A 41,479-nucleotide genomic window follows, 5' to 3' on the forward strand; every position below is an offset into this window, starting at 1 on the left:
GATCGCGGACGGCGCGAACGACCTCCAGCAGGCGGTCTCCAACGCCGGCAACAGCCCGCAGGACGCCCAGAACGCGCTGAACCAGATCGAGGCGAACCTGAAGAAGGTCGGCGACCAGACCGACAACGCCGACCTGAGCAAGGCCGTCTCCGCCATGAACACGGCCGTCAAGAACGTCCGTACGGCCATCGAGAACGGCAACCCCAACCCGGACGTCCAGCCGGTCGCGGACGCGGCGAAGGAACTGTCGAAGGTCTGCACACCGGGCTGATCGGTCCACGGGCGGCCGGAATAATGGACGCCATGACCAGCCGCCTGATCCTCGCGACCCGCAACGCGGGCAAAGTCGCCGAACTCCACGCCATCCTGTCCGACGCCGGCCTGCCGCACGAGCTGGTCGGCGCGGACGCGTACCCGCAGATCCCGGACGTCAAGGAAACCGGCGTCACCTTCGCCGAGAACGCCCTCCTCAAGGCCCACGCCCTGGCCCGGGCCACCGGCCTGCCGGCGATCGCCGACGACTCCGGCCTCTGCGTGGACGTCCTCAACGGCGCCCCCGGCATCTTCTCGGCACGGTGGGCGGGCACGCACGGGGACGACAAGGCCAACCTGGAGCTCCTGCTGGCCCAGCTCGCCGACATCACCGACGAGCACCGCGGAGCCCACTTCGCGTGCGCGGCGGCCCTGGCCCTGCCGGACGGCACGGAACGCGTCGTCGAGGGTCGCCTCCCGGGTACCCTGCGGCACGCCCCGTCGGGCACGGGCGGCTTCGGCTACGACCCGATCCTCCAGCCGGAGGGCGACACCCGCACCTGCGCGGAGCTCACCCCGGCGGAGAAGAACGCCATCTCCCACCGCGGCCAGGCCTTCCGCGCCCTGGTCCCCTTCGTCCGCGCCCTCCTGGGCTGACGGCCCGAAGCTCCGGCTGACACCGAAGGCCCCGTACGCATCCGCGTACGGGGCCTTCTTTTCCGGTGGGCCCGGTGGGACTCGAACCCACGACATACCGGATCTAAACCGGCATCCTCTTGCCAGCTGGGATACGGGCCCGTCTGGCATACCTTACGTCACGACGGCATTCCCTCACGTGGCCGCCGAACTCCTCCCCGGCACCAGGTGCTGGTGATCGCATGGCAGTTGGGGCACAGCAGTCGCAGGTTCTCCCGGCGGTCGTCGCGCCAGTCACCGTTGATGTGGTCGATCTCCAAGGTCATGGGACGCCCGCGCCATTCGGGCGGCGTCCCGCACCCGTCGCAGCGGTCGGGAACACCGATCTCGCGTAGCGCGCGACGAAGAACCTTGGTCGGCGTCCGCCGCTTGCCTTCGTGCTGCACGAGCACGGCTGCAGCGCGGGAAGGGGCTGCCCGTGTCTTGCCGCGCAGGTGCGCCTGGCCCAGGAAGTGTGAAGTGTCCAGTCCCGTTTCGAGGATCCACGTCTTGAGGGACTCTCTCCATCCGTGGACGACGGGTCGGCCCAGTCGCCGCAGGGTCTCCGCCAGCGACGTGGACGCAGTGACTGCGTCCCTCAGCAAGGTCTCGTCCGGCATGTCGTGGCGCGTGTAGGGCCGGGTCTTGAAGTGTGGGACTTCGATTCGGTACGCGGAGAAGCGGCGCAGTAGGTACTGCCTCAGCCGCGGAGTGGGCTCCCTATCGTCGAAGCGCAGGATGACCGCGTCGATGTCCTCGCACTGCTCGGCAGCCACCGTCAGGACCTCCCGCGTGTAGCGGGTTCCGCTGGTCATCGACGCCCCTTGCCGCGACCGCGGTACGTGTCCGTGGTGGAGTGGCAGTTGGGGCAGAGGAACCGCAGGTTCTCGCGCCGGTTGTCGCGCCAGTCACCGTTGATGTGGTCCACCTCCAGCGGGAGCGGCTCGCCCATCCAGACCGCCTCGACACCGCAGTCGGAGCACCGTTCTTCGACGTCGAGGTCCTTCAGTGCACGCCGGAGCATGCTGTTCGGGGTGCGCGGGGCATGGCACGAGCGGGTTTCGCGAAGGATCTCGTCGGCGCGCCGGCGTCGGTTGTCCCGCATCCCTTCCGTCCTCGAAGGAGGGGCGAAGTGCGAGGTGTCTATGCCGAACGCCTTCACCTTGCGGCTGATGTGGCTGTGGTGGCCGCCCACGACCTCGAGGCCGAGGCGCCGCAATACCTCGCACATGTTCGTCGATGCGGACACGGCCTCCTGCAGGATCTCCTTCGTCCACTTCGTGCCCTCCTGTTCGAAGTGGGAGACGTCCACCCCGAGCAGCTTCATGCGCTTGCGGATGTACTCACGCGAGCCGCTCTTCGGGTCCACCCCCAGCCTTTCCAGCGCCTCCGTCAGCGTCCGCGACGTGCTCGCCGCCTCCGCCAGTCGCTCCCGCGTGTACGGGCTCACCGCCATCGTGCCCCCCGCTCCGGCCGTGCGGTCGTGTTCTCGTACGGGCTAACGAGCCGATATGCGGACAGTTGCGTCCGATAAGCGGAGCGGCCCGCACCGGGTTGAGGTGCGGGCCGCTCCGTGGGGTGGGGTCGGGGTCAGATGCCCAGGTCCTTGATGATCTTGGCTACGTGGCCCGTGGCCTTGACGTTGTACAGGGCGCGCTCGACCTTGCCCTCCTCGTCCACGATCACCGTGGAGCGGATGACGCCGGTCACCGTCTTGCCGTACAGCTTCTTCTCGCCGTACGCGCCGTAGGACTCGAGGACCTTCTTTTCGGGGTCGCCGACCAACGTCACCTTCAGGTGCTCCTTCTCGCGGAACTTCGCCAGCTTCTCCGGCTTGTCCGGGGACACGCCGATCACGTCGTAGCCCGCCTCGGCCAGTACCGACAGGTTGTCCGTGAAATCGCAGGCCTGCTTCGTGCAGCCCGGCGTCAGCGCGGCGGGGTAGAAGTACACGATCACCTTGCGACCCTTGTGGTCGGCGAGCGAAACCTCGTTGCCGTCCGCGTCGGGCAGGGTGAAGGCGGGGGCGGTGTCGCCCGGCTGGAGTCGCTCACTCATGTCAACAGTCTCCTCGGGAGGGGATCGGTACGGTCCGAGATTAAGCTGACAGACTGTTCATGGTGGGCTACGCCCCCGATGACCGAGTACGACCGAGCACGACCCGACCACGACGACGGAGGCAGCGCGGTGCCGGAAGCCAGGACCCCCGCACAGATCGAGGCGGACATCGTCCGCCGCCGCGAGCAGCTCGCCGAGACGCTCGACGAGATCGGCGTGCGCATGCACCCGAAGACGATCGTCGGGGACGCGAAGGCCAAGGTCGCCTCGACGGTGGACCACACCGCCGGGCGGGCCGTCGTCGCCGTGAACCGTCTCGTGACGGATCTGCGCGACGGCCTGCGCCACGAGGACGGCACCCCGCGCTTCGAGCGGATCGCGCCCGTCGCGCTGCTCGCGGTGGGTGTGGTCGGGCTGCTCGTGGTGTCGGCGCGGCGCAAGCGCTGATGACCCTGCGGCGCACGGGCGGGGCGCGGGCGGGTAGGTTCGTGGCGTGAGCGACAACACCACCACCCACGACAAGCTGCCCATCCGCATGCTGCACGACCGTGTGCTCGTGAAGTCCGACTCGCCCGAGGGCGAGCGGCGCTCGGGCGGCGGCATCCTGATCCCGGCCACCGCTGCCGTGGGCAAGCGGCTGGCCTGGGCCGAGGTGGTCGCGGTCGGGCAGAACGTACGCAGTGTGGAGCCGGGCGACCGGGTGCTGTACGACCCCGAGGACCGGGCCGAGGTCGAGGTGCAGGGGGCGACGTACGTGCTGATGCGCGAGCGGGACCTGCACGCCGTGGCCGCGGAGCGGCTGGAGGGGTCGAAGGACTCCACCGGGCTGTACCTCTAGCGGGTTCCGTACGGGTAAGGGGCCGGTGACCGACGTCACCGGCCCCTTTGCGTGGGCTCGCTACGGTGATGCACCGCCGCCCGGATCTTCTTCGTCTGCTTGCTGCTCGTTGCCGTGGTGGGGACGGGGGAGCGGACGTCAATCCAGGTATGGGGACGGGGGGCGGGGGCGCCGGCCACCCGTGGCGCCGCCGAGGGTGCCGGCGGCGGTGCCCGTCGTCGTTCCGGTGGTGGTGCCCGCGTCGGTCTGGCCGCCCGTGGTCTCGCCCTGCGTGCTCTGACCGTCCGTGGTCTGGCCCTGTGCCTGTCCTTGCGCCTGACCCTGCGTCTGGCCCTCTGTCTGTCCTTGGTTCTGTCCCTGCGTCCGGCCCTGGGCCTGACCTCCTTGGTCCTGCCCGCCCGTCGGCCGGTTCGGCCGGTTCGGCCGGTTCGGCGGCGCCGGGGACTGCGGGGTGTTCTCGTCCGGTGTCTGTTGCGGGGTGTCCGGGACGAAGGGCGGCGGGGAGGGGGCGGCGCCCGGCTGGAGTTCGAGGTCGAAGTCCAGGGGGTCGCTGCCCTCCAGCGCGGTCTTCGTGTACTGCGCCCAGATCCTGGCCGGGTAGCCGCCACCGCTGATCCGGGCCTCGCCGAGCGCGCCGTAGAGGGACTCCAGGGTTCCGGTGTCGGGGTCCTGGCCCATCATCGCGACGACCGTGACCAGGTCCGGGGTGTACGCCGCGAACCAGGCGGAGCGGTCGAGTTCGGCGGTGCCCGTCTTGCCGGCGGCCGGGTGCCCTGCGGCGAGGGCCGCCGTACCGGTGCCGTTGTCGACGACGCTGACCAGCATGGACGTGGTGGTGTCGGCCGCCTCGCGGCTGACGGCCTGTTTCGGGGTGCGGTCGGGCAGCGGGATGCTGTTGCCGTCCTTGGCGATCTTTTCGAGGAAGGTGTACGGGGTGTAGCGGCCGTGGTCGGCGAGGGTCGCGTAGGCCTGGGTCATGTCCAGGACGCTGGCCTGCATGGTGCCCAGGGCCATGGCCGGGCCGAGGACGAAGTTCGGGGTGTCCTCGGGGATGCCGAGGTCGATCGCGGTCTTCTTGACCTTGACGGTGCCCACGTCGACGACCATCTGGGCGAAGACGGTGTTGACGGAGAGGTCGGTGGCGGTGGTGACGGTGATGTTGCCGTACGACAGTTGGCCCTCGTTCTCGGGGGCGTAGGGGGTTCGGGCGCCGACCACGCGGCGCTTGTTGTTCCCGTTGTAGAGGGTGTTGGGGGTGATCGGCCGGCCGTCCTGGGTGTGGGAGCGGTTCTCCACGGCGGAGGCGAAGACGAACGGCTTGAAGGTGGAGGCCACCTGGTAGTCGTGCCGGGTCGCGTTGTTGACGTACTGCTTGGTGTAGTCGATGCCCCCGTACATGGCGACGACCTTGCCCGTGGCCGGGTCGATGGAGGCTCCGCCGGCCCGTACGAACCGGTCCGCCTTGTGTACCTCCGGGTCGAGGTGGCTGACCACCTTCTCGTCCACGGCGTCGACGAAGGCGTTCTGGCGGCGTCTGTCGATGGTGGTGGTGATGCGGTACCCGCCCTCGGCGAGGGTCTTCTCGTCGAGGATCTCGTGCTCGAAGATGTAGTCCTTGACGGCTTCGACGAGGTAGCCGCGTTGCCCGGAGAGGCCGGCGGCCGGGCGGATCTTGCCGGGTTCGGGGAACCGGGTGGCCGCCCGTTCGGTCTCGGACAGCCACCGCTTCTTGACCATTCCGTCGAGCACGTAGTTCCAGCGGGCGAGTGCGCGGTCGCGGCTCTTCGGGTGGGCGACGACGTCGAAGGCGCTGGGGGAGTTGAGGAGGGTGGCGAGGTACGCGCCTTCGGCGGTGGTGAGTTTGCCGACGTCCTTGCCGTAGTAGGCCTGGGCGGCGGCTTGGATGCCATAGGCGTTGCGGCCGAAGTAGCTGGTGTTGAGGTAGCCCTCCAGGATGTAGTCCTTCGACTTCTCGCGGCCCAGTTTGATCGCGATGAAGAACTCCTTGACCTTGCGTTTGATCGTCTGTTCCTGGCCCAGGTAGTAGTTCTTGACGTACTGCTGGGTGATGGTCGAGCCGGACTGGGTTCCCTTGCCGGTCGCGGTGTTCCAGGCGGCGCGGAGCATGGCTTTGGGGTCCACCGCCCGTTCGGCGTAGAAGTCCCGGTCTTCGGCGGCCAGTACGGCTTCCTGCGCCGTGCGGGGGATCTGCGAGAGCGAGACGTTGACGCGGTTGACCTCGCCGTCGCGGGCGATCTGGGAGCCGTCGGCGTAGAGGTAGACGTTGGACTGGGCGGTCGCGGCGGAGTTGGCGGGCGGGATGTCGACCAGCAGGTAGCCGGCGGCGAGGGCGCCGATGGTCAGCAGGGCGACCAGCAGGAGCGCGCCGACGACCATGCGCCAGGTGGGGACGAGGCGGCGCCGACCGGTCCGTTTCCGCTGGCGCTCGGCTTCCGTACGCGGTTCCGTCGGCGGCCGGGCGGGGGTGTCGGGGTCACGAGGGGTCCAGCCCGGTGGTGGTGACTGGTCGCTCATCGCCAGGACTCCTCGACGCCGTACGAAATATCCGCATCTGTACTCCACGCTGTCTACCCGATGACCGCTCATTCCGCGTTGGACGGGCGTAAATCGGTCGCGTGGATCGCCCCTCCGCACTAAGCTCGCGCGCTTTGGCCGACGTAGGAACGACCGGGAAAACGGAGGATACGGTGCGCCAGGCAACGGCTCACGGAGCGCGGCTCTATACGGCTGTCGCGGCCGGCGGGTTCAGGCGCTACGCCACCTACGGGACGGCGACGGCGGCAGGGGTGTTCACCAACACCGTCTTCGGCTTCATCCTCGCGTACACGTACGTCGCGCTGTGGGACGAGCGGCCCGGACTGGGCGGCTACGACCAGGCGCAGGCACTGACCTTCGTCTGGGTGAGCCAGTCGCTGCTCGCCGCGGGCGCGCTCATCGGCGGCGGTTTCCAGGAGGAGATGCAGGAGCGCATCCGTACGGGTGACATCGCCGTCGACCTGTACCGGCCCGCCGACCTCCAGCTGTGGTGGCTCGCGGCCGATCTGGGCCGGGCCGGCTTCCAGTTGCTGGGGCGCGGGGTGGTTCCGCTGCTCGCGGGGGCGTGGGCGTTCCAACTGGCCCTGCCCGACGACCCGGTGCGCTGGTTGCTGTTCCTGGTGTCCGTGCTGCTCGCGCTGCTCGTGAGCTTCGCGGTGCGCTTCCTGTTGGGGCTGGCGGCGTTCTGGCTGATGGACGGGGCCGGGATCAACATGATGGCCACCGTCGTCACGATCTTCTTCTCCGGGATGCTGCTGCCGCTGACCGTGTTCCCGGGCGGCTTCGGGGAGTTCGTGCGCGTCCTGCCGTGGGCGGCGGTGCTCCAGGTGCCGCTGGACGTGCTGCTGGGGCGGCACGACGGGGCCGGCGGTGCGGTGCGTGCCCTCGGGTTCCAGGCCGGGTGGGCGTTCGTACTGCTGGGCCTGGGGCGGATCGTGCAGTCGGTCGCGACGCGGAAGGTGGTGGTCCAGGGTGGCTGAGGCGACGTTGGAGCGGCGGGTGCCCCGGCCGTTCGACGAACCGGGGCGCAGCCGTACGAGGGAGGGGCTGCGCGGGTACGGGCTGATCGTGGGGATGTGGGTCCGCTCGACGATGACGTACCGGACGTCCTTCTTCCTGTCCGCTTTCGGGAACGCGGCCATCCAGTTCCTCGACTTCGTTGCGATCTGGATCATGTTCTCGCACGTGGACGTGCTGGGGGGCTTCACGCTGCCCGAGATCGCCCTGCTGTACGGATCGTGCTCGGCCTCCCTGGGTCTCGCGGACCTGCTGCTGGGCAACACCGATCGGATCGGCGTCCGGATCCGCGACGGCTCCCTCGACACCATGCTCGTGCGCCCCGTTCCGGTGCTCGCGCAGGTCGCGGCGGACCGCTTCGCGCTGCGCCGGGTGGGGCGGATCGGGCAGGGATTGGCGGTGCTGATCTGGGCGGTCGCGACGCTGGACGTGGACTGGAGCGCCGGGAAGGTGTTCCTGGTTCCAGTGATGATCGTCGCCGGGGCGGCGATCTTCGGGGCGGTGATGGTGGTCGGGGCGGCGTTCCAGTTCGTCGCCGGGGACGCGGCGGAGGTGCAGAACTCCTTCACGTACGGCGGCAACACGATGCTCCAGTACCCGCCGACGGTGTTCGCCAAGGACCTGCTGCGCGGGGTCACCTTCATCGTGCCGTTGGCCTTCGTCAACTGGCTGCCCGCGCTCTATGTGCTGGGGCGGCCCGATCCGCTGGGGCTTCCGGGGTGGGTGGCGTTCCTGAGCCCGCTGGTGGCCTTGGCGGTGTTCGTGCCCGCGTCGCTGGCGTGGCGCGCGGGCCTTCGTTCGTACCGGAGCACGGGGAGCTGATCGGTCGTGGGCAGGGACGTGTTGATCGAGTTGGACGGCGTCGAGAAGGTCTTCGACGTACGGCGCCGGGTGAGCCTGATGCGCCGGGAGAAGCGGCAGGTCAGGGCCGTGGACGGGATCAGCTTCGAGGTGGCGCGGGGCGAGGTGGTCGGCTACATCGGGCCCAACGGCGCCGGGAAGTCGACCACGATCAAGATGCTGACCGGCATCCTCACCCCGAGCGGCGGACGGCTGCGGGTGGCGGGCATCGACCCGGCGCGCGAGCGGATGCAGCTGGCGCACCGGATCGGGGTGGTGTTCGGGCAGCGCACCACGCTGTGGTGGGACCTGCCGTTGAAGGACTCGTACGGGTTGATGCGGCGCATGTACCGGATCCCGCGGGCGCGGTTCGCGGAGAACCTGGAGCGCTGCGTGGACCGGCTGGACCTGGGCGAACTGCTCGACGTACCGGTGCGGCAGCTGTCGCTGGGGCAGCGGATGCGCGGGGACATCGCGGCGGCGCTGCTGCACGATCCGGATGTGCTGTACCTGGACGAGCCGACGATCGGGCTCGACGTGGTGAGCAAGGCGAAGGTGCGGGGCTTCCTGCGGCAGTTGAACGCGGAGCTCGGGACCACGGTGCTGCTGACCACGCACGACCTCCAGGACATCGAGCAACTGTGCGAGCGCGTGATGGTGATCGACCACGGGCGGCTGGTGTACGACGGGGTGCTGGGCGGTCTGCACTCGATGGGGGAGGGCGAGCGGACGCTGGTGGTGGACCTGGAGCGAGAGCTTCCGGAGATCAGCGTGGCGAGCGCGCGGGTGGTGAAGGTGGACGGGGCGCGGCAGTGGCTGGCGTTCCCGGCGGGGGCGTCGGCGGCGCCGCTGGTGGCGGAGGTGGCGGCGCGCTATCCGTTGCGGGACCTGTCGCTGCGGGAACCGGACATCGAGGACGTGATCGCGCGGATGTACGCGGGGCGGGGCTGAGCCGGGGCGGGGCCGGGGGCCGGGTTCGGGTTCGGGTTCGGGGCGGGATTTGGGGCGGGATTTGGGACCGGGGCCAGGGAAAAATCAGGGGCGGGCCCGGGGGCGGACCCGGGTATAAGTCGTATGACTCCCGGTGGTGGCTGCATAGGCTGTTTCCCATGACTGACGAGCGGCCGCAGAAGCCGTTGCCGGAGCTGAGGGCGTCGGACGCCGACCGCGAGCGGGTGGTGGAGCGACTGCGGGACGCCGTCGCCGAGGGCCGGCTCGACATGGAGGAGTTCGAAGAGCGGCTGGAGGCGGCGTACACCTCGCGGACGTACGCGGAGCTGGAGCCGCTGACCCGCGACCTGCCCGCTCCGGGGTCCACTGCGGCGCCTTCGCCGGTGCAGGCGGGGCCGGACGGCTCCTGGCCGGGCCGGATCGGCGCCGGCGGGCCGCCCGCGACGTCGGCCACGGCCGTGGCGGTGATGTCGAGCTTCCAGCGCAAGGGGAACTGGACGGTACCGGCCCGCTTCAACGCGGTGGCGTTCTGGGGCAGCGGCGAGCTCGACCTGCGCGAGGCGGACTTCGCGGAACGCGAGGTCGTGATCAACTGCGTCGCGATCATGGGCGGCATCGAGATCAAGGTCCCGCCGGGGGTGGAGGTGGACGTCCGCGGCATCGGCGTCATGGGCGCCTTCGACCGGCGCGAGGACCCGGGCAGCCCGGTTCCGGGCGGCCCGAGGGTGATCGTGACGGGATTGGCCTTCTGGGGCGGGGTGGAAGTCCGGGTCAAACCCCCGAAGTCCGCGAAGCCCCCGAAGTCCCAGAGGGCCGAGGAGGTCGAGAGGTCCGAGAGATCCGACCGGGCCGCGGAGCCCGGGACCTCCGCGGAGCGCTCGGACGGCGGCGGCCCGAACCTCCGCAAGGAGCCGTAGGCGGAGTGACCCGCAGGGTCACTCACGCCGCCTCACGCCGCTCGGCCAGGGGCGGCGGGCATGCGATCCGGCGCGCCGGGAACTCCTCGGACCTCCGGGGAGTCGGATGCTATGCAGACAAAACCGGCGCCCGGGGGAAGGTAGAAGCACGTGGACGACCGCACCACCACCGGAGGCACCGGACCGGGCCGGGGCATCGCCCAGCCGGCCCAGCCTCCCCCGCCGCGGGTGCCGCCGCCCGCCCGCGGAGGGTTCGTGTTCAGCGAGGCGGACGCGGAGCGCCGGCGCGGCGTCCGCCGGATGAAGGCCACCGCGACCGGTCTGCTGATCCTGGTCGCGCTGGTCTACGTACTCGCCACGTGGGCGGAGCACACCGGCGCGGGCGGCTGGGTCGGCTACGTCCGGGCCGCCGCCGAGGCCGGCATGGTCGGCGCGCTCGCGGACTGGTTCGCCGTCACCGCGCTGTTCCGGCACCCGCTCGGCCTGCCGATCCCGCACACCGCGATCATCCCGACCAAGAAGGACCAGTTGGGCGTCTCCCTCGGGGAGTTCGTCGGCGAGAACTTCCTCTCCTCGGACGTGGTCCGCGCCCGCCTGCACGCCCTCGGCATCGGTGCCCGGCTCGGCACCTGGCTGGCCGAGCCCGCGCACGCCGACCGGGTCACGGACGAGCTGGCCACGGCGTTGCGCGGGGCACTTACCGTACTGCGCGATTCCGATGTACAGGCCGTCGTGGGCGAGGCCATCACCCGGCGGGCCGAGACCGCCGAGATCGCCCCGGGGATCGGCAAGACCCTGGAGAAGGTCGTCGTGGACGGCGGGCACCACCGCGTCGTCGACCTCGTCTGCGTCAAGGCCCACGACTGGTTGGTGACCCACGGGGATTCGGTGATGGGCGCGGTCCAGGGCGGCGCGCCCGGCTGGACCCCGCGGTTCGTGGACCGCAAGGTCGGTGAACGCGTCTACAAGGAGCTGCTGCGTTTCCTGACGGAGATGCGGGACATGCCGGAGCATCCGGCGCGCGGGGCGGTGGACCGGTTCCTCACGGACTTCGCGGCCGATCTCCAGTCGGACACGGACACGCGGGCCCGGGTCGAGCGGCTCAAGTCCGAGATCCTGCAACGCGAGGAGGTCCAGGACGTGATCGCGTCCGCCTGGACCGCGGTGCGGTCGATGATCATCTCGGCGGCGGAGGACGAGCAGAGCGAGCTGAGGCTGCGGGTCCGGTCCTCGCTCCTCTCGCTGGGGGCGCGGCTGGCCACGGACGCCCGGCTCCAGGAGAAGCTGGAGGGCTGGATCGAGGGAGCGGTGGTGTACGTGGTCACCACCTACCGGGCCGAGATCACCTCGCTGATCACGGACACCGTGGCGGGCTGGGACGCCGAGCACACGACGCGGAAGATCGAGGCCCACATCGGTCGGGACCTCCAGTTCATCCGGATCAACGGCACGGTGGTCGGCGCCCTGGCGGGGCTGCTGATCTACGCGGTCTCGCAGGCGTTCGGCGCGTAGCCGTCCTCCGTGTTCAGCCGCGGTCGGCGACGGCCCAGGAGGCGACCGCCACGATGGTGGCGGCCCCGAGGACGGCCGGCCACGCACCGACCTTCTTGGCCAGCGGGTGCGCGCCCGCGAAGCCTGCGAGGTACAGCGCCCCGAGCCCGGCCGCTGCGGGGGCGCCGCCGCGCCGGTGCCATTCCCGACCGGCGGCCAGCCCTGCGGCGCCGAGTACGACACCGCCCAGCGGGCGCTTCTTCGTCCACCGGGCGACGGCGTACCCGCCGACCAGTCCGGCGGCCGCCACTGCGGAACTCGGTACGCGCGCCATGCCAACTCCCTGAAGTCGTCTGATCGTCATGTCGTACTGCTACGAGGCTAGCGCGGGGGCCTGACCACCCGGCGGGCGCCCAGCGCCCCCAGTACGAGCACGGCCCCGCCGATCACGGAATCCGGTACGGCGTCCTGCACGGCGCGCGGCAGTAGCGCCACCACGCCCAGGACGAGGAGGAAGGCGAGCGCGCACCGGCCGGTGGCCCGAAGCAGTCTGTCCACGGCTGCTCAACGCGGGTGCCGGGCCCCTCGATACGGAGGAAGGAGAGGGGATTTGTCGCACACTCGCCGGATCCGTGCGATACGTGCTCCGGGAACCGGACGGGCATACATTCACTCTCCCACCCCAAACGGGAAAAAGAGGAGCTCGGACATCGTGATCTGCTACGGACGGGCCGTCCTCGACCTCGCGGACGAACTGGTCGACGCCTATGCCGACGTCTTCTCCGCCCCGCCTTGGAACGAGGGCGAAGAAACCATTCGTCAGTTCGCCGTCCGCCTCCAGGCCGACGCCCGGCGCCGGGGCTTCCGTACGGCCCTCGCCCAGTCCGCGGCCGGCATCGACGGCTTCGCCACGGGCTGGCTCACGCCGGCGGTCTTCCCCAAGGACCGCGGCTACGCCCAGGTCGCGGCGCAGCTCGGCCCGGCACGGGTGCGGGATCTCCTCACGGGCGCGGTGGAGATAGCCGAGCTCGCCGTACGGCCCTACGCGCGCGGCCACGGCACCGGCCGGGCCCTGCTCACGGAGATCACCGCCGACGCCCCGGACCGGCGGGCCTGGCTGCTGACCTCCCGCCTGGCCACCGACACGGTCGCCACGTACCGCCGGCTGGGCTGGCACGAGGTCACCGCCCTGCCGGGCACCCGGACGGGCGTGCTCGTTTTCCTGTCCCCGGACCACCCCGGACGCTAGTGCTGTGGCCGGTGAACCCTTCCGGCCCCAGGAAGGAGTGTCTGCGGCGCGGGGCCGGGCATACCGCCAGCATGATCACGACGAAGCAGACTGTCGGCCAGGGACGGACGAACGGGAAGACGAACGGCAAGGCGAATGCAAGGACCGCCGCGCACGCCGCCCGGCGGCAGTTCAACCTGGCCACCCGCCACCAGCTCACCACGGCAGGGGTGCCCGACGGAACCATCACCTCCCGCGCCCGCCCCGGCGGACCCTGGCAGCGTCTGCTGCCCCGGGTGTACCTGCTGCAGACCGGGCCGCCCGACGACCGTCAACGCGCCCTCGCCGCCGTCCTGTACGCCGCCGAGCCCGCCGCGGACCCCCTTTCCGGCGCCACGGCCGCGCTCACCGGGGCCGCCGCCCTCGCCCTCCTCGGCATCCGCGACACCCCGCACACCCCGGCCGACGTCCTGATCCGCGCCCCGCGCCGACTCCTCGCCACCCCGCAGGTGCGCCCCCTGACCACCTCCCGATGGCCGCGCACCCTCACGGTCTGCGGCATCCCGAGCACCCGCCCCGTCCGGGCGGCAGCCGATTTCGCGGCCCGCGCCGAGGACCCCGACAGCATCCGCTCCACCTTGGCCCACGTCGTCCAGGCCGGCTGGTGCCACCCGCACGACCTGCACGCCGAACTCCGCGCCGCCCGCCTCCTGACCCGCCCAGCGATCGGGGCAGCCGCGGCGGAACTCGTGGCCGGGGTCCGCTCGATCGCCGAGGCCCGGGCCCGCGACACCCTCACGGCGACGGACCTGCCGACCCCGCTGTGGAACGCCCGCCTCTACACCCCGGACGGGGCCTTCCTGGCCAGCCCGGACGCGTACTGGCCCGACGAGGGCGTGGCCCTGGAGATCGACTCGGCGGAGTACCACTACGCACGAGACTCCTGGCACGCGACGCTGCGCCGCCCCCTGCGCCTGGAATCCCACGGCGTCCTGGTGGCCAGCGCGACCCCCGCGATGCTCCGGGACGCCCCGACGGAGGTCCTCGCGGCCCTCAGCGCCCTCCTCGTGCTCGGCGCCGACCGCCGCACCCCGCCCGCGGCCCGGGCCCGCGGCCACCAGCAGCTCCTCCTGTTCCCGGGGACTGCCGGGACGGCGGGCCGCTCGCCCGGGTACCGCGGGCACCGCGCGCGCGGCCGGTCGGCCGGTCGACCGGCTGGCCGGCCGACCGGATCGATCGACGACGGGCGGGCCGGCGCGCGGAGCTCTAGGCCGAGATGAGTGTTCCCGGTCGCAGAAGGCTCAGTCGTCGGAGCCGTGGCACTCCGCGTACGGCTTGCCCGAGGTGCACCAGCAGGGGTCCGCGGGAGACGGGGGCCAGGGGGTGGCCTTGCCGCGGGCCGCCAGCGTGGTGGCGTACTCCGGGAGGAGGGACGGGGAGGCCGGGGAGGTCTTCTCGGATGCCGCGAAGGCCTCGTACGACGGGACGCTCGCCGTGACGATGCCGAGGTTCGTCGTGCCCGAGGTGGCCAGCGCGCGCAGGGACCTCTCGATGTGCGTGAGGTGCGCCTCGTGCGAGGGGTATTCCGCGGAGAGGGTGGGGTAACTGGTCAGGAGCTCGGCCAGTTCCCGCTGCGGCCAGTGCAGGATGGCCACGGGAAACGGGCGGGAGAGGGCGGCGCGACGGTCGCCCAGTTCCGCCCGGAGGCGGGCGATCTCGGCGCGGAGCTCGGCCGGGTCGTCGGAGCCGAGGGCCCAGATGCGCTTCGGGTCGTGCAGCTCGTCCAGCGGGATCGGGCCGATGTGGCGGGTGTCCGCGACCATGTCCCAGTCGTCGTGCGGGAGCCCGAGGAGCCGGCGCACACGGTGGCGTCCCGTCAGGAGGGCGGTGGTCGCGCGGGTGAGGGGGGTGCCCTCGGCGATCAGGAGCGTGGCCGCCTCGGTGAAGCACTCCTCCGACAGGGTCAGTTCGTCGTGTGCTTCGAGGGTTTCCGCGATGACCTCCCACGGGGCCGGGTCCACCGGGGAGGCGGCGCGGATGCCCTGGATGAGGGTGCGGGCCTCGGCCTCGTGCCCGTACTCCCACAGGTTCGCCGCCTGGAAGGCCTTGATGAGGAACGGGTCGGTCGGTTCGCCGGACAGCAGTTGGTCGTAGAGCGCGCTCGCCCGTTCGCGTGCGTCGGCCAGTTCGAGATGGGCCGCGGCCTGGAGGAGCAAGGGCTCCTGGTCTTCGGGGTAGCGGGTCGCCGTGCGGATGAGGCGCTCGGCTTCGGCGATGTGCTCGGCAGGCGTATCGGGGCGCATGGTTCCCACCGTACTGGTGCTGGTCTGTTGGCGGGGGAGGACTTAAGGTGCCGCCCGTGCGGGATCGCGTGCGCGTGGTGGTGCGGGGGGTTGGCCGACGGGAGCGTCGGGCAGCGTTGGCCGGGGCGCTGTGGGCCGTCGCCGAGCTGACCGTCACGGTGGGTGTGGTGTTGTTGCTGCTGGTGGTGCACCAGGTGTGGTGGACCAACCGGCAGGCCCTCGCCGCCGCGCAGCACCAGGTGGCCGACCTGGAGAAGGAGTGGGCCGCCACCCCCGCCCCGGCGCCTTCCTCTGACCCCTACCCGCCCGCTCCTGCTCCCTCCGTCGGGTCCGCGCCCGCGTCTCCTTCCGCGGCAGGGCCGGCTCCTTCCGGAGCCGGTTCCGCCGCGCCGCCGGCGCCCGCCCCACCCGCGCGGGAGTCGGCGTACGGGGTCCTGCGCATCCCCCGGCTCGGCGTCGTGGTCCCCATCGCGCAGGGGGTCGACAAGCGGGCCGTACTGGACAAGGGGTACGCCGGGCACTACCCGGGGACCGCCCAACCCGGGGCGGAGGGGAACTTCGCGCTCGCCGGGCACCGCAACACCCACGGGGAGCCCTTCCGGTACGTCAACCGCCTCACGGCGGGGGACGAGCTGATCGTCGACGTTCGGGGGCGCAGGTTCACGTACGTGGTGGGCAAGACCCTGGGGCAGACGAGCGAGCGGGACACCGGGGTGATCGCGCCCGTCCCGCGGAGCACGGCCGGGCCGGAGTACGGCTACGTCGAGCCCGGTGCGTACATCACCCTCACCACCTGCACGCCCGAGTACACCTCCAGGTACCGGCTCGTGGTCTGGGGGACGTTGAAGTCGTGAGGCACTGCCGCGTTGTCGGTGGGCGCGGTTAGTATCGGTCGTGCGTACGGGAGTTCGTGCGCAGGAGGGGAAGGGGGCGGTCTGCATGGCTCGGCAACGCAGTGGGCGGTGGCCGTCCTGGTCCTTCCTGGTGCTGGCCTGGGCGGTCATCGCTCCCCTGGTCCTCGGCCTGTCGGCCGAAGAGGGTGGCCTGAGCGCCCTCGTGGTCGTCCTCGGGGCCACGGTCGCCCTCGTCGCCGCGGGCGCAGCCGCTCTGGCCGCGCGTCTCGTGCGGCCCGTGCCGCCGCACCGCATACGCACCGCGATCCGTGATCGCGAGCAGCGCACGGCGTTCCTGCCGCAGCGCGATCCCGACGCCTCGGGCCGTTCGCGGCCGAGGGCGCCCGGCCGTGCGGTCCCGACGGCCGCGTAGGGGCGCGCAGTTCTCCTTCGTTCTTCCTCTTCTTCCCCTTCCTTCGCTGTTGTGCCCCTCGCGGGTCGTCACGCCGAAATGCATTCCTTTCGACGTTCGACGAGACCCTTCGGAGGGCCCGCGTGTCCGTTTTCACCCGCCTTGTTGTCGAGCTGGGCCGGCTGCTGGAGCCGGTACTGGCCGAGTCCGCGACCGCTGCCGCGATCGTGCTGTTCACCGTGCTCGTACGGCTCGCCCTGCACCCGCTGAACCGGGCCGCGTTCCGCGGTGCGACCCCGCTGGCCGGTGTCCTCCCCGTGCTGCTCCAGCTGCCGGTGTTCTTCCTCATGTACCGGGCGTTCTCCTCGTCCGGCGAGCTGCTGGACCACCGGCTGTTCGCTGCCCCGCTGGGTGCCCGGTGGAGCGACGCCCTCGGTGACGGAGGCCTCCTCGGGGCGCAGGGGCTGGTGTTCCTCGGGCTGTTCGCGGCCGTGGCCGCGGTCGCCGCGTGGAGCGCCGTCCGGGGCCGGCGGGCCGCCGCCGCGTCCGCTTCGGCTCCCGTGATCGCCGTCCCCCGTCGCAAGGGCGGGCCCGGCGTCGCCGCCGAGGTGAGCGCCGAGCAGCAGGAGGTGCTGCGCAAGCTGGGCGGTGCGCTGCCGCTGCTGTCGTTCGGGACGCTGATCACGGCCGCCGTGGTGCCGCTGGCCGCCGGGCTGTACCTGGTCACCACCACCGCCTGGTCCGTGGCGGAGCGGGCCTGGCTCCAGTACCGCAAGGACTCCCGGGCCCCGGCGGAGGCGCAGGCGGAGGGGGCGGGGGCCCGTTCCGGGATGTGAACACGGTGTTGCGGATTGGCCAGGCATCTTGGAGGATCAACCAATCCTCCGATGGCCGCAACCCATCGTCCGGCCCGGGGCACGCCCATGGGTCGACCACTCACGACCACGGGAGAATGCCCATGAAGCTGCTGCGTGTCGGACCGGTCGGGGCGGAGCGTCCCGCACTGCTCGACCGGGACGGATCCCTGCGCGACCTGTCCGCCCTGATCGCGGACGTGGACGGTGCCCTGCTCGCCGACGACTCCGCGCTGTCCCGGGTGCGGGAGGCGGCGGTGTCCGGGGAGCTCCCGGTCCTGGACGCGGAGGGCCTGCGGATCGGTTCGCCGATCGGCCGGATCGGCAAGATCGTGGGCATCGGGCTGAACTACTTCGAGCACGCGGCCGAGATCGGCGCGGAAGCGCCGGCCGAGCCGATCCTGTTCCTCAAGGCCGCGGACACCGTGGTCGGCCCGGACGACACCGTGCTCATCCCGCGCGGCAGTGTGAAGACCGACTGGGAGGCCGAGCTCGGCGTCGTCGTCGCCGGCACCGCCCGCTACCTCTCCTCCGCCGCGGAGGGTTTGGCGCACGTGGGCGGGTACACGCTGGTCAACGACGTCTCGGAGCGCGAGTTCCAGATCGAGCGCGGCGGCACCTGGGACAAGGGCAAGAACTGCGAGACGTTCACCCCGCTGGGTCCGTGGCTGGTCACCGCCGACGAGATCGAGGACCCGCAGGCCCTGGACGTGAAGCTGTGGGTCAACGGCGAGCTCAGGCAGGACGGCAGCACCGCCGACCAGATCTTCCCGGTCGGCGAAGTCGTGCGGTACCTGAGCCAGTTCATGACCCTGTACCCGGGCGACGTCATCGTCACCGGGACCCCGGCGGGCGTGGCCATGGGCCAGCCGGAGCCGAAGCCGTACCTGCGGGCCGGTGACGTCGTGGAGCTGGAGATCGAAGGACTGGGCCGTCAGCGCCAGGAGTTCAAGGGCGCTTAGCCGCTCACGCCCTCGCCGCCCGCCGCCAGCACGGCGCCGAGGGCGTGAGCGTGAGCGGGCGCGGCCGGGGCGCCGGTCAGCCCTTGGTGGAGGTGCGGCGCCGGCGGTTAGCGACGACCAGCCCGGCGCCCGCGCCGAGCGCGGCGGCGCTGCCGCCGGCGAGCAGCGCGGTCTCGGCACCGGCGCCCGTGCTCGCGAGCGAGCCTCCGGAACCGCCCGCCGCGGTGAGCTTGGTGTTGCCGCCCGTGCTCGTGCTGGTCGTGCTGGTCGTGGTCGAGGCCTGCTGGGCGCCGCCCTGGCCGGTGGATCCGCCCTTGCCCGTGTCGGGCTTGCCGGTCTGCCCCTCGGCGGCCTTGTCCTTGTCGCGGGCCGTGAACTGCCCGGTCTTGAGGAACTCGGCGCGGTCCGCGGGCGTGCCGTTGATCGCGGCGATCGCGGCCTTCTTCAGCTCCGTCCCGGCCTTGTTGAGCATCGCCCAGATCAGCACGCTGTTGTCGTCGTCGCGCAGCTCGTGCTGCGTCGTCGTCACGAACGTGCGCAGCTGCGCGGGGGTGGGGTTGCCTTCGAGGAGCTTGATGATGCCCTCCTTCAGGCCCCGGCCGGCATCCTTCAGCATGCCCAGCACCGCGACCCGGTCGTCCTCCGCCCGGACCGTGTGTTGGCCGGTCGTGATGAAGGCGCGGACCTGCTCGGGAGTGCCGTTGTCCAGCAGTTGGTTGACCGCCGCGGTGATGCCCTTGCCCGCTCCGTTGAGCATGCGCGCCAGTTCGACCTTGTCGTCCTCGAAGCGGGCGACGTGCTGGCCGTGCGTGAGGAACGCGGTGATGGCTTCCCGGGTGTCCACCCGCAGGGCCTCCCGGGCTGCCTTCCGCACCGCGGGACCGCCCGCGCTCGCGATCTGGGCGACCCGGACCCGGTCGTCCTGGAGCTGCTGCTGTGCCCACTCGACCTCAAGGAAGTGCCGCATGTCCGCGGCCGTACCCTTCAGCGCTTTCTCGGCCGCCTCGCGTACGCCGCGACCGCTCGCCGGGTCGGCCAGGATCGCCTGGATGGCGGCCCTGTCCTTCGCCGCCCGGGGGTCCTCCGTCGGCTTGTCCGCAGGCTTCTCGGCCGGCTTCTCCGCACCCTGGCCGGCCGGGGCCTGATCCGCTGCGGTCGGCGCCGACGCTGCGGCCGGCGCGGTGCCGTCGGCGGCGAAGGCGGGAGAGGCGAGCAGGACGGCCGGGGCGATCGCCGCGGTGGCAACGACCGATGCGATCCGGGGCAGCTTCACAGACAGATTCCATTCGTCATACGCGCGATGATCGACAGCCTGTGCAGGATAGATCGTTTACGCCCCTCAAACTGCATATTTTCAGGACAATGTAGTGCTCAGATCCACGGCCACTCCGTCCCGGGACGAGGTCCGGGCCGCCTCCAGCACGGCCAGGCAGCGTGCCGCCTCGTGAGCGGTCACCGGCGTCGGGCCGCCGTCGCGCAGTGCCGACGCCACCGCCGCGTAGTACGCGGGGTAGTCCCCCGGTGCGGTCGGAACCGGGGCCCCGCCGCCGGTCAGCGGGGACTCGCCGGAACCCAGCCGGCCCCACAGGTGCTCGGGCTCCAGGCCCCACGTGGTGCCTGCGTCGCCCGGCCGCTGTCCGTCGCGCAGGGCCGCCTCCTGCGGGTCGAGCCCGTACTTCACGTAGCCCGCCCGGGAACCCAGCACCCGGAAGCGCGGGCCGAGTTGCGCGGTGGTCGCGCTGACATAGAGGTGGGAGCGGACGCCGTTCGCGTGCGTCACGGCGATGAAGGTGTCGTCGTCCGCCTGGGCGCCGGAGCGGCGGACGTCGGTCTCCGCGTACACGCGCACGGCCGGGCCGAACAGCATCAGCGCCTGGTCGACGACGTGGCTGCCGAGGTCGTACAGCAGGCCGCCGATCTCCTCCGGGGCCCCCGACTCGCGCCAACCACCCTTGAGTTGCGGGCGCCACCGCTCGAACCGGGACTCGAAGCGCTGGATCTCACCGAGTTCGCCGTCGGCGAGGAGACGGCGCAGGGTGAGGAAATCGTTGTCCCAGCGGCGGTTCTGGAACACGGACAGGAAGGTGCCGGTCCGGTCGGCGAGGTCGGCGAGCTCGCGGGCCTCGGCGGCGGTCGCGGCGAGCGGCTTGTCCACGACGACGGGGATGCCGGCGTGGAGCGCGGTCGTGGCGAGCGGGACGTGGGTCTTGTTGGGGGAGGCGACGACGATCAGGTCGAGGGCCGGGGTGAGGTCCCAGAGCTCCTGCGCGGTGTTGGCGATCCGGACGCCCGGGTGGGCCTCGCGCGCCCGGGCCTGGCGGCCGGGGTCGGAGGTGACGATCGTGTCGAGGACGAGTCCGTCGGTGGCCGAGACGAGGGGAGCGTGGAAGACGGAGCCGGCGAGTCCGTAGCCGACGAGGCCGACGCGCAGGGGGGCGCTGGGGGAGGCGTTCATGGTGCCTACTTTGGCAACAGTGTTGCCTAAGTGCAAGGAGGGTGGACAATAGGCAGGTGGACTGGGGTAGCAGGGGCAATGGAAGCGGCGTGAACCTGCCGGCGCTGCGCGGGCACAACGACGCACTGGTACTGGACCTGCTGCGCGGAGCCGGGCCCGCCGGCCTCGGTCGCGCCGAGCTCGCCGAGCGCACGGGGCTCACGCCGCAGGCCGTCAGCAAGATCACCGCGCGGCTGCGGGCGGAGGCACTGGTCGGCGAGGCCGGCCGCAGCGCATCGACGGGCGGCAAGCCGCGGACGCTGCTGCGGCTCGTGCCGCAGGCCCGGTACGCGGTCGGCGTGCACCTGGACCGCGACGAGCTCAGGGCGGTACGGACGGACCTCGCCGGCGGCGTCGCAGCGGACCACCGGGAGCCGCTGGACTTCGGGGCCGGTCCGGACGCGGTGGTGGACGCGGTCGTACGGGCGGTGGCACGCGTGGCCGGAGACGCCGGTCCGGGGCCGCTGCTGGGCGTGGGGATCGCCGCGCCGGGGCCGCTCGACTGGCGGGCCGGGGTGTTCGGGCGGGTGACGGGGTTCCCCGCGTGGGAGGGCTTCCCACTGCGGGCGGCGGTCACGACGCGGCTGGGGGCGGGGGCTCCGCCCGTGGTGGTGGACAAGGACACCAACGCGGGGGCCGCGGTCGCCGGGGCGGGGACCTCGGTGTACCTGCACCTCGGCACCGGCCTGGGGGCGGGGCTGCGGCTGGACGGGGAGGTCTACCGGGGCGAGCGTTCGGCGGCGGGTGAATTCGGACACCAGGTGCTCAGCCTGGACGGGCCGCCGTGCCGGTGCGGGGGACGGGGCTGCGCGGAGGTGTTGTGCCTGGCGGCGGTGGAGCGCGGGGACCTGGCGGAGGCCGCGCGGATCCTGGGCGAGGGGGCGGCGAACGTGGTGGCGCTCCTGGGCGTGGACCGGGTGCGGTTGGGCGGCCGGGTGGTGGATTCCGCCCCGGAGGTGTTCGTGGCGGGGGTGCGCGGCGTCCTGGCGGCGCGGAGCCTGGGGGGCGAGGTGCCGGCCGTGGGCGTGGCCGAGGTCGGGGTGGCCGAGGGGGCCGCGGAGTTGGCGCTCGCGCCGTTCTTCGGGCGCGGCGGCTGAGGCTTCTGCCCGCGGCCAGTCGGCGGGGTGGTGTGGGGCCGATCAGGTGGCGCCGGGGGCTGGTCGTGCGTGGCGGCGCAGGCTGGTTCCGCGTGCGTGGGAGGGTGCGGAGGGGTCGGGGTGATTGTCGCCTCGTCCGATCACCGTCCCGTCCGATCACCGTCCCGTCCGATCACCGCCCCATCCGGCGAGCCGCGAAGCGAAGGTCTTCCATGCGACTGCGCAAAGCCCTTGCCCTCTCCGCCGTCCTGGTCGCCCTGTCCGCGCCGCGTGCCGGTGCGGACGTCGGGACCGGTGGCGGCGCCCGGCCGGCGCCCGCGCTGCCGTCCCGGATGGAGGCCACCTGCGGGGACGGGAAGAACACGGCCTTCCCCATCGGCGCCAGGATCCGGGGCGGGCCGGCCGTGTACCGGACCGGAGGCGGACCGCAGACCTGGTTCCTGGACCTCACGAACACGACACGTTCCGAATGCACCGCCATCCATCCGGTCGTCGTGTTCACGGATCAGGCCGGCGCGCTGCGCCCCGCGCACTTCCGGATGGAATTCGATGCCCCCGGCGGCACCTTCCCGGTCACCCTCGAACGGAGCGACCGCGACGAGATCATCGCGGTCTTCGACGGGGGCGAGGCCTTCTCGGGCTTCACCGTCCGCGCCGGAGGTTCCCTGACGGTCCGCGTCCACCTCGCCTTCGCCCCCGCAACCCCCGGCGGCGATGTCCTCGCCGATGCCGCCCTCGTCCAGCGCCGTGCTGACGACGGCGACTGGGTCGGCGAGGCGGGCGGCTACCGGTTCTCCGTCGAAGGACCCGACGAGGCGGCCGAGGCGGGATCGCTGGCAGACACCGGTCCGCGTGACTGGGCGTACGGCGGCGGAGCCGCAGCCGCCCTCCTCGCCGGCGGCGGGCTCGTGCTGGGCGCGCGGCGGCTGCGTACTCCCGCGCGCTGAACCCCGTACACCCGGCCCGCGTACAGTCCCAGCGTGGAAGAACGGATCCAGCAGCACCGCCCCGGCTCGCCCGTCCGCTTCGGCATCCCGGAACACGGTCGGGTCCCCAAGTACTACGCCGTCAAGGCCCGCATCGCGGACCTTCTCGACGACCTCGGGGAAGGCGGCCTGCTGCCCACCGAGCGCGACCTCGCCGAGCGGTACGAGGTGGCGCGCGAGACCGTACGGCAGGCCCTGCGCGAGCTCCTGTTGGAGGGCCGGCTGCGCCGCTCCGGGCGCGGTACCGTCGTCGCCGGTCCGAAGCTCGAACAGCCGCTGTCGCTCGCGAGCTACACCGAGGGCGTGCGGCTCCAGGGCCGCAGGCCCGGCCGCAACCTGATCGGGCTGGAGCAGTTCCCCTGCCCGCCCGACCTCGCCCCGGGCATCGGTGCCGAGCCGGGCGAGCCCGTGTGGCACCTGGAGCGGGTGCTGCTGGCCGACGACGAGCGGGTGGGGCTGGAGAGCACGTACGTCCGCGTGGCGCGGGCGCCCCGCCTGGACAGCGAGTTCCAGCCGGACTCCTCCCTCTACGGCTACCTCCGCGAGCGCCTCGGGATCTCGTTCGGGGAGGCCGACGAGAAGCTGGAGACGGTCCTCGCGACCCCCCGCGAGGCCCTGCTGATCGGCACGCCCCCCGCCCTGCCCATGCTGCTCATCCACCGGTTCTCGCGGGACCGGGCCGGCCGGCCGCTGGAGCGGGTGCGTTCGCTCTACCGTGGCGACCGGTTCAGCTTCACGACCCGGCTAAAGCCCTCGTAGCACCGGGCGGAGCACCTCGAAACGGAGGAAAACGGGCGCAGCGGCATCACGGAAAGGTAACGGGTCTAGTCCAAGTGTTGGGGGCTGTTCGCCGTCCCGTTGCCGCCGCGCTCCGCGCGGTCCACGGGCCGCGCCCACCGTGGACCGCGTGAGAGTCATAGTCGTAGGAGGCGGCGTGGTCGGCACCATGCACGCCTGGCAAGCAGTCGAACGCGGCCACCAGGTCGTCCAGATCGAGCGGGAGGCCGAGGCCCGCGGCGCTTCGCTGCGCAATTTCGGCCAGATCTGGGTCAGCGGACGGGCCGGGGGCGAGGAACTGGAGACCGCCCTGCGCGCCCGTGACCTCTGGGAACGGATCGGCGGGGAGGTGCCCGGCCTGGGTTTCCGCGCGATCGGCTCCCTCACCCCCGTCCGGGGCGCCCGCGAGTACGCCGTCGCCGAGGCCGCCGCCGCCCGCCCCGACGCCGCCGCCCGCGGCTACGCACTGGTCACCGCGGAAGAGGCGCGGACGATCAACCCAGCCCTGCGCGGCGTCTTCGATGCCGCCCTGTGGTGCGCGCGGGACGCGGCCGTCGAGCCGCGCACCGCACAGCTCCACCTGCGCGAGGCCCTCCGTACGCGCGGCCGGTACACCTTCCTGCCCGGACGGGAGGTGCGCGAGGTCGTCGGGAACGGCGCCGTCCGCGACGACCACGGCGAGGTCCACCGGGGCGACGCCGTCGTCCTCGCCACCGGAGCCTGGCTGTCCGGGCTGGTCCGCGAACTGGTCCCCGACCTGCCCGTGCGCCGCGTCCGGCTCCAGATGATGCAGACCGCCCCGCTCGGCGAGCCGCTCACCACCTCCGTCGCGGACGCCGACAGCTTCCGCTACTACCCCGCGTACGAGGGCCCCGCCCTCGACGCCCTCGTCGCCGGGCAGCCGCAGGCGTCGATCGCCGCCGCGCACAAGATGCAACTGCTGATGGTCCAGCGCCAGGACGGCGGTCTGACCATCGGCGACACCCATGAGTACGAACACCCCTTCGCGTTCGACACCCACGAGGACCCCTCCGCGCACCTCACCGAGGTCGTCGAATCCTTCCTGGGCCGCCCGCTGCCGAAGGTCCGACGCCGCTGGGCGGGCGTGTACGCGCAATGCACCGACACCACCCGAGTCGTCCACCGCCAGCAGGTCAGCGACGGCGTCTGGCTGGTGACCGGACCCGGCGGACGAGGGATGACCTGCTCGCCCGCCATAGCCGAGACCACCGCGAACGAACTGGGCTGGTAGCCGCCGTGACCACCGCACGCAAGAACGACCTGATCGTCCTCGACATGGCCGGCACCACCGTCGCCGACGGCGGCCTCGTCGAGCAGGCCTTCGAACGCGCCGCCGAGCGCCTCGGCGTCCGACCCGGCACCGCCGACCACCGCGCCAAGCTCCACTACGTACGCGACACCATGGGCGAGTCGAAGATCTCCGTCTTCCGCCACCTCTTCGGTACGGAGCAGCTCGCACAGCGCGCCAACACCGCCTTCGAGGAGGCGTACGGAGAACTCGTCGACGGAGGGCTCATCGCTCCCGTGCCCGGCGCCCGCGAGGTCATCGAGACGCTCCGCGCCGACGGCCGCACCGTCGTCCTGACCACCGGATTCGCCCGCGTCACCCAGGACGCCATCCTCGACGCCCTCGGCTGGCAGGGGCTGGCCGACCTCACCCTGTGCCCCGCCGACGCGGGCGGTCGCGGCCGGCCCTACCCGGACATGGTGCTGGCCGCGTTCCTGCGCACCGGCGCCGTGGCCGACGTACGGGAGGTCGTGGTGGCGGGGGACACCGCGTACGACATGCTCAGCGGCCGTCGCTCCGGAGCCGGCATCGTGGCCGGCGTCCTCACCGGCGCCCACGACCGGGCGGCCCTCACCGAGCACGGCGCGACCCATGTCCTCGGCTCCATCGCCGAACTGCCCCCGATCCTGGTGGAGTCGGCTTGAGCGGCATCCGCTTCGACGCGGTGTCCGTCGCGTACGGCGCCGCCACCGTGCTGGACCGGCTCGATCTGACCGTCGAACTGGGCGAGGTCCTGGCGCTGTTCGGCCCTTCCGGCTCGGGCAAGACCACGGCGCTGCGCGCGGTCGCCGGTTTCGTACGACCCGTCGCGGGCCGGGTGCTGATCGCAGGGCGGGACGTCACCGCGCTCCCGCCGCACCGGCGTTGGCATCGGCATGGTCGTCCAGCAGTACGCGCTCTTCCCTCACATGCGGGTGCAGAAAACGTGGCGTTCGGCCTCAAGGCGCAGAAGGCCCCGAAGGCCGAAGTCCCCGGGCGCGTCGCCGAGGCCCTGGAGCTGACCGGGATGGCGGCGTACGCCCGGCGCCTCGAATCCGACTACGCGGCAGCCTGCGTGGTCGCCGGCGTCAACATCGCTGGAGCGTCGACAACGTCAAGCGCGGCTGATCCGGGGCCCGCCCGCGGTCCCGCCCGGGGTCTCGCCGGGTCCCCGTAGTCCGGGCTGTGGACGCCGAAAGCGTCCACGGCCCGGCCCCGATAGGGTGGTACAGACCAGCGGTCCGCAGGCCATAGGCCACACGTCGCGGGTCACAGGTCAGAGGTCACGGCCACCGAGAGCGGAGAACAATCCAGTGGCAGAGCGCAAGCCGATCGAATCCTGGCTCACCGACATGGACGGGGTCCTCATCCACGAGGGCACGCCGATCCCCGGCGCCGATGCCTTCATCAAGCGGCTGCGCGACTCCGGCAAGCCCTTCCTGGTCCTGACCAACAACTCCATCTACACCCCGCGCGACCTCCAGGCCCGCCTCAGCCGCATGGGACTCGACGTTCCCGTCGAGAACATCTGGACCTCGGCGCTGGCCACCGCGAAGTTCCTCGACGACCAGCGACCGGGCGGCACCGCGTACGTCATCGGCGAAGCCGGACTGACCACCGCCCTGCACGACATCGGGTACGTCCTGACCGACCACGAGCCCGACTACGTGGTCCTCGGCGAGACCCGGACGTACAGCTTCGAGGCGATGACGAAGGCGGTCCGCCTCATCAACGCGGGCGCCCGCTTCATCTGCACCAACCCCGACGAGACCGGCCCGTCCACCGAGGGCCCGTTGCCCGCCACGGGCGCCGTCGCCGCGCTGATCACCAAGGCGACCGGCAAGCAGCCGTACTTCGCCGGCAAGCCCAACCCGCTGATGATGCGGACCGGTCTGAACGCCATCGGAGCGCACTCCGAGAGCAGCGCGATGATCGGCGACCGGATGGACACCGACGTGCTGGCCGGGCTGGAAGCCGGGATGCAGACCTTCCTCGTGCTGACCGGGCTGACCTCCGTCCAGGACACCGAGAAGTTCCCGTACCGACCGACCAAGACCGTGGACTCCATCGCCGACCTGGTCGATCTCGTCTGATCCGAATGGGTCAAGCACGTGCCGCTCCGGATGCGGAGCGGCACGCCGCACGTGAGGCTCCTTGCTGAGGAGGTTCACCATGCGCAGTGCTCTGATCGCTCTCCGCGTCAGCGGGGTGGCCGTCGCTCTGGCGGCGCTCACCGCGGTGTCCGCACCCACCGCCCTCGCCGCGGGTGAGGACAACCGCGGCAGCGTGTCGGTCGATCCGCACCGGGCCGAGCCGGGGGCGCAGGTCAAGCTGCGCGTCCGCGGCTGTGACGGTACGTCGGGGTCCGCCAAGTCTTCGGTCTTCGTGGCGGAGGTCCACCTGTCCTCGGGCCGCGACAGCGAGCGGTCGCTGTGGGGCGACGCGATGATCAGCTCGCACGCCCAGCCGGGCCGGCACGACATCCGGGTGCGGTGTGACGGCCACGACGACCGCGTACGGGGCTCCATCGAGGTCGTCCGCCACCGCGACGACCAGGACCGCGACCGCGACCGTCCGAACCCGCACCAGTCGCCGGTCTGGCCGGTGCACGCGGGCGGCGGCGGCATGGCCGCCGAGCTCGCCCAGACGGCCCGGGTGGCTCAGGCAGCGGGCCAGGGCCAGGGCCAGAACCAGGGCCAGGGCCAGGGCCAGGGCCAGGGCCAGGGCCAGGGCCAGGACCAAGCCCGCGACCAGGCTGCGGCGGCCAAGAAGAGCCACGGGCCCGACGGCCCGGGTCTGCCGCACACCGTGATCGGCGCCGTACTGGCCGCCGCGGCCACTCTGGTCGTCGCGGGACGGGCACTGGCCCTGCGCCGGCGCCGCAGCGGCGAGTGAGGCGCGGGTGACGGGCTCGGGGGAGCCGAGGTCCTCCGGCGGAGGACGGCTGCTGACCCTTGCCGCGTGGTCGGTGCTGGTGCTCGGCCTGTGGTTGTGGGGCCGCGAGATCACCGGGGTTCCGCCGGGCGCGCCGGGCGGAACCGCCGGCGGGCCGGCGATCCCCGTTCCGGGGCTGCCGGCCGCCCACGCCCCGCTCAGTGCGTCCGTGCCCGTGCGGCTCGATGTGCCGTCCATGGGCGTCCAGGCCCCGGTGGTCTCCCGGGGCCTGGACGCCGACGGCGCGATCGAGCCACCACCGTACGACCGCCCCGGCACCGTGGGGTGGTGGGGCGCCGGCGCCAAGCCCGGCGAAGCGGGAACCGCGCTGCTGGTCGGGCATGTGGACACGGCGTCGAAGCCGGCGGTGTTCTACGGCCTGAGTTCGACGCATCCGGGCGCCAAGGTGCGGGTGGTGCGGATGGACGGGTCGGTCGCCGAGTTCACGATCGAGGACGTCCGGGTGTACGAGCGCGCGGGCTTCGACCCGCACCGCGCGTACGGTCCGCGGATCAAGGGCCGGGCCGAGCTGCGCCTGGTGACCTGCGGGGGCACGTACGACAAGGCGGCCAAGGAGTACACGGCGAACGTGGTCGTGTCGGCCTACCTGACGGGCACGGGCAAGGCCGCGGACGAGGCCCCGGACACGGGCCCCGGCGCCGGCGCGGCAGCGTGAGGCGGCACTCGGGCCGGGCGGTACGACGAAGAAGCCCCTCGCAGCTTTCGCTACGAGGGGCTTCCCCTTGTCTGTGCGCCGCCAGGGACTCGAACCCCGGACCCGCTGATTAAGAGTCAGCTGCTCTAACCAACTGAGCTAGCGGCGCTTGCTGACAGGGAAAACTCTACCCCACCTCCAGAGGTGCTCGTGACAAGCCGCGCCCACCTTGTCCGATTAACCCATGTTTAAGAGGTTTATCGTGCACGATATGTCTGGGCCGAGCCGAATCTGATACCCCGCCAGATGCGCGGCCCGCCCGACCAGTGGACGAGCAGGGAAGTGGACGCAACCGCATGACGATGCAGCCTCCGACGCACGTGCAGATGCCTGTACCGATGCCGACGCCCGTTTTCCAGGAGTACGAGCCCGCAGGCGACTGCGGCTGCCTCGGTTGCGTGCAGCGCCGTCGCGCCCTCGCCCGCGCGCGGGCCATACCGCTCCGGGACGGTGGCCACCCCGCCGCCCGCGGGGCCCGCCGGGCTTTGGTGCTGGCCACCGCGGCGGGTGTCGTCCTCGGCGGAGGCGGCTCGGTCGCACTCGCGGCAGCCCCCCCGGGCACCGGGCCGGGGCCGGTCTCCCTGGACGACCCGGGCTCCCCGCAGGGCACCCGCTCTCCGCTGCACGGGCGGCCGGCGCCGGCCAAGCCGGCGGGTGCACCCGGGGCGCCGTCGGCGCTCAAGCGGATCAACCGGGCGACGATCGTCAACCGGGCGAAGCTGTGGCTGGACGCGAAGGTCCCGTACAGCATGTCCGAGTACTGGTCCGACGGGTACCGCCAGGACTGCTCCGGCTTCGTCTCGATGGCGTGGAACCTTGGTACGAACGAGTGGACCGGCAGCCTCGACAAATTCGCCACCAAGATCACCAAGGAGGAGTTGCTGCCGGGGGACATGCTGCTCTTCCACAACCCGGACAACCCCAACAACGGCTCGCACGTCACCCTCTTCGGCGGGTGGGTCGACGAGACGCGCACGCACTACATCGCCTACGAGCAGACGCGCCCGACCACACGGAAGCTGGCCACCCCCTACGGCTACTGGACCAACGCGACGAAGTACGTCCCGTACCGGTTCAACGGGGTGACGGGCGGCATCGTCTCCGAGGGCCCGGGGACCGACCCGAAGCCGGCGCTCCCGACCGCCTACCCCGGCGTCGCGAAGTTCGGCCCGGGCGCGAACAACGAGTACGTCGCCCAACTGGGCGAGATGCTGATCGACCGGGGCGGCCGGCGCTTCTACCCCAAGGGGGCGAGCACGCTGTGGACCGACGCGGACCGGCTGGCCACCCAGGCCTTCCAGAGCGCCCAGGGCTGGACGGGTGCGGACGCCGACGGATTTCCGGGCGCTTACACCTGGCAACTGCTGGTCGAACAACAGGGCAATGACATCCGACCGACCGTGGACGCCGCGCCCGGCCCCGCCGGGGTTCCCGCGCACGGTGCCGGAGGGGTTCCCGCGCCCGGCCGCGCCGGGGTTCCCGCGCACGGTGCCGGAGGGGTTTCCGCGCCCGGCCGCGCCGGGGTTCCCGCGCACGGTGCCGCCGGGGTTCCCGCCTATCCGGGCGCCGCCGCGTTTCGCCCCGGGGCCACCCACCCGTCCATCACCGCCCTTGGCCGCCAGCTGGTGAAGAAGGGCTTCGGCAAGAACTACACGTCCGACCCGGGTCCCCGCTGGAGCGAGGCCGACCGCCGCAACGTCGAGGCCTTCCAGCGCGCCCAGGGCTGGCGCGGCGCCTTGGCCAACGGCTACCCGGGCCCGGAAACCTGGCGCCGGCTGTTCGCATGACGGAGGCAATGATGTTCCCCACGCGCACCACCTCGACCACGGGCACCTTCCGAGTGCCCCCCGCGGCCCCCCTCCCCCCGCGACCGCACGCCGACGCCCCGCAGCCGGCGGCCCCCCACCCCGAGCCCCCGCGGGATTTGCCCCTGGGCGCCGTGACTCCCCACCCCGAGCCCTCGCGGGCCTTGCCCTTGGGCGCCGTGACCCCGCAGGCCGAGCCTCCATATGCCCAGGACCCGCAGGCCCCGGCCCCGCGTGCCGAGGCTCCGCCTGCGCAGGCTGCGCCTCCGCAGGCCCCGGCTCCACGTGCCGAGGCTGGGCCTCCGCAGAGCTGGGCCCGGCCTACCGAGGCTGCGCCTTCGCAGGCCCCGGCCTCGGATGCCGTGGCTCCCGCCTCGTCCCTGCCGGCGCACGCGGAGGTTGCGCAGGCCGACGCTGCGCACGCAGGGGCCCGGCAGGCCCCGGCTCCACGTGTCGAGGCGCCGCAGACCGCGCCTCCGCAGGGCTGGGCCTCGGGAGCGGTGGCTTCCGCCTCGCAGGCCGATGCTGCGCAGGCCGATGCTGCGAATGCCGATGCGCCGCCGGCTGCGCCTTCGCAGGGCTGGGCCCGGCGTGCCAAGGCTGGGTCTGTGCAGGGTTCGGCCTCGGGTGTGGTGGCTTCCGCCTCGGGGGGCCGACCGCCGCACGCCGATGCGCCGGAGGCCTCAGGCCAGCAGGCCCCGGCTCCACGTGTCGAGGCGCCGCCAGCCGCGCCTCCGCAGGGCTCGGCCTCGGGAGCGGTGGCTTCCGCCTCGCAGGCCGATGCTGCGCAGGCCGATGCGCCGCCGGCTGCGCCTTCGCAGGGCTGGGCCCGGCGTGCCAAGGCTGGGCCTGTGCAGGGCTCGGCCTCGGGTGTGGTGGCTTCCGCCTCGGGGGGCCGACCGCCGCACGCCGATGCGCCGGAGGCCTCAGGCCAGCAGGCCCCGGCTCCACGTGTCGAGGTGCCGCCAGCCGCGCCTTCGCGGGGCTGGGCCCGGCGCGCCGAAGCTGGGCCTCCGCAGGCCCCGGCTCCGCGGGCTGCGGCTCCGCGGGGTACGGGGGAGATGCGCTCCGGTTCGCAGCAGGCGTTGAGCGCGGGGGTGGTCCCGCCCGCCGAGCCGCGGCCTCGCGTAGCCCTGGACGCGGCGGAGTGCGAGCGTCCGACCGAGGCCCTGCCGGGGCGGTCCGTCGGGCGGGGCTGGGTCGCGGGTGTCCCGACCAGGCTTCTGGCCGTGCCGTACGAGGTCGCCCTACCGCACGGCCGCCCGGCGGCGGACGCCGGGCGGAGCGGGGTTCCGGCGGCCCGGATCCAGGCCGTGGCCGAGCCGGTGCACGCGCTGGCCGGGGCCGTCTCGTACGGCCAGGAGCCCGATGCGGTGGTCGGCCTACCGGCCCCGGCGCCGCAGGGCCCCGACATCCCGCACCCGGCGCAGGGCGAAGCGGCGCACACGGGCGCGGCCACCCTGCGCCTGCGTGGCTTCGACGGTGCGGGCGGGCCCGCAGCATCCCACGGTCAACTCTGGCCGCCGGCTGTTGCCGACCCCGGCTCCGACCCCGACCCCGACCCCGACCCCGGCTCCGAGCCGGCTACGACCGAGCCGGCAGCGTCCGGCCCCGCGTCCGGCGAAGCCGCGGCGGGCAGCGGCCCGGACGTCCCACAGCCCGAGGGGACCCGGACCGCCGGGGTGCCCGGGCCCCAGGTCGCCGACATCGTCGCGCAGGCCGTGGCCCGCGGGATGGGCAACGGAACGGACGGGGCGCAGGACAGCGCGCAGGACGTGCCCCGCATCGCGCCCGCCCGCGGCGCCGCCGTCACCGAGGTTCCGGTGCACCTGCCGTTCCTCGGGGAGCGCAGCGGAGCCACGCCACCCCCGCCCCATACGCCGGCCAAGTCCTCCGCCGTTCCGCGGCCCCCGGCCCCGCGTTCCGCGCCCGGTCGTCGGGTCCCGCGCGGTGACGACCGGCTCCGCGAGCACCGCGGCCCCGTCCTGCCCGGCTGGGTCGGCGTGGGTGTGGGCGGGCTCGCCCTCGCCGGCTGCCTGGCGGTGCTCTGGCGGGCCGGTGCCGTCCCCGCCGCCTTCGTGGCAGCCTTCGGCGCGACGCCCCGCGCCTATCACGGGCTCCGCGCGACCCACTGGCCCCCGCTCGCCTTCCTGGGCATCGTCGCACTCCTGGCGCTCGGCGGACTGGGCCGGGGCGCGGCCGGCCATGCCTGGGTGCTCACCCTCTTCGGTCGCTACCGCGGCACGGTCCGCCGTACCGGACTCACCTGGGTCAGCCCCCTCCTGCTGCGCAGTCGTGTCGACGTACGCCTGCGGCACTGGCGCAGCGAGCCCATGCCGGCCGTGGACTCCGGCGGGCTGGCCCTGCAGGTCGTCGTCCAGGTGGTGTGGCAGGTGAAGGACACCGCCCGGGCCACCCTGGCCGTCGAGGACCACACCGAGTACCTCGCCGAGCAGGTCGAATCGGCGATGGCCCGGGTCCTGTCCCAGCTGCCCGCCGATGCCTTCCACGAGGACGCCCCGACCCTGCGCGACGTCGAGGCGGTCGGTGACGCGCTGACCCTGATGCTGGCGACCGAGACGGAGGCGGTCGGGATCGAGGTGTACTCGGCGCAGCCGACGAGGATCGAGTACGCCCCCGAGGTCGCCGAGGCGATGCGGCGGCGCCGGGTCGCGGCCATCGACGCCAAGCACCGGGACGCGGTGCTCGGTTCGATCGTGGACGCGGTGGACGACACGGTCCACCGGCTGACCTCGCGCGGGCTCGTCGAGCTCGACGACTACGAGCGCAAGGCGCTCGTGAAGGACCTCACCGTCGCCTTCTACACGGGACGCTCGGAGTAGGGGACCGCGGGGATCGGGAGCAGCGGAGAACGGGTGGCCGGATTCGATCGGACCACCCGTTCTCTCATTGGTCTGGACATGGCCAACTCCCGTCAATAACCTGGTACTTGGTCTAGACCTGAATCCCCACGCGTGCGCACGCTCTCGCCGAACTCCCCCCACGTTCAAGGAGCATCATGCGTCCCATCCGCATGCCCGTCCGCCTCCCCGTCCACCTTCCCGTCCGCCTGGCGCGACGCGTCGGCGCCGCCGCGCTCGGGCTCGGTGTCGTCGCCGGCCTGGCGCTCGTCACCGCCCCCACCGCGAGCAGCCACGGATACACGGACACCCCCATCAGTCGCCAGAAGCTCTGCGCCAACAAGACCGTCTCCGACTGCGGTCCGATCCAGTGGGAGCCGCAGAGCGTCGAGGGCCTCAAGGGGTTCCCGGCAGCCGGTCCGGCCGACGGCCGGATATGTTCCGGTGGGCACAGCGAGTTCGCGCAGCTCGACGACCCGCGCGGCGGCACCTGGCCCGCCACCAAGGTGACCAGCGGACAGAGCTACGGCTTCCGGTGGCAGTTCACCGCCAACCACTCCACCACCGACTTCAAGTACTACGTCACCAGGGACGGCTGGGACCCCACCAAGCCGCTCACCCGTGCCGCCCTCGAATCCCAGCCCTTCCTCACCGTCGCCTACAACGGCGCCCGGCCCGCCATGACCACCGTTCACCAGGGCGCCATGCCGAGCGGCAAGTCCGGCCGGCACATGATCCTGGCCGTCTGGACGATCAACGACACCGGAAACGCCTTCTACGCCTGCTCAGACGTCCAGTTCTAGCGTCCGGGCCCGGTGCCCGGGTCTGACGTCCGGGTTTGATGTCCAGGTCCCGGCGTCCAGCCCCGGCATCCGGGTCCCGGCGTTCAGCCCCGGCGTTCATTTCTGATGGAGCGTCAGCTATCCTCCGGCGGCATGCGGACGACACCCGAAACCGTTGCGGAGCTCATCGCCCGCCAATGGGGCGACCCCCGGCCGGGGCTGAAGTACGGCGGCAGCGCGCACACCACCGTCCTCAGTCACCACCGGACCGCCCAGGAGGCCGCCTCGCGCGCCGCGCTGCTCGTCGACCTCCTGCCGTCGGACGCCGAACCGCACGTCGGGGTGCTGCTCGACAACACCCCCGAGTTCCCGTTCTGGCTCGGCGCGGCGGCCCTGGCCGGGGCCGCCGTCGCCGGGATCAACCCCACCCGGCGCGGCCCCGAGCTGGCGCGCGACATCCTGCACACCGACTGCCGGATCCTGGTCACCGAGCGCGCCCACCTGCCACTGTTGCGCGGGCTCGACCTACCCGGCGTGCGCATCCTGGTGACCGACACCGAGGAGTACGCGGCCCTGCTCGCCCCCTACGCGGCGGTGAAGCCGGGCGAGGCGACGCTGGGCAATCCCGGGCCCGGCTCCCGTCTCCTCCTCTATTTCACCTCGGGTTCCACCGGCGCCCCCAAGGCCGCCATCTGCACCCAGGGCCGGCTGGCCGCCGCCGGGGACTCGCTGGCCAGGCAGTTCTCGGTCGCCCCGGACGACGTCCACTACGTCTGCATGCCGCTCTTCCACGGCAACGCGGTCATCGCCGACTGGCTGCCCGCCCTCGTCGGCGGAGCGGCTGTGGCCCTGCGTCCCCGGTTCTCCGCCTCCGCGTTCCTGGACGACGTCCGCGCGTACGGTGCGACGTACTTCACCTACGTCGGCCGGGCCGTCCAGTACCTGCTGGCCACCGAGCCCCGCCCCGACGACCGCGCCCACACCCTGCGGCTCGGCTTCGGCACCGAAGCGGGGGCGGTGGACGCGGCTCGCTTCACCGAGCGTTTCGGAGTCCGACTGGTGGAGGGATATGGGGCCACCGAGGGCGGCGCCTCCGTCCAGAGAACCGCGGACACCCCGCCGGGCGCGCTGGGCCGGGCGGCCCCCGGGGATGACCTGGCGGTCATCGATCCGGAGACGGGCGCGGAGTGCCCGCCGGCCGCCCTGGACGCGCAGGGTCGTCTGCTGGGCGGTTCCGCGGCGATCGGTGAGCTGGTCAACCGCGGTCGGAGCCTGTTCGAGGGCTACTGGCGAAATCCCGAGGCGGAGGCCGCGCGGACCCGGGACGGCTGGTACTGGACGGGTGACCTCTTCTTCCGTGACGCGGAGGGCTTCCTCTACTTCGCGGGCCGGACGGACGACCGGCTGCGGGTCGACAGCGAGAACCTCGCCGCGGCGGTGATCGAGAACGTCCTGGCCCGCTGGACCCCCGCCGCCGCGGTCGCCGTGTACGCGGTGCCGGACGAGGCGGCGGGCGACCAGGTGATGGCGGCGATCGCCCTCAAGGAGGGGGAACGGTTCTCACCGGAGGCCTTCTCCGCGTTCCTGGCCGCCCAGCCGGACCTGGGCACGAAGATGTCCCCGCGCTACGTCCGGATCGTGCGGTCCATGCCGACCACGGCGACGAACAAGGTCCACCGGTTCGCCCTGCGCCGGGCCGGTTTCCTCCCCCAGTCGCTGCCCGGGTCCGCCGCTGGAGGCGCCTCCCGGGGCGGTGCCGGGGCACACCCCGGCACCGCCCCGGAGCCGGACCCGGTCTGGTGGTCCCCGCCGGGCACCGCCGGCTACCGCCTCCTGGGGCCGGAGGACCTCTCCGCTCTGCTCGCGGCGTACGCCGCCCACGCGCGCACCGAGCTCCTGGAGCGCTGATCCCCGCACCACGGGTATTGGTTTTGAGCACCCCGGAGGACCAGGTAGTATTTTCTCTGTCAGGCGCCGCTAGCTCAGTTGGTTAGAGCAGCTGACTCTTAATCAGCGGGTCCGGGGTTCGAGTCCCTGGCGGCGCACCTGTACTTCGGGCGGTTTCCGGTTCACCGGGAGCCGCCCGAAGTGTTTCCGTGCCTTGTTCCGTACCGAGTTTCCGGAGCGCGACGTCACAGGGTGAGCGACAGCAGCAGGGGTGCGGCCTTGCGGTTCAGCACGTCCGCGGCGGCCCGCAGTCGGTGCGCGTGTTCGACGGGCATCGACAGGGCCAGGCAGCCCACCGCTGCCCCGGCCGTGATCGGTACCGCAGCGCACACCGTGCCCACCGCGTATTCCTGGAGGTCCAGCACCGGAACGGTGGCCGGCTGGCTGTCCAGCTTGGAGAAGAGGATCCGCTCGTTCACGATCGTCTTCGACGTGAGCCGGGCGATCTTGTGCCGCGAGAGGTGATCGCGCCGAGCGTTCTGGTCGAGCTGGGTCAGCAGGCACTTGCCGACCGCGCTGGCGTGCGCCGCGGAGCGGAAGTCGACCCACTCGTGCACCTTCGGAGTGCGCGGACTGTCCGCGAACTGTGTGATCTTCACCTCGCCGTCCACGTACCGGCTGATGTAGACCGCCGCGCCCACCGAGTCCCGGAGCCGGTCCAGGGTTTCCTGCAGCTTGTCTTGGAGCGCCTGCTGCCGGTTCACGCCGGAGCCGAGCAGGACGAGGGAGTCCCCTATCGCGTAGGCGCCGCCCGACACTTCCAGGACGTACCCCTCGCGGCGCAGCATGAGGAGCATCGGGGCGAGATGGACCGCGGGCAGGCCGGTCTCGCGTGCGATTTGTGCGTCGGTCACGCCGCCTTTGTGGCGGGCGATCGCTTCGAGTACGCGCAGGGCGTACTGCACCGAATGGAACGGCGCGGTCGGCTCGGGCTTCAGCGCCACGGTTTCCCCCCAGCAGGTTGTTACCGCTTGCCCTACCACGATAGCCATCAAGAGGCCTACGTGGAGCGCCTGTTGATGAGATTGGTGGCGCAATCACGTCCCTCTGCCTCCTGCTACTCCGCTGGCATATGCCAGGGTCATGTCCCTCGCGCCCGGGCACCGGGAATGCCCGCCGCCCACCGATGGTTCGAGTTCTTCGTACGGACGGCGAACGAGACGGGAGCGACGATGAGTGACACGGGGGAAGCGGGCCGGGGCGCGGGCGCGGACGATCGCGAAGATCCGATCCGCGGCGAAGACCCGATCCGCGGTGAGGTCCGCGGCTTGGCGCCGGTTCCCCTGTCGGTGCTGGACCTGGTCACGGTCGGCAGCGGCAGCACCGCGCGCGACTCCCTGCGCACCAGCGTGGACATCGCCCGGCTCGCCGAGTCCCGCGGCTACCACCGTCACTGGGTCGCCGAGCACCACTCCATGCCCGGGGTGGCCAGCTCCTCCCCGGCCGTGATCCTGGCCCACCTCGCCGCCCACACCTCCCGCATCCGGCTCGGATCGGGCGGGGTCATGCTGCCCAACCACGCCCCGCTCGCCGTTGCCGAGCAGTTCGGCACCCTGGAGGCGCTCGCCCCGGGCCGGATCGACCTCGGCCTCGGCCGCGCGCCGGGCACCGACGGCCGCACGGCCGCGGCCCTGCGCGGTCCCGGGCGCCTCGACGAGGCCGCGGAGGAGTTCCCCCGGCAGCTCGTGGAGCTCACCCGCTTCCTCGACGACGACTTCCCCGACGGCCACCCGTACGCCCGCGTCCACGCGGTGCCCGGCCCGGTGCAGGGCCCGACCGGACGGCCACCGCTGTGGCTGCTCGGGTCCTCCGGGTTCAGCGCCCGCCTCGCCGCCGAGCTCGGCCTGCCGTTCGCGTACGCCCATCACTTCTCGGCGGCCGGCACGCTGCCCGCGCTGGAGCTCTACCGGCAGACCTTCCGTCCCTCCGCCGTCCTGGACGCCCCGTACGCGGTGATCGGGGTCTCGGCGCTCGCCGCCGACACCGCCGAGCAGGCCCGCGCCCAGGTGCTCACGGGGGCGCTGTCGATGCTGCGGCTGCGCAGCGGCCGGCCCGGACTGGTCCCGACCCCGCAGGAGGCGGCGGAGTACGACTTCTCCCCGCTGGAGCGGGAGTTCGTGGACGGCTGGCTCACGAACGTCGTCCACGGCACCTGCGACGAGGTGCGCGCCGGGCTCGACGACCTCGCCCGGCGCACGGGCGCCGACGAATTGATGCTGACCGCCAACGCGCACAGCGGCGCGGCCCGGTTGCGCTCCTACGAGCTCGTCGCAGATGTGTACGGGATGCCGGCGCAGGCGCCGCGAGCCGATTGATCGCATGCGAACGGAGTTCGGCTGGTTTCTTGCCGAAACCTTGCAGCGGGGTGTCCTAAGGCACCCTTAAACCGCTCGTCACCCGGGGTGGCGAGCGGTTCCTGGTATGAGCTCAGGCCTCTGACGAGGGGATTTACCCGGCGAGTGGTCTAGTCCTTCTTTGGTCCAAACCATTGACTCGGACCTCGGGTGATCGCTATCACTTCTCCCACCCGACCTCTTGCTTCCCCCTCCCACCCCCCGGAGGCAGTTCATGCACATCCGTAAACCCCTCATCGCGGCCGCCGCCACGGCCGCGCTGGCCGCCGGGGCGCTGGCCGGCTTCGCCGGGCTCGGCACCGCACAGGCCGCCGGCGCCACCGCCGAGGCGACCGGCGGCGGCAACGTGAAGATCGCGTACTACGACCAGTGGAGCGTGTACGGGAACGCCTTCTACCCCAAGCACCTCGACACCCGCGGCATAGCGGGCAAGCTGGACGTCATCAACTACTCGTTCGGCAACATCCACCCCACGAACCTCACCTGCTTCGAGGCGAACAAGGCGGCGGGTGACGACAACAACCCCAGCGCCGGTGACGGGGCGGGCGACTCATACGCCGACTACCAGAAGTCCTTCAGTGCGGCGGACAGCGTCAGTGGCGTCGCGGACAAGTGGGACCAGCCGATCGTCGGAGTCTTCAACCAGTTCAAGCAGCTGAAGGCGAAGTACCCCAACCTCAAGATCAACATCTCGATCGGCGGCTGGACGTACTCGAAGTACTTCCACGACGCGGCGCTCACCGACGCGAGCCGGAAGAAGTTCGTCTCCTCCTGCATCGACCAGTACATCAAGGGCAACCTGCCCGTCGACGGCGGTTACGGCGGCCCCGGCGCCGCGGCCGGGATCTTCGACGGCATCGACATCGACTGGGAGTACCCCGGCTCCAGTGGCGGCCACCTCGGCAACCACTACGGCCCCGAGGACAAGCAGAACTTCACGCTCCTGCTCAAGGAGTTCCGTGAGCAGCTCGACGCGTACGGCACGGCCAACGGCGGCAAGAAGTACCTGCTGACCGCCGCCCTCCCGGCCGGCCAGGACAAGATCAAGTACATCGAGACGGACAAGATCGGTTCGTACCTCGACTACGCGAACATCATGACGTACGACATGCACGGCGCCTGGGACGGCGACGGCCCGACCTACCACCAGTCCCCGCTCCAGCCCTCGGCGGCCGACCCGACCGACCCGATCGCGCCGGGCACCGAGAAGTACAGCATCAAGAACGCCATCGACTCCTGGCTCGACGGGAACGCGGCCTACGGCATCGCGGGCGGCTTCCCCGCGGGCAAGCTGACGCTGGGCTACGAGTTCTACTACCGCGGCTGGAAGGGCGTTCCGGCGGGCACCACCAACGGCCTCGCCCAGACCGCGACCGGCCCCTCCGCGGCTCGGCCCACCAGCCAGCAGGCCGGCATCGCCAACTACAAGGAACTCGGCGGGATCGTCGACAACCCGGCGACCACCTTCTGGGACGACCAGGCCAAGGCCTCGTACTTCTACAAGGACGGGGAGTTCTTCACCGGCCTGAACCAGCGGTCCGTCCAGGCCCGTGTCGACTACGGCAAGCAGCGCGGCCTGGCCGGCGCGATGATGTACTCCCTGCTCGGCCTGGACGACAACACCACGCTGCTGAACCAGATCTCGGACGCCCTGGGCGGAACCACGCAGCCCCCGGTCACTCCGACCGCCACGCCCACCTCGACCCCGACGGCCACGCCGACGGCGACTCCGACCACCACGGCCACGCCCACCTCGGGCTGCACGGCGCCGGCGTACGTCGCGGGGACCGTCTACACCGGTGGCAACGAGGTCTCGCACAAGGGCCACAAGTGGAAGGCCCAGTGGTGGACGCAGAACGAGGAGCCCGGAACGACCGGTGAATGGGGTGTCTGGAAGGACCTCGGCGCCTGCTGATCTCCCCCCACCCCGCGCCGAGCGACACCCCGCCCCGCACCCGCATCCCGGGTGCGGGGCGGAGGTGTGTCACATGGTTGCGAGATTCCCGAACTCGGTGCGTGGCGATACCGCTACGCTCGGCCACAGGCTGAATCCGACCCGCGTTTCCATGGGGGTGACCTTCTTGGTCCAGGCCCGCGACCTCGACCCCAGCGCTTCACCGCTGGACTACTACGGCTACGAACTGCGTCGACTGAGAGAGGAAGCCGGCCTGAAGCAGACGCAGTTGGGCGACATCATCTACTGCACGGGCTCCCTGATCGGACAGGTGGAGAACACGAAGCGGGTGCCGACCCGGGACTTCTCGGAACGCGTGGACGCGGCGCTCGGCACGGACGGGCACTTCTCCCGGCTGGTGGGGCTGGTCCTGCGGAGCGTCTTGCCGACGTGGTTCCAGGCATACGCGGAGATGGAGGCCCGAGCGGCGTACATCTCCACGTTCCAGTGCCAGTTGGTGTACGGGCTCCTCCAGACGGAGGCCTATGCGCGTGCGGTACTAGGCGTCGAGAACCCCGACACCCTCGACGCTGCCGTGGCAGCCCGCATGGATCGACAGCGCATACTCGCCCGCGAGAATCCGCCGGTTCTGTGGGTGGTACTGGACGAGGCTGCCCTTCACCGGGAGATCGGAGGTCGCGAGGTCATGCGCAACCAACTGGCCCACCTGTTGAGTCTCCAAGGCCAGCAGTGGCTGGAGATCCAGGTGCTGCCATTCAAGGCCGGCCAGCACGCCGGAATGATGGGCTCGTTCACCGTGCTGCGCTTCGACGATGACCCGGACATCCACTATAGCGAGAGCTATGACTCCGGCCACATGACCGCCAATCCGCAAGTGATCAAAGAACGTTCGGTCGGCTACGCTCGACTGCAAGCCGAGGCCCTCTCCCCCCGGGCGTCGGCAGAGCTGATCGCTCGCGTAATGGAGGAACGCTATGGGAAGCATCCAGAACCTGACGGGCGCGCTGTGGCGTAAGTCGTCCTACAGCGGCTCCAACGGCGGCGAGTGTGTCGAGTGCGCCCCCCTCGGCACGGCCGCCTGGCGCAAGGCCTCGTACAGCGGCAACACGGGCGGCGAGTGCGTCGAGGTGGCCGCGCAGCCCTGCCGGGTCGCCGTGCGGGACTCCAAGCGGCCCGACGGACCCCTGTTCACCGTCGGCCCGGAGGCCTTCAGCGCCTTCGTCCGCAGCATCTGACCGTACGGCCGAGCGGCAGCCCCCTCGGCGGGCCCGCGGCTCTCGGAGGCGCTCGACAGGTAGTCGTCGGCGGGCGGCTCGCCGGTCAGCAGTGCCCGCGCC

42 protein-coding genes and 3 tRNA genes (1 of these 45 only partly in view) are annotated in these 41,479 nt (G+C 72.1%); 33 read left to right on the top strand and 12 right to left on the bottom strand.

The genetic code is table 11. The annotated features are described in order from the left end of the window. Together ABZZ20_RS17285 and rdgB are read left to right on the top strand one after the other, a co-directional pair. Positions 1–271, top strand: the 3' portion of a protein-coding gene (locus ABZZ20_RS17285; RefSeq protein WP_356870236.1) for a hypothetical protein. 110 nt of this gene lie to the left of the window's left edge; the window shows 271 of its 381 coding nt (coding positions 111–381); its start codon lies off the left edge, out of view; its stop codon occupies positions 269–271. A 32-nt stretch (positions 272–303) separates the two neighbouring features. Continuing rightward, complete coding sequence (rdgB, locus tag ABZZ20_RS17290) at positions 304–909, top strand: RdgB/HAM1 family non-canonical purine NTP pyrophosphatase (RefSeq protein ID WP_356870238.1); 606 nt, start codon at positions 304–306, stop codon at positions 907–909. Positions 910–975: 66 nt separating this feature from the next. Here rdgB and ABZZ20_RS17295 read toward each other — a convergent pair. The 4 genes from ABZZ20_RS17295 to bcp all read right to left on the bottom strand — a co-directional run bounded on the left by ABZZ20_RS17295 (position 976) and on the right by bcp (position 2,985). Beyond that, positions 976–1,050: transfer RNA gene (locus ABZZ20_RS17295), tRNA-Leu, on the bottom strand. A 17-nt stretch (positions 1,051–1,067) separates the two neighbouring features. Beyond that, positions 1,068–1,742 carry an HNH endonuclease gene (locus tag ABZZ20_RS17300; protein WP_356870240.1) on the bottom strand — a complete coding sequence of 225 codons (675 nt, stop codon included), beginning with the start codon at positions 1,740–1,742 and terminating at the stop codon, positions 1,068–1,070. Continuing rightward, positions 1,739–2,383: an HNH endonuclease signature motif containing protein gene (locus ABZZ20_RS17305; RefSeq protein ID WP_356870242.1), complete on the bottom strand. Its 645-nt coding sequence runs from the start codon at positions 2,381–2,383 to the stop codon at positions 1,739–1,741. The genes ABZZ20_RS17300 and ABZZ20_RS17305 overlap by 4 nt, the downstream gene beginning before the upstream one ends. Positions 2,384–2,517: 134 nt before the next feature. Beyond that, a complete protein-coding gene (gene bcp, locus ABZZ20_RS17310) occupies positions 2,518–2,985 on the bottom strand; it encodes a thioredoxin-dependent thiol peroxidase (protein ID WP_030158622.1) in 468 nt (155 codons plus the stop codon). A gap of 129 nt (positions 2,986–3,114) precedes the next feature. Between bcp and ABZZ20_RS17315 the strand changes: the two genes are divergently transcribed. Together ABZZ20_RS17315 and ABZZ20_RS17320 are read left to right on the top strand one after the other, a co-directional pair. Then, on the top strand, positions 3,115–3,432 hold the full coding sequence (locus ABZZ20_RS17315; RefSeq protein WP_356870474.1) for a DUF3618 domain-containing protein: 318 nt from the start codon (positions 3,115–3,117) through the stop codon (positions 3,430–3,432). 46 nt (positions 3,433–3,478) lie between these two features. After that, positions 3,479–3,823 carry a co-chaperone GroES gene (locus ABZZ20_RS17320; protein ID WP_356870244.1) on the top strand — a complete coding sequence of 115 codons (345 nt, stop codon included), beginning with the start codon at positions 3,479–3,481 and terminating at the stop codon, positions 3,821–3,823. A gap of 138 nt (positions 3,824–3,961) precedes the next feature. Here the strand turns inward: ABZZ20_RS17320 and ABZZ20_RS17325 are convergent, their stop codons facing one another. Then, positions 3,962–6,358 (bottom strand): transglycosylase domain-containing protein, encoded by a 2,397-nt coding sequence (locus ABZZ20_RS17325; protein ID WP_356870246.1) that lies wholly within the window; start codon positions 6,356–6,358, stop codon positions 3,962–3,964. 173 nt (positions 6,359–6,531) lie between these two features. Here ABZZ20_RS17325 and ABZZ20_RS17330 point away from each other — a divergent pair, with 173 nt between their 5' ends. The 5 genes from ABZZ20_RS17330 (at position 6,532) to ABZZ20_RS17350 (ending at position 11,616) form a co-directional block, all read left to right on the top strand. Next, positions 6,532–7,359, top strand: a complete 828-nt coding sequence (locus ABZZ20_RS17330; RefSeq protein ID WP_356870248.1) for an ABC-2 family transporter protein — start codon at positions 6,532–6,534, stop codon at positions 7,357–7,359. 7 nt (positions 7,360–7,366) lie between these two features. After that, positions 7,367–8,218, top strand: coding sequence for an ABC transporter permease (locus ABZZ20_RS17335; protein WP_356870476.1), 852 nt, complete (start codon positions 7,367–7,369; stop codon positions 8,216–8,218). 6 nt (positions 8,219–8,224) lie between these two features. Further along, the gene (locus ABZZ20_RS17340) at positions 8,225–9,187 is read left to right on the top strand and encodes an ATP-binding cassette domain-containing protein (RefSeq protein ID WP_356870250.1); all 963 of its coding nucleotides are present in this window, start codon (positions 8,225–8,227) and stop codon (positions 9,185–9,187) included. A gap of 158 nt (positions 9,188–9,345) precedes the next feature. Continuing rightward, positions 9,346–10,104, top strand: a complete 759-nt coding sequence (locus ABZZ20_RS17345) for a DUF1707 domain-containing protein (protein ID WP_356870252.1) — start codon at positions 9,346–9,348, stop codon at positions 10,102–10,104. Between the two features lie 228 nt (positions 10,105–10,332). Beyond that, a complete protein-coding gene (locus ABZZ20_RS17350) occupies positions 10,333–11,616 on the top strand; it encodes a DUF445 domain-containing protein (RefSeq protein ID WP_356870478.1) in 1,284 nt (427 codons plus the stop codon). Between the two features lie 13 nt (positions 11,617–11,629). Here ABZZ20_RS17350 and ABZZ20_RS17355 read toward each other — a convergent pair whose 3' ends face one another. Then, on the bottom strand, positions 11,630–11,929 hold the full coding sequence (locus tag ABZZ20_RS17355) for a hypothetical protein (protein WP_356870254.1): 300 nt from the start codon (positions 11,927–11,929) through the stop codon (positions 11,630–11,632). 47 nt (positions 11,930–11,976) lie between these two features. After that, positions 11,977–12,153, bottom strand: coding sequence for a hypothetical protein (locus ABZZ20_RS17360; protein ID WP_356870256.1), 177 nt, complete (start codon positions 12,151–12,153; stop codon positions 11,977–11,979). Positions 12,154–12,307: 154 nt separating this feature from the next. Between ABZZ20_RS17360 and ABZZ20_RS17365 the strand changes: the two genes are divergently transcribed. Together ABZZ20_RS17365 and ABZZ20_RS17370 are read left to right on the top strand one after the other, a co-directional pair. After that, positions 12,308–12,844 (top strand): GNAT family N-acetyltransferase, encoded by a 537-nt coding sequence (locus tag ABZZ20_RS17365; protein WP_356870258.1) that lies wholly within the window; start codon positions 12,308–12,310, stop codon positions 12,842–12,844. Positions 12,845–12,915: 71 nt separating this feature from the next. Then, on the top strand, positions 12,916–14,103 hold the full coding sequence (locus ABZZ20_RS17370; RefSeq protein WP_356870260.1) for a hypothetical protein: 1,188 nt from the start codon (positions 12,916–12,918) through the stop codon (positions 14,101–14,103). A 21-nt stretch (positions 14,104–14,124) separates the two neighbouring features. On the opposite strand, the gene ABZZ20_RS17375 is transcribed toward ABZZ20_RS17370, so the two are convergent. Next, complete coding sequence (locus ABZZ20_RS17375) at positions 14,125–15,126, bottom strand: SEC-C domain-containing protein (protein ID WP_356870262.1); 1,002 nt, start codon at positions 15,124–15,126, stop codon at positions 14,125–14,127. 56 nt (positions 15,127–15,182) lie between these two features. Here ABZZ20_RS17375 and ABZZ20_RS17380 point away from each other — a divergent pair, with 56 nt between their 5' ends. The 4 genes from ABZZ20_RS17380 (at position 15,183) to ABZZ20_RS17395 (ending at position 18,187) form a co-directional block, all read left to right on the top strand. Next, positions 15,183–15,980, top strand: coding sequence for a class E sortase (locus ABZZ20_RS17380; RefSeq protein WP_356870264.1), 798 nt, complete (start codon positions 15,183–15,185; stop codon positions 15,978–15,980). Positions 15,981–16,065: 85 nt separating this feature from the next. Further along, positions 16,066–16,392 (top strand): DUF6412 domain-containing protein, encoded by a 327-nt coding sequence (locus tag ABZZ20_RS17385; protein WP_356870266.1) that lies wholly within the window; start codon positions 16,066–16,068, stop codon positions 16,390–16,392. Positions 16,393–16,514: 122 nt separating this feature from the next. Further along, the gene (locus ABZZ20_RS17390; RefSeq protein ID WP_356870268.1) at positions 16,515–17,207 is read left to right on the top strand and encodes a YidC/Oxa1 family membrane protein insertase; all 693 of its coding nucleotides are present in this window, start codon (positions 16,515–16,517) and stop codon (positions 17,205–17,207) included. A gap of 122 nt (positions 17,208–17,329) precedes the next feature. Then, positions 17,330–18,187, top strand: a complete 858-nt coding sequence (locus ABZZ20_RS17395) for a fumarylacetoacetate hydrolase family protein (RefSeq protein WP_356870270.1) — start codon at positions 17,330–17,332, stop codon at positions 18,185–18,187. A gap of 76 nt (positions 18,188–18,263) precedes the next feature. Here ABZZ20_RS17395 and ABZZ20_RS17400 read toward each other — a convergent pair whose 3' ends face one another. Both ABZZ20_RS17400 and ABZZ20_RS17405 read right to left on the bottom strand, forming a co-directional pair. Next, positions 18,264–19,460: an ALF repeat-containing protein gene (locus tag ABZZ20_RS17400; RefSeq protein ID WP_356870272.1), complete on the bottom strand. Its 1,197-nt coding sequence runs from the start codon at positions 19,458–19,460 to the stop codon at positions 18,264–18,266. Between the two features lie 81 nt (positions 19,461–19,541). Next, on the bottom strand, positions 19,542–20,642 hold the full coding sequence (locus tag ABZZ20_RS17405) for a Gfo/Idh/MocA family oxidoreductase (protein WP_356870274.1): 1,101 nt from the start codon (positions 20,640–20,642) through the stop codon (positions 19,542–19,544). A 56-nt stretch (positions 20,643–20,698) separates the two neighbouring features. Between ABZZ20_RS17405 and ABZZ20_RS17410 the strand changes: the two genes are divergently transcribed. From ABZZ20_RS17410 to ABZZ20_RS17450, 9 genes are all read left to right on the top strand, one after another. Beyond that, positions 20,699–21,778, top strand: coding sequence for an ROK family transcriptional regulator (locus ABZZ20_RS17410; RefSeq protein WP_356870276.1), 1,080 nt, complete (start codon positions 20,699–20,701; stop codon positions 21,776–21,778). A gap of 212 nt (positions 21,779–21,990) precedes the next feature. Next, complete coding sequence (locus tag ABZZ20_RS17415) at positions 21,991–22,725, top strand: hypothetical protein (RefSeq protein ID WP_356870278.1); 735 nt, start codon at positions 21,991–21,993, stop codon at positions 22,723–22,725. A 33-nt stretch (positions 22,726–22,758) separates the two neighbouring features. After that, positions 22,759–23,523: a GntR family transcriptional regulator gene (locus tag ABZZ20_RS17420; protein WP_356870280.1), complete on the top strand. Its 765-nt coding sequence runs from the start codon at positions 22,759–22,761 to the stop codon at positions 23,521–23,523. Between the two features lie 148 nt (positions 23,524–23,671). After that, a complete protein-coding gene (locus tag ABZZ20_RS17425; protein WP_356870282.1) occupies positions 23,672–24,793 on the top strand; it encodes a TIGR03364 family FAD-dependent oxidoreductase in 1,122 nt (373 codons plus the stop codon). A 5-nt stretch (positions 24,794–24,798) separates the two neighbouring features. Beyond that, positions 24,799–25,494 carry a phosphonatase-like hydrolase gene (locus ABZZ20_RS17430; protein WP_356870284.1) on the top strand — a complete coding sequence of 232 codons (696 nt, stop codon included), beginning with the start codon at positions 24,799–24,801 and terminating at the stop codon, positions 25,492–25,494. Next, the gene (locus ABZZ20_RS17435; protein WP_356870286.1) at positions 25,491–26,006 is read left to right on the top strand and encodes an ATP-binding cassette domain-containing protein; all 516 of its coding nucleotides are present in this window, start codon (positions 25,491–25,493) and stop codon (positions 26,004–26,006) included. Before ABZZ20_RS17430 ends, ABZZ20_RS17435 begins: the two co-directional genes overlap by 4 nt. Before the next feature lie 136 nt (positions 26,007–26,142). Further along, on the top strand, positions 26,143–26,922 hold the full coding sequence (locus tag ABZZ20_RS17440) for an HAD-IIA family hydrolase (protein WP_356870288.1): 780 nt from the start codon (positions 26,143–26,145) through the stop codon (positions 26,920–26,922). 79 nt (positions 26,923–27,001) lie between these two features. After that, positions 27,002–27,724, top strand: coding sequence for a hypothetical protein (locus ABZZ20_RS17445; protein WP_356870290.1), 723 nt, complete (start codon positions 27,002–27,004; stop codon positions 27,722–27,724). A 7-nt stretch (positions 27,725–27,731) separates the two neighbouring features. Beyond that, positions 27,732–28,439, top strand: a complete 708-nt coding sequence (locus ABZZ20_RS17450) for a class F sortase (protein WP_356870292.1) — start codon at positions 27,732–27,734, stop codon at positions 28,437–28,439. 74 nt (positions 28,440–28,513) lie between these two features. Here ABZZ20_RS17450 and ABZZ20_RS17455 read toward each other — a convergent pair. After that, a tRNA-Lys gene (locus ABZZ20_RS17455) sits at positions 28,514–28,587 on the bottom strand. A 229-nt stretch (positions 28,588–28,816) separates the two neighbouring features. Between ABZZ20_RS17455 and ABZZ20_RS17460 the strand changes: the two genes are divergently transcribed. The 5 genes from ABZZ20_RS17460 to ABZZ20_RS17480 all read left to right on the top strand — a co-directional run bounded on the left by ABZZ20_RS17460 (position 28,817) and on the right by ABZZ20_RS17480 (position 35,971). Continuing rightward, complete coding sequence (locus ABZZ20_RS17460) at positions 28,817–30,265, top strand: peptidoglycan-binding protein (RefSeq protein ID WP_356870294.1); 1,449 nt, start codon at positions 28,817–28,819, stop codon at positions 30,263–30,265. Positions 30,266–31,344: 1,079 nt separating this feature from the next. After that, on the top strand, positions 31,345–33,126 hold the full coding sequence (locus ABZZ20_RS17465) for an SPFH domain-containing protein (RefSeq protein ID WP_356870296.1): 1,782 nt from the start codon (positions 31,345–31,347) through the stop codon (positions 33,124–33,126). A gap of 227 nt (positions 33,127–33,353) precedes the next feature. Beyond that, positions 33,354–33,947 carry a lytic polysaccharide monooxygenase gene (locus ABZZ20_RS17470; RefSeq protein WP_356870480.1) on the top strand — a complete coding sequence of 198 codons (594 nt, stop codon included), beginning with the start codon at positions 33,354–33,356 and terminating at the stop codon, positions 33,945–33,947. A gap of 132 nt (positions 33,948–34,079) precedes the next feature. Further along, positions 34,080–35,834 (top strand): AMP-binding protein, encoded by a 1,755-nt coding sequence (locus tag ABZZ20_RS17475; protein WP_356870298.1) that lies wholly within the window; start codon positions 34,080–34,082, stop codon positions 35,832–35,834. A gap of 63 nt (positions 35,835–35,897) precedes the next feature. Next, positions 35,898–35,971, top strand: a tRNA-Lys gene (locus ABZZ20_RS17480). A gap of 87 nt (positions 35,972–36,058) precedes the next feature. Here the strand turns inward: ABZZ20_RS17480 and ABZZ20_RS17485 are convergent. Further along, positions 36,059–36,817, bottom strand: coding sequence for an IclR family transcriptional regulator C-terminal domain-containing protein (locus ABZZ20_RS17485; RefSeq protein ID WP_356870300.1), 759 nt, complete (start codon positions 36,815–36,817; stop codon positions 36,059–36,061). Positions 36,818–37,045: 228 nt separating this feature from the next. Between ABZZ20_RS17485 and ABZZ20_RS17490 the strand changes: the two genes are divergently transcribed. The 4 genes from ABZZ20_RS17490 to ABZZ20_RS17505 all read left to right on the top strand — a co-directional run bounded on the left by ABZZ20_RS17490 (position 37,046) and on the right by ABZZ20_RS17505 (position 41,377). Beyond that, positions 37,046–38,188, top strand: a complete 1,143-nt coding sequence (locus ABZZ20_RS17490) for an LLM class flavin-dependent oxidoreductase (protein WP_356870302.1) — start codon at positions 37,046–37,048, stop codon at positions 38,186–38,188. Between the two features lie 253 nt (positions 38,189–38,441). Further along, complete coding sequence (locus ABZZ20_RS17495) at positions 38,442–40,142, top strand: glycosyl hydrolase family 18 protein (RefSeq protein WP_356870304.1); 1,701 nt, start codon at positions 38,442–38,444, stop codon at positions 40,140–40,142. Between the two features lie 151 nt (positions 40,143–40,293). Continuing rightward, positions 40,294–41,157: a helix-turn-helix transcriptional regulator gene (locus ABZZ20_RS17500; protein ID WP_356870482.1), complete on the top strand. Its 864-nt coding sequence runs from the start codon at positions 40,294–40,296 to the stop codon at positions 41,155–41,157. Continuing rightward, positions 41,117–41,377 carry a DUF397 domain-containing protein gene (locus ABZZ20_RS17505; protein WP_356870306.1) on the top strand — a complete coding sequence of 87 codons (261 nt, stop codon included), beginning with the start codon at positions 41,117–41,119 and terminating at the stop codon, positions 41,375–41,377. Before ABZZ20_RS17500 ends, ABZZ20_RS17505 begins: the two co-directional genes overlap by 41 nt. The last annotated feature ends 102 nt before the right edge of the window (positions 41,378–41,479 follow it).

The sequence above is a fragment of the Streptomyces sp. NPDC006430 genome (genome assembly GCF_040612395.1).
Taxonomy (GTDB): domain Bacteria; phylum Actinomycetota; class Actinomycetes; order Streptomycetales; family Streptomycetaceae; genus Streptomyces.

What these genes read in the sequence shown, in the direction of transcription:
- ABZZ20_RS17405 (WP_356870274.1), bottom strand. Translation starts at nt 20,642, where the DNA reads ATGAACGCCTCCCCCAGCGCCCCCCTGCGCGTCGGCCTCGTCGGCTAC.
- ABZZ20_RS17385 (WP_356870266.1), top strand. Translation starts at nt 16,066, where the DNA reads ATGGCTCGGCAACGCAGTGGGCGGTGGCCGTCCTGGTCCTTCCTGGTG.
- ABZZ20_RS17370 (WP_356870260.1), top strand. Translation starts at nt 12,916, where the DNA reads ATGATCACGACGAAGCAGACTGTCGGCCAGGGACGGACGAACGGGAAG.
- rdgB (WP_356870238.1), top strand. Translation starts at nt 304, where the DNA reads ATGACCAGCCGCCTGATCCTCGCGACCCGCAACGCGGGCAAAGTCGCC.
- bcp (WP_030158622.1), bottom strand. Translation starts at nt 2,985, where the DNA reads ATGAGTGAGCGACTCCAGCCGGGCGACACCGCCCCCGCCTTCACCCTG.
- ABZZ20_RS17475 (WP_356870298.1), top strand. Translation starts at nt 34,080, where the DNA reads ATGCGGACGACACCCGAAACCGTTGCGGAGCTCATCGCCCGCCAATGG.
- ABZZ20_RS17415 (WP_356870278.1), top strand. Translation starts at nt 21,991, where the DNA reads ATGCGACTGCGCAAAGCCCTTGCCCTCTCCGCCGTCCTGGTCGCCCTG.
- ABZZ20_RS17300 (WP_356870240.1), bottom strand. Translation starts at nt 1,742, where the DNA reads ATGACCAGCGGAACCCGCTACACGCGGGAGGTCCTGACGGTGGCTGCC.
- ABZZ20_RS17345 (WP_356870252.1), top strand. Translation starts at nt 9,346, where the DNA reads ATGACTGACGAGCGGCCGCAGAAGCCGTTGCCGGAGCTGAGGGCGTCG.
- ABZZ20_RS17325 (WP_356870246.1), bottom strand. Translation starts at nt 6,358, where the DNA reads ATGAGCGACCAGTCACCACCACCGGGCTGGACCCCTCGTGACCCCGAC.
- ABZZ20_RS17355 (WP_356870254.1), bottom strand. Translation starts at nt 11,929, where the DNA reads ATGGCGCGCGTACCGAGTTCCGCAGTGGCGGCCGCCGGACTGGTCGGC.
- ABZZ20_RS17395 (WP_356870270.1), top strand. Translation starts at nt 17,330, where the DNA reads ATGAAGCTGCTGCGTGTCGGACCGGTCGGGGCGGAGCGTCCCGCACTG.
- ABZZ20_RS17490 (WP_356870302.1), top strand. Translation starts at nt 37,046, where the DNA reads ATGAGTGACACGGGGGAAGCGGGCCGGGGCGCGGGCGCGGACGATCGC.
- ABZZ20_RS17495 (WP_356870304.1), top strand. Translation starts at nt 38,442, where the DNA reads ATGCACATCCGTAAACCCCTCATCGCGGCCGCCGCCACGGCCGCGCTG.
- ABZZ20_RS17460 (WP_356870294.1), top strand. Translation starts at nt 28,817, where the DNA reads ATGCCGACGCCCGTTTTCCAGGAGTACGAGCCCGCAGGCGACTGCGGC.
- ABZZ20_RS17445 (WP_356870290.1), top strand. Translation starts at nt 27,002, where the DNA reads ATGCGCAGTGCTCTGATCGCTCTCCGCGTCAGCGGGGTGGCCGTCGCT.
- ABZZ20_RS17500 (WP_356870482.1), top strand. Translation starts at nt 40,294, where the DNA reads ATGGGGGTGACCTTCTTGGTCCAGGCCCGCGACCTCGACCCCAGCGCT.
- ABZZ20_RS17465 (WP_356870296.1), top strand. Translation starts at nt 31,345, where the DNA reads ATGCGCTCCGGTTCGCAGCAGGCGTTGAGCGCGGGGGTGGTCCCGCCC.
- ABZZ20_RS17505 (WP_356870306.1), top strand. Translation starts at nt 41,117, where the DNA reads ATGGGAAGCATCCAGAACCTGACGGGCGCGCTGTGGCGTAAGTCGTCC.
- ABZZ20_RS17305 (WP_356870242.1), bottom strand. Translation starts at nt 2,383, where the DNA reads ATGGCGGTGAGCCCGTACACGCGGGAGCGACTGGCGGAGGCGGCGAGC.
- ABZZ20_RS17375 (WP_356870262.1), bottom strand. Translation starts at nt 15,126, where the DNA reads ATGCGCCCCGATACGCCTGCCGAGCACATCGCCGAAGCCGAGCGCCTC.